Genomic DNA, 56,901 nt, shown 5'->3' with positions numbered 1-56,901 from the left:
TCTGGACATGTCCAGCCCGGCCCTGAGCCGTGGCCGCGACAATCACCGGCTCAACGGCCACGACCTGAGCAAGGTGACGTTTCTCGGTCATGACCTGTTCAAATCCTGGGGCAAAGTGATCGGCAAGGGCCCTTACGACCTGGTAATCATCGACCCACCGTCCTTTCAGAAAGGCAGTTTTCTGCTGACCAAGGACTACCAGCGCGTGCTGCGCCGACTGCCGGAATTGCTCAGCCCTCAGGGCACGGTGCTGGCGTGCATGAACGATCCGGCGTTTGGTGCGGACTTCCTCATCGACGGCGTCACCCGCGAAGCACCGAGCCTGCGGTTCGAGCAACGGCTGGACAATCCGCCGGAATTTCCCGATGCCGATGTTGAATGCGGGTTGAAGGCTTTGGTGTTCAGGCTGGAGGATTGAGTTCTGTTTTCTGTGGGAGCGAGCCTGCTCGCGAAGGCGTCGTATCAACCGACATCAGTATTGAATGTGCCGGCCTCTTCGTCAGATCGCCGCCCGGAGCCGGCTCCCACAGGAGACTTGCAGTACTCCCCCCAGTCAACGCGGCTGCAACACCAACGCAAACAACTCACCATGCCCATTCACATTGAGCTTGTGATAGAGATTGCGCCGGTGCACCTTCACCGTCTCCGGGGAAATGCCCATCTGCTGGGCGATGGCCTTGCTTGAGAAGCCCTGAAGAATCAGGCGCGCCGTTTCGATTTCCCGTACTGACAGGCGCGCGTCGAAACGATCCAGCAGGGTCGCCAGATCTCCGGCCACCGCCTCGGTGGCCGGTCCTTCCGGGGGCATCAATTGCAGGTGACGGCGCATCGCCGCCAGCACCCAATCGCGCACGCAAAGCAGGCGGCCCTGTTCCTCCAGCGTGAATCGCGTCGAGCGTCCCAACGACAAACCGAGCACGGCGCCCTCGACGTTGACCATGAACTGCAACTCGTCACCGCCCACCACCGTGCGGAAATAGCTCAGGTAATACTCGCTCTGCTGGAACTGGTCGGGGGCCACCGATTCGAGGCTGTGCAAGCCGTCGGCAATGCCGGCACAAGCGGCCTGATAAAACGGATCGAGCAGGTACATGCCGGCGCTGTAGTCCGCCAGTTCTTCATGCTCGGCAGCACCGTCCTTTGAGTCGAAGTCGATCAGCAGACGCGGCACCCGCCCGGCCCGCATGACCGCAACCAACGCGTTGTCCATCGGCACCAGCAGCCGCAGCGTGTCGACCAGCGCACGCCAGAACCCGTCCTGCCCCAAGGCACCAAATACCCGCGCCAGCCCCTGGTGCACCGGTAACTCTTTCAACAACGCGTCCACGCCATACCCCTTTCGAGTAACCCATGATGGGAATGGGTGAGTCCACTCCCGGCCGATACGCTGCAAGCACCTGATCATCACCGGCCTGCAGCAGGCCAGGAGTGCCGCATCATGAGTCGTCACCGCTCGTATATCAATCTTGGACTGGGCGCCTGTCTGTCGGTCTCGCTATCGGCGGTTGCCGCCGACGGCCCGACGGTTCACGTCTACAACTGGTATGACTACATAGGTCCCACGACCCTGCAGGATTTCAAGCGTGACACCGGGATCGCGCCGGTCTACGACACCTTCGACAGCGCCGAAGTGCTGGAGGGCAAATTGCTCACCAGCCGCAGCGGATACGACGTGGTGGTGGCCAGCAACTTCAGCTTGCCGACCCTGATCAAGGCCGGCGCCCTTGCACCTCTGCCCCACGCTCAGATGCCCGACTTCAAAAACATGGACGCTGACCTGCTGGCGAAACTGGCCCACAACGATCCAGGCAACCAGTACGCCGTGCCGTATCTGTGGGGCACCAACGGCATCGGCTACAACATCGACAAGGTCCGCGCCGCGCTGGGCGACAAGGCGCCGGTGGATTCCTGGGACCTGGTGTTCAACGAAGCGAACCTGGCCAAGCTCGGTCAGTGTGGCGTGGCCATGCTCGACTCGCCGGCCGAGATGCTGCCGGTCGCCCTGCACTACCTCGGTCTGCCACCCAACAGCACCAACCCCGAAGACTACAAAAAGGCCGAGGCTCTGCTGCTCAAGCTGCGCCCGCACATTGCCTACTTCAACTCGTCCAAGTTCATCAGCGACCTGGCCAACGGCAACATCTGCGTGGCGGTGGGTTGGTCCGGCGCGATGCTGGAAGCCAAGAACACTGCCGAGCAGGCGAACAACGGCGTGAAGATCGCCTACAGCTTGCCGAAGGAAGGCGCGCCGGTGTGGTTCGACACGTTGGTATTGCTCAAGGACGCGCCGCACCCGGAACAGGGTTTGGCCTTCATCGACTACCTGATGCGCCCTGAAGTCATCGCGCCGGTCAGTGATCACCTCTCCTACCCCAACGGCAACCGCAGCGCGACGCCGCTGGTGGCCGAAGCGACCCGCAACAATCCGGCCGTGTATCCGTCCGCCGAAGCCATGGCCACGTTATTCACCCTTCAGCCTCTGCCGCCCGCCACCGAGCGCGTGCGGACGCGGATCTGGAGCAAAGTCAAAAACGGTCAGTAACTCCAGATACCCGTCAGCCAAACGCAATCCAATGTGGGAGCGAGCCTGCTCGCGATGAGGCCATCACCTTTAACACTGATGGCGACTGACCCAACGCTATCGCGAGCAGGCTCGCTCCCACAGGTTTCGCGCCCAACCTGACCCACTTTTTCTGCCATGAGACGAGAGAAACGATGAAACCACGTGCCCGCGACCTGAACATCCAGTTCGGCCAACTGCAACCCGGTCCGCTCAACGCCATCACCGATGTGCCTGGCGTACGGGTCGGCCACAGCAATGTGCGAGGACGCACGGCGAACGGCCGCGACATCCTGACCGGCGTCACAGTGATCGAACCGCGTGCCGGTTCCACCAGCCTGCAACCGTGCTTTGCCGGCGTCCATGTGCTCAATGGCAACGGTGATGCGACCGGCCTTGAGTGGATTCGCGAAGCAGGCCTTTTGACCAGCCCGATCGCCTTCACCAACACCCACAGCCTGGGTGTGGTGCGCGATGCGCTGGTGACGCTGGATCGCCAGAACCAGCCCGATGACGGGCGACTCTACTGGAACATGCCAGTGGTGCTGGAAACCTTTGACGGTCTGCTCAACGACATCAACGGTTTCCATGTGAAGCCAGAGCATGTGGACGAAGCCCTGCGCACGGCGGTGGGTGGTCCGGTGATCGAAGGCGCCGTCGGCGGCGGCAGCGGCATGATCTGCCACGAATTCAAGGGCGGAATCGGCACCGCTTCGCGGCGTCTGAACAGTGCTCAGGGCGGCTGGACCGTCGGCGCCATCGTCCAGGCCAACCATGGCATCCGCAACGAACTGCGCGTCGACGGCTACCCGGTCGGGCGTTACATGGAAAAGGCCGACTCGCCGTTCCTCAAGGCGTCCTTGCCGCATCCGGGCATGGGCTCGATTGTCGTCTGCCTGGCCACCGATGCGCCGTTGCTGCCGCACCAGTGCACGCGCCTCGCGCAGCGCGCCAGCCTCGGCCTGGCCCGCACCGGCGGCGGCAATGAAGACCACAGCGGAGACATCTTCATCGCCTTCGCCACCGGCAACCAGCACGTGCCGCCGGCCGCTTACGAGAGCAAGCGTGCGCCGACCACCGACAACCTGAGCATGGTCAACAACGACCACATCAGCGAGTTGTTCCTGGCCGCCACCGAGGCGGTGGAGGAAGCGATCATCAATGCCTTGCTGGCCTCCGACACCGCCGAGGGCAATGGCCATGCGGTGCCGGGACTGGACGCCGGGACGCTGCTCAACGCCTTGCGTCGAGCCGGGTGGCCAGGGGATTCGACTAGCGGTACTTGAGCGCCAACCCCCAACTTTCTACGATGATTCTACGCAGCCGCTTGTTGACTCAAGCCGTTGCGTAAGTGGTGAGTGAAATGAACCCCTACCAAGCTCACCACTTGTTTCATGCGCATCTTGAGCCTCGAGGGCTCTTCTTCCTCCCCATCAAAGAGCTTTGAGGCTCTTTTTTATCTGCACGATTTCCAGACAAGAAAAAGCCCGGCATTTGGCCGTAATACTGTTCACTTAAGCGCGGCGTCCACATTTGTGGCGAGGGGATTTATCCCCGTTGGGCTGCGAAGCGGCCCCAGCGTCTTTTCAGACAGACTAAGTTGTCTGGATTACGACTGCTTCGCAGCCGAACGGGGCGGTGCGACGTTTCGCTAAATCCCCTCGCCACAGGTTCTAGCTCGACTGAAGAATGTCTTAAGTGAACAGCATTACGGCATTTGGCCGGGCTTTGCGCTATCTAAAAGACAATAAAAATCCCTTGTGGGAGCGGGCTTGCTCGCGAAGAGGGAGTGTCAGTCGACATAATTGTTGCCTGACCCACCGCCTTCGTCGGAACGCCGCCCGGAGCAAGCCCGCTCCCACAGTTAACCGAGTTCACCCAGGCGCTCGCGGACAAATTCATTGGCTTTGCGCGTCATCTGGTCCAGATGCCGGTCACGCTGTTTTTCCGCATCGAGCATCGCGCGTTTGCCGTGTTTTTGCAGCAGATAGGTATGAATCTGCCGTACCTCCAGCGAGCTGTAGATCGGCGCCACGTCCAGCAGAGCCATCAAGCCGTCGCTGCCGTGATCGCGGGTGTTCATCAGCACTTGAGTCGCGCGCACGCCCACCACCTGAAACCCCATGGCCTCAAAATACGGCACCTTGGCCACCGCGCACGTCAGTTCGGCATGCGGGTAGCGGCCGACCATTTCCTGCAGCATCCGCCGGGCAATACCTTGGCGCCGATGGCTGGCACTCACCGCCATATACGCGACACCGCATGCATCGGGATCGTCCTTGACCGGCAGGTACAGCAGGAAGCCGATGACCTTCTCCGGATCGTCTTCGTCGGTCGCGACGAGCAACTCCACCGCAATCCCTTTCGCCCCGTTCAACGCCTCCAGATAGAGGTGAACCTCGTAGCCGATCGCGTACTGGTACACGTTGTACAACAGGTTGCTCGGCGCGATAGCGACCATGCTGATGTCGGTCAGGTAATCGACCACCATCTGCAGGATCTGGCTATTGATGTGCTCGGGGCACGGGGTTTTGAAATGGGTGATCTGGGGCATTCGTGGCTCTGACTCTGGGGCGGACGTGAAGAGTGTGTTCGCGGGCGTGCCTATCATAACGTGCCGGGACAGCGTGCGCCGCAGCATGATCGTTCCCACGCTCTGCGTGGGAATGCAGCCCGGGACGCTCCGCGTCCCTTCCGGAGCCGAACGCAGAGCGTCCGTTGAGGCATTCCCACGCGGGAGCGTGGGAACGATCGTCGACCGTCACTTATGAGCCAGCCTCATGACTCGCGATACCCCTTAATGATCGTTCCCACGCTCTGCGTGGGAATGCAGCCCGGGACGCTCCGCGTCCCTTCTGGAGCCGAACGCAGAGCGTCCGTTGAGGCATTCCCACGCGGGAGCGTGGGAACGATCGTCGACCGTCACTGATGAGCCAGCCTCATGACTCGCGATACCCCTTAATGATCGTTCCCACGCTCTGCGTGGGAATGCAGCCCGGGACGCTCCGCGTCCCTTCCGGAGCCGAACGCAGAGCGTCCGTTGAGGCATTCCCACGCGGGAGCGTGGGAACGATCGTCGACCGTCACTGATGAACCAGCCTCCTGACTCGCGATGGCCGAGTTACCGCTGCGGCGCAACCATCCGAAACCGGATATTGATCTTGTCCGAGACAACACCGTCGGCCCATTCGCCTTCACCGATTTTGAAGTCGCTGCGCTTGAGGGTTAACTGGCCATCGAAAATCCCGATGGCGTTCTCGGCCTTCAAGAGTACCGGCACCTCCACTTCATGGGTGATACCCCTGAGCGTGAGTTTGCCGGTGATCGAGTAACGGTTGTTGCCCAGCACTTTCACGCCGGTCGATTCAAACGTCGCCACTGGATACGTTGCCGTGTCGAACCAGGCTGGTTTTTGCAGTTCGCTGTTGGCGTCGCTGCTTCCGGCGTCGATGCTGTCGAGCTGGATGGTGAGCGCGGCCCGGCCTGCCGACGGGTGCGCCGTGTCGAAATCAAGCGTGGCCTCGAACTTGTGGAACGTACCGTACACCCGCGAAGAGAACTGTTTATACGTGAAGGAAATCGTACTGGCGGTTTCATTGACCTGCGTGTATTCGACCGCCTGGACACAAGGCAACGCGCCGAATGCAAGGGCGGCCACCAGCACGGCGCAGGTCGGGAATCGGTGTTTCATGGGGCTCTCCGGTTGGGCTCCCGTCATGAGCTGAGGTGCCGCACACGTGAGCCAGCAATAGGTGGACTAAAGCAAACAAACGCCGTTAATTCCACCGGCGGCTCAGACTTCCGACCACCTGTCGGCCCACGCCAATGGCCGCCCCGATAGGACCGCTGCCAGGGTGTTTAATGACAGTCCCAACACACCGCATCGGGAGACCGGCCATGAAATTCGTCATCATCGGAGGAAGCGGGCTGATCGGCAGCAAAGTCTGCAAGAACCTACAGGATCTGGGGCATGAAGTCATATCAGCGTCACCGAGTACCGGCATCAACGTCATCACCGGCGAAGGCCTGGCGGACGCGCTCAAGGGCGCCGACGTGGTGGTCGACGTGGCCAACTCCCCTTCATTCGAGGATCACGCGGCGTTGCATTTCTTTGAGACCGCCGGGCATAACCTGTTCGCTGCCGAGAAGGTAGCCGGCACCAAACACCATGTTGCCCTGTCCGTCGTGGGCACCGAACGGATGCTCGACAGTGGTTACTTCCGGGCCAAAATGGCCCAGGAAAAACTCATCAAGGCCTCGGGTGTTCCCTACACCATCCTGCGAGCCACGCAGTTCTTCGAATTCATTGGTGCCATTGCTTACTCAGGTCGCGAGGACGGCAACACCATCCATTTATCCTCCGCCGCCCTGCAACCGGTGGCCTCGGTGGATGTCGCCGCAGCACTGACGGCTATCGCTCAACAAGCGCCGATCAATCAGACCGTGGAAGTGGCAGGTCCCGATCGCCGCCCCATCGTCGAGTTCGTGAGTGAGTACCTGAAACACACCAACGACCCGCGCGAAGCCGTCCCGGATGACACGGTTCCTTACTTCGGCGCCCCGATCAATGACAAGTCCCTCACCCCCGGCGATAACCCCATTGTTGGAGCGACCCGGTTTGAAGACTGGCTAGAGATCGCGCATCCCTCTTGAGTCACCAGTGCTGAGCGGCGCTGGACTCTCGCTGCCACGCCCGCTGCAACAGCTTGATGACCTCGGCATCCGAGGTCTGGGTAAAGTCCATGTACCAACGGCTGATCGACATCAGCCAGTCGGGAATGATCGGGCATATCAGCTCATCCACCTCACTGCGCAGCGCTTCCGCCGTCTCAATCGGCGCCACCGGCACGGCGACGACGATGCGAGACGGCGCTTGCGCACGCACCGCGTGGATCGCCGCCAACATCGAGGCGCCCGTCGCCAGGCCGTCGTCGATCAGGATCACCACCTGATCCTTGAGTTGCACAGGCGCGCGTGTTCCCCGGTAAACCTTCTCGCGACGCAATAACTCCCGGGTTTCCCGTGCGACCACCTCATCGAACGTGGCCGGGTCAATCGGGTGAACCCGAAGTGCGTGCTCATTGAGGATTTGGATGCCGCCGCTGGCGATGGCGCCCATGGCGAACTCTTGATGAGACGGAACGCCCAGCTTGCGCACCAGCATCAGGTCCAGACGAACGTCCAGTGCAGCGGCCACTTCATAAGCGACCGGCACACCGCCACGGGGCAAGGCGAGGATGATGACATCGGGGCGATGCGCGTACTTGAGCAGCGGTTCCACCAGACGTCGCCCGGCAGCGGCTCGGTCCTGCAGGAGGGTGGGCGATGAGGGACTCATTTGAAAACCTCCTCAGGCGATCACGCCTGTCGGTTCGCATCACACGGTCACTCATGGATTGTCGATCTGACGGTGGCGGACATCAAGCTTGGCCATAGCGCTCCTGCCCTTTATCAAGTGCCCTCAGCCTTCGACATTCGCCGCGAGCGCAAACCAGATGCAAACTTCGAATCCATCCGTTCGACCTGTCGCTGGCGATACCAGCCTTATTTTCGCGTTGACACCCTGCACAATGGTTTTGGCAATCGCCAACCCCAACCCTGACCCGCTGGTTTCACTGTTACCCCGCACAAAGCGCTCGGTAAGGCGCCGCAACACCGGCTCGGGCACCGCCGGGCCACCATTGACCACCCGCAGCATCGCTTGGTCGGTGAGGCTGACTTCGACCGGTTGATCCGCCGCGCCGTACTTGAGCGCGTTCTCGATCAAGTTGCGCAACAGGATGGCGAAGGCGTCCGGATCAATCGCCGAATACACACTGGCCTGGGTTGGCAGGTGCAACTCGATCCGGTGCCCACTGTTGTGGTTCCACTCATCGACCACATGGGCCAGCAACGGAATGAGGTCCTGAGGCGTTTCGGACAACAGCCCCCCCCCCTCGGCCTTGGCCAGTTGCATGAGTTTTTCCGAGAGCCGCGTCAGTTCGCGCAACGAGTTTTCGATTTTAGCCGCGCGTAACCGCAACGGGCCTTCGGGCGCTTCGTGATGCAAACGCTGGACCTGTGCCAGGGTCGCAGCCAGTGGCGTGCGCAGTTCATGGGCGCTGTTGGCCGTAAAGCTGCGCTCGGCCTCCAAAGCCTTGCGCAAGCGCTCCAGCAGATGATTGACCGCCTCGGCCAGCGGGCCGATTTCAGCTGGCAATCGCGCCACGTTGATCGGCGACAGATCACCCACGCCGCGCGCCTCCACGGCACGCCGATAGGCCAATACACTGCGCAGGCTGAGGCGTACAAACATCCAGGTGCCAAACAGGCTGATGGGAATCAGCGCCAGCAATGGCAACAACAAGGCAAGCAACGCTTCCCGCGCGGCTTCACGGCGATGTTTCAGAGGTTCGGCGATTTCGATGAACACCGTCTCACGCAGCGCACTGGCGCCGTACAGACGGTATTTTTTAGTAGTTGAAAAGCCTTCGACCGGTTGTTTGTTGAAGATCTTCGGGTTGGCGTCGTGGGACTGCATCAGGATCTCGCCCTTGGCATCGCGCACCAGATACGTCAGGTATTCATTGTGCATTTTCAGGGTGGCGACATGCTGCGCTTCACGGGGTTTTTCCCGGTTGCTGATTTCCAGCACGGCCAAGGGCAAGATGCGCTGCGCAGTCTCTTCCAGCGCACTGTCGAACGCCTCGTTCAATTCATGTTGCACCACCAACCAGGCGCCGACGGTCGCCGCCAGCCAAAGCAGGGTCGTGCCTAACGTCAACCCCAGGCCGAGACGTTTTTGCAGGCTTGACGGCGGCTTCATGCGGACATCAACCGATAGCCCATGCCGCGCACGGTTTCAATCAGGTCGCGCCCGAGTTTTTTACGCAGACGGCTGATATAGACCTCGATGGTATTGCTCTCGATTTCGGCACCGAAGGCATACAACCGTTCTTCCAGCTGCGACTTGGACAGCAACGCGCTGGGGCGCTGCACAAACGCCTCGAACAGCGCCCACTCCCGCGCGGTGAGATCCACCGTCGCACCGGCCCGCTGCACCGTACGGGCACTCATGTCGATCTGCAAATCACCGAGCTTGATCTGCGGATTGGGATTGCCGCTATAACGCCGAGCCACCGCCGCCACACGGGCCGAGAGCTCAAACAGGTCGAACGGTTTGACCAGGTAGTCGTCGGCGCCGGCATTGAGGCCAGCGATACGATCGGAAATCTGATCCTGGGCAGTCAGGATAATCACCGGGGTCACGTCCCCTGCCAAGCGTTGCTGACGCAAAAAATCCAGCCCACGACCGTCCGGGAGCATCAGGTCCAGCAGGATCAGGTCATAAGGCGTGGTGCGTACGCTGTTGCGCGCATGGTCCAGGCGCTGCACCCAATCGACTGCGTGGCCGTCATCGGCGATCTGTTCGCGCACCGCCTCCCCCAACCCTTGTGCGTCCTCGACCAATAAAACCCGCATCTGGCACCTCCTGTGATGGTTGTCGTGCAGCACCTTAAACGCCTTACCTGACGTGAATCTGAAGATTCAGCTGGTTGTCAGGAATGCACCTTAGGGTATGCCACAGACGCCGATCTCGGCAGGAGACAGATCATGAAATCAGGTTTTATTGCCCATGCCGCGCTGTTGAGTCTGCTACTCAGCGGCTATGCCCTGGCCGATGACGACTGCAGCGACCCGGTGAGCGACTGGCAACCGCGCGAAACCTTGCGTCAGCAGGTAGAGCGGCAGTACGGCTGGAGCGTGCAGCGGATCAAGGTCGACGACGGTTGTTACGAGCTCAAGGGGTTGGACCGCAAAGGCAATGCCATCGAAGCCAGCTATTCACCGGCATCGCTGCGCCTGCACACACTCGAGATCCATTTCCGGGACGACGGCGATGCCAGGGACTACCTCGGCACTCCGCTCACCGAATGACGCCTCACCTGTCGATGAGTTTTTCCTGCGCTTCAGGTTGCTGTCAGCAAGCAGGTCCAGGCTCTCGACCTAACGATCAAAAGGACACCGCCATGAAAAAGATCATCGCAGCAACTTGCCTCGTCGGCGCCATTGCCCTGCCGGGGCTGGCCCAGGCCCGTGAAGTAACCTTGACCACACAGCTCAAGGACTACAGCGGCAATGATGCCTACCTGGCGATCTACGTCACCGACGCCAATGGCCAATACCAGAAAACCCTCTGGGTGGCCGGCAAGAAGGCCAAATATTACAAGCACCTGGGCGACTGGGCCCGTGGCAGCGGGATGAGCCCAAGCGAGTTTGACGGGGTCAGCGGCGCCAGTGTCGGCAGTGGACGCACGCTGAAAGTCAGCGTCGAACTGGCAGACACCCTGATTGATGCCGGGTATCAGATCCGCATCGACAGCGCCGTCGAGGACAAACGTGACGCCCGCGCCGATGTCAGCGTGCCCCTGACGTCCAAGGGCGCAGGCAAGCCGGCGACCGGCAGTACCTACGTCGACGCCTTTACTTACGATCTGTAGCACCCGCCATTACTGGAGGCTGAACATGCTTCGTCAGTTCCATTCCCTACCTGGCCTGATCGCTGCCCTGTTGGTCATGTTGTTGGCCATCAGCGGCGCGATCCTGTCTGTCGACCCGGCCCTGGAACGCCTGCACAGCACGTCCACTCCCGCCGGACAACTCAACGTCGGCCAACTGGCCGGGCGCGTTGCCAACCACTTCCCGGGCGTGGAGCAGATTCAGCGCTCAGCGTCCGGCACGGTGATCGTCTACTACAACCAGAACGGCCAGGCCGGGGCACAAAAGGTCGACCCACTGACCGGCCAAGGCCTCGCACCTTACGAGCCCTCCGCGTTCTCACGTTGGGTGAAAGAGCTGCACCGCTCGATGTTCCTTGGCACGCCAGGTCATGGAGTGTCAGGTGTCGGCGCGCTGTTCATGCTGATGCTGTCGGTGTCCGGTGCGCTATTGCTGGCCCGGCGCCTGGGCGGCTGGCGCAACCTGCTGCGGCCACTGCGGGGCACCTTCAGCCAGCGCTGGCATGCTGAAGTCGGGCGACTGGCCTTGCTCGGGCTGCTGCTGTCGGCATTGACCGGGCTCTACATGTCCGCCACCACCTTTGGTTTGATCGCCGACGGCAGTCAAAGTGAACCCGCCTTCCCCGCCCACGTCAGCGCCGGCCCGGCCTTGCCGGTGGCGAAGCTGCAAGCCTTGCAGGCCACCGACCTGAACGACCTGCGCGAGCTGGTCTACCCCAGCCCCAATAATGCGCAAGACGTGTTTTCCCTGCGCACGGCCCAGGGCGACGGCTACGTGGATCAGGCCAGCGGCGCTTTGCTGTCCTATCAAGCCCACGACTCGATGCACAACCTCTACGAATTGATCTATCAGCTGCACACCGGCGAAGGCCTCTGGTGGCTGGGCCTGCCGCTGGGGCTCTGCGCCCTCTGCGTGCCGTTGATGAGCGTGACCGGCATCCTGTTGTGGTGGCGCCGCCGCAAGGCTGGCCCGAACATCCGCCACAACAGCCCTGCCCACTCAGCCGACAGCGTGATTCTGGTGGGTAGCGAAAACAACAGCACCTGGGGTTTCGCCAAAACCTTGCACGACGCCTTGCACCAGAATGGCCATCAGGTGCATAGCGCGGCGATGAATGAATGGGTCGGCGATTACCGCAATGCCCAACGGGTGTTCATCCTCACCGCGACCCACGGTGACGGCGATGCGCCGGCCTCGGCTTCGCAGTTCCTGGCCCGGCTGGGCAAAACCGGCCTCAAGCCCGGCCTGCCCTTTGCGGTGCTGGGCCTGGGCGACCGCCAGTTTGCGCAGTTCTGTCAGTACGCCCATCAGGTACAGGACGCACTGTTGCAGGCAGGTGGCTCGCCGTTACTGGGCCTCGAAACCATCAACCGCCAGTCCTCTCAGGAATTTGCGCGCTGGGGCCACGCGTTGGGCGAAGTGTTGGGGCAGGACCTGACGCTGGTTCACACCCCGCAGCAGCCGCGTACCCATCAATTGCAGCTGACAGAGCGGATTGCCTATGGCGAACAGGTGAATGCGCCGACCCACATACTGCGCTTCAAAGCCGCCGGCGAGTTGCCGGGCTTTCTGGCCGGTGACCTGGTCGGGATTCTGCCCCCAGGCAGCCCGATCCCGCGTTTCTACTCACTGGCCAGCGGCTCGCAGGATGGCGTGCTGGAGATCTGCGTGCGTAAACACAACGGCGGCATGTGCTCGGAATTCCTTCATGGCCTGAACATCGGCGCGCAGATCGAAGCCTTTATCCAGCCCAACCCGCAATTTCGCCCGGCATCGGGCACGCACCCGGTGATCCTGATCGGCGCCGGTACCGGCATCGGTCCTCTGGCCGGTTTTATCCGCAACAACAAGGCCCGACACCCGATGCACTTGTATTGGGGCGGGCGCAACCCGGCCTCGGATTTCCTCTATGAACCGGAGCTCAACCAATACTTGTCGGACCGACGCCTCACGGCACTGCGCGCCGCCTTCTCTCAGGTTCAGGACCGCAGCTACGTGCAAGACCGACTGATCAGCGATGCCCTTGCCTTGCGCCGACTGATTGAAAAAGGTGCCCAGGTGCTGGTGTGCGGCAGCCGCGAAATGGCCAAAGGCGTGATGCAGGCCCTCGATGAAGTGTTGGCACCTCTCAACCTGAGTGTGCTGACGCTCAAGGCACAAGGACGCTACCGTGAAGACGTCTACTGAGTTGCAGCGCTATAGCCTGAACGGCGAAACCATGGGCACCCGCTACACCGCCCTGTTTTATGCCGGGGCCGGGATCGATACCGACGACGTTGGCCATCGCCTGGCGCGCGCCGTGGCCCGGGTGGACCAGCAAATGTCCACCTGGAAACCCGACTCGGACCTCAACCGCCTCAACGCTGCCCCCGAGCAGGAATGGGTGGCCGTGCCCAGGGAACTGGCCACGGTGCTGTCTGCTGCACTGCGTGTCAGTCAGCAATCCGGCGGCGCCTTCGACATCGCTGTCGGTGATCTGGTTAACGCCTGGGGATTCGGCCCTGGGGAACAGACAGTCACCGAGCAAGCGATCGGCACGATTGCGCCCGGCGCCCGGCTGTCAGCCAGCGCCGCGTTGGTGGTTGACCCGCAACGCAATCAGGTGCGCAAGCGCGTGCCGCTGAACCTTGATTTGAGTGGCATCGCCAAAGGTTTTGGCGTGGATGAACTGGCGCGTTGCCTGGAGGGCATGGGCATCACCCGCTACCTGGTCGGCATCGATGGCGAGATGCGCGCCCGGGGCGTCAAGCCTGACGGCCAATGCTGGGTCGTGGCCCTGGAAAAGCCCAACCGGGGCGTGCGTGAAGTCATGGGCGTGATGGAACTTGGCGATGCCGCTATCGCGACCTCCGGGGACTATCGACATTGGGTGGACGTGGCCGGTCAGTCCTATGCTCATACGATGAACCCGGCCACCGGCGCACCGCTGTGCAACCCGCTCGCCGCCGTCACCGTGGTGGCGGCCTCGTGCATGCTCGCCGATGCCTGGGCCACGGCGCTGATGGTCCTGGGCGAAACCGAGGGCCCGCGCCTGGCTCAGGAGCGCGGGATGGACGCGTTGTTCGTGCTGCGCGAGGGTGAACAGTTCAAAGAAATATCCATTGTCGGCGGCCAGTTGCAGGCGCAGATTGAAACCCGCTGACGCCATTTGCCGGACCGCTCGAGACCCGTCCGATTTAAACCGCCCAATGACAGGGAGTCCCGTTAAACAATGAAATTCATGCACAGGCACACCGAGGCCCACCGAAGCGATCGTATCGGCTGGCTGCGCGCCGCCGTCCTGGGCGCCAACGACGGGATTGTCTCTACCGCCAGCCTGCTGATCGGCGTCGCGGCCGCCAACGCCAGTCACGCCACGTTGCTGGTCACCGGTATGGCAGGGTTGATGGCCGGTGCCATGTCCATGGCCGCTGGCGAGTACATTTCCGTACACTCCCAGGCCGATACCGAGCGCGCCGATCTGTCCCGGGAACGGGCAGAACTGGCGAGCGACCCGAAAGCCGAACACATCGAACTCGCCAACATCTACATGCATCGCGGCGTATCACCCGAACTGGCGCATCAAGTGGCCGATCAATTGATGGCCCATGACGCATTGGGCTCTCACGCCCGGGACGAGCTGGGCATCAGCGCCACCCTCACCGCCAAACCCTTGCAGGCCGCCCTGGCCTCCGCCGCCAGTTTCGTGGTGGGTGCCGCGTTGCCTCTGGCGGTGACGTTTGTCGCGCCGGAGCACAGCGTGGTGCCCTGGATATCGGGCATGTCATTAGTGTTTCTCGGGACGTTGGGCGCCATTGCCGCCAAGGCAGGCGGGGCCAAGATCCTGACCGGCGCCTGGCGGGTGACATTCTGGGGGGCTCTGGCCATGGGAATTACGGCACTGGTGGGGCACGTGTTTGGCGCAGTGGTCTAGCGGGGGCGCTGTATGGCGAGCCGTCGATCATCGTGCTGGATGAGCCGAACGCCAACCTCGACGATGCCGGGGAAAAAGGTTTGCAGCACCTCTACAGCGCCCGCTCGGACAACTCGGGTTTCTCAATCAGGAGCGGGTCGGGCCGGCCAAACTTCGGCTGGCTGCCGATGCCGGTGCGGTGAGGGATGACGATATCGCCTGTGCCAATGCTTACCTGGGGTCGAAGTTGTCGTTTTGAGATGCACTGAACGTTTTTCTTAGATAACTCGCAGACGCCGGGCATAAATGTTCGAACTGGGCTGTCTGCTTGATAGCGCCAGGCGCCTCCTGCCTGTCGAACCGTTCGTAGCCATTGGCGGCGAAAAAACCGGCAGCCCCTTGCGTCAACAAGTGCAGTCGGAGTACGCCTTGCGAGGCCGCACACTGCTCCAGTGCAAGCAGCACTTGTTTGCCCAAACCTTTTCCACGACGCTCATCACACACCACCATGGAGCGAAGCAACATGTCGGGAGCCGAACCCTCCAGCCCTCCAAAAGCCACCCATTTCCCCGCCACTTCGAAACGGTAAAACTGCCGGTCTGGTTCACTGACATCGTCGCAGGGCAAATTCGCTCGGGTCAGCGCATCACGGAGCTGATCCAAACTGTTATCGTCTACTTTAATCATCTGCATGTTCAGCACCGCTACCTCCCGCCCGCCTACACCAACCGCTCGATCTTCTGATGCTGCCAAACCATCTTGTAATACGCCGTCTGCAACACCAGCATCCCCAGGTACGCCACCGGAAACGCCATCCACACACCCTGCAACCCGAAGTGCCCGTCCAGCACATACGCCACCGGCAACTGCACCCCGACCACACAAAAAATCGAAATCGCCATCGGCACCAGCACCGAGCCGCTGGCGCGCATGATGCCGCCGACAATCGCCTGGAAGCCGAACACCAACAGACTCCACAGCATGATGTGCAACAGATGCTCCGCCTTCGCCCGAGTGGAATCATCCGTGAGGAACAACCCCAGCAACCAGTGCGACAACAGATAACCCAACACCACCAACCCACCGGTCAGGCACACATTGATCAACAGCCCCGTGCGCAGAATCGGCCCCATGCGCTCAAGCCGCCCTGCCCCAATCGCCTGAGCGCCGAGGATCGACGCCGTGATCGCAATCGACAGCGCCGGAAACTGCACGTAATTGACGATCTGCGTCACCGCCCCATACGCCGCCGTCGCCTGCGAACCGTGCTGATTCACCAGCGCCAGAATCACCAGCTCCGACACCGACAACACCACCATCTGCAACCCGGTCGGCAACCCGATGCGCAACACCTTGCCGAGAATCACCAGGTCTAGCCGCATCGCCGCAAACATCTCCCGATCCGGCGCCAACGGATGTCCCTTGCGAATCAACCGCCACGCCAGCCACCCCATCGCCGACAAATTACCCGCCAACCCCGCATACGCCGCACTCTGAATCCCCATCATCGGCAACCCGAACCAACCCCGAATCAACGCCGGCGTCAGCGCCAACCCGATACACGTCGACACCACCAACGCAATCAGCGGCGACACCGTATCGCTCACCCCGCGCAGCAGTTGGGTAAAGAGCACGTAAACCAGCAGCGACGGCATGATCCACATCATCACGTGAGCGTAGGACACGGCATCGTCGATAACGTCGGCCGGTGTGCCCAAACCTTCCAGGGCTGGCCTTGCGAATACGCTGCCGAGTACTGCCGCTGACAGACCGATCATTGCGCCTAACAGCAAGGTTGTGCCGGCGATGGTTTTCACCAGATGCGGCTCACGCGCGCCCCAGGCTTGGCCGATGAGCACACCGGCACCCGCGCCGAGGCCGATGACCAGGGCGATGAAGAAGAAGACGATGGGGAACATGCCGGACACGGCAGCCAGGGCTTGGGTGCCGAGCATTTGGCCGATGTAGATGCTGTTGATGGTGCCCGACATGGATTGGAGGAAATTGGAGAGGACCATGGGGGCGAGGAAAAGGAGGTAGGTTTTCCAGAGGGGGTGTTGGGTGGCGGGGGTTTGCATTGAGGGTCCGTCTCGGGGGTGGGCTCGTGTTTTGGAAATTCTACGCTAGGGGACTGGGCACCACCCGATTCGATTTCGAAGATTTTGGTAGCGTGAGTAATGTCTGGTTTCGGCCAAAAGCAGACATCGGGGTAGCGCAATTCGACGCACGCCCACAGACTACTCATCAATCCATAACGCAGTTAAGGCAGTTTATTGATGCCCTCACCACTCGACACAACCATTTCCATTCCCCTTTCGCCGGACGAAGCGGTCGTGCTGTTTGAGTTTATCCGTCGTTTCAGTGATACCGATAATTTGGCAATTGAAGACAAAGCTGAGCAAAGGGCCCTATGGAACCTATGCTGCGTATTTGAAAAACACCTGAACCTTCCAATGGAAGGCAACTACGCAGAGATATTGCGTATGGCACGAGACAGGCTCAGGGATGAATGAATGGCAGCAGCGGGTCGTTTTCAGCCCTTCGCGACCTGCAGGAGAAGACCCAAAGCGATCACTTGAAAGTAAATACCCGGCAAGAGTATTTATTTTATGTATTTCGTATAGTCTTAATTTTTGGTTAGATTTTTCTTTTGACTGGTTTTGCTATGTCACATGAACCTTGTTCCATTGAGGTTTTAGCTGGGATCTGAGAAGCATATTCTGGGTTGGCAGGCTCTACTCTAAATAATCGCGATAATGATAGATTGCTTCTGTTTATTGTATACGTATATGTGAATTTCACTCCTCCCCCGATGTCGGACTGTTGATACGTAATGTCATTTGTTGAGTAAAACCCTTCGGCGTTGAATGCTCCGCCAGCTTCATTTGTTTGTGTGATTTTTCCGGTGTCCTCATCGGCTTTTACCGTGAATTTTATAACGCCTTCAGAGTGCTTTATAACGCAATCCAAATAAACGGGCGACGCCATTACATATGACGTTAGTGTTAGCGAGGCGAGCAATAATAAAATATTGATTTTATTCATGAGCTTAACCTCCGGATTGATTGCCTGTGGTCGTGGCGATTAGTTAGTTGTTGAGTTATAAGGGTTTTGGTCCTCATTGAAGGTAAAGTTAATTACCGTACCGTTACGGATCAGCACCTCCAGAGTTTTCTGGGTACCAGTGGTGGTGACTTTCATCGTGACGATATAGCTCTGTGCATGAGCAGAACCATTGGCGTAGGTGTACACCCACTTTTCATCAGTATCGTTGACAGGGCTTTTGGTGAAGGGATCGCCAAAAAGGGCTTTAAGCTCAGTTGTTGTCGTCTTTCCCTTAACGATGCTGGTTACTTTTTCAGATGGAAAGTCCTTACCGCTTGTGTAGTGCGAGGTTGCGCACCCATTGAGCGCCAAGCTCATCACCAATACTGCCATTGCCTTTCTCATATCTTTCCCTGATGAGGTGATTTTTCACAGCATACGCTCAGCCGAATCCAAAAGGCCACTACAATAGCGCACGTCTAATGGACGAGCTGCCCATGTTTCTGTAGACAGCTTTGAACGGCTACTTTTGGCCGATAGCAGTCGCTTACGGATGCGTTGTAACGGTCCTAGGACCACCATAAAAATTCCTACATAAACCTCGGAATCCGTAACCTTCCCCGCCGTTCCGACGAAGCTTATAGTTCGTCGCGTCGCCTAAATGGCGAATCGGGTTTGGCGACCTGATCGATCGGTATGCAAAAGCGGTGTGCTTTAATGCAGACGCTTTTGCATGCCCGCAAAGCTGTTTTTATGGCAGCTGTGCGCGGGAGACCTTCGGGTCTGCCGGTTTCCCGATCCCGGTTCGCCAACCTGCGTACAGCTGCCACCCATTCGTTTGGCGACGATTGAGGGGCAGTCACCTTTGATTTGATCGGAGTTTCATCTATGGAAAGATACATGCCCCTCACCGGAATCGACCTGATCCCGGCCTCCCTGCTCATCGACACCCAAGCCCCACTCGACGTCTTGCAAGCCATGGCCGATTACCGCATCCGCACAGTCACGCAGGTGCTGGAAAACATCGCCTACCGCGGCGAACTCGGTTGCGACACGGTGGTGCTGTCGGACTTCTCCAAACTGCTGGCCATTCCGTTACGCGACGGCTGTGACTTGATGGACGTGATCGGCCGGCGCTTACGGGCGGAGGTGAAGGAGTAAGTAGAAACGGGCGCCTCAATGGGCGCCCGTTTTTTTTGCAGTTGGGGTCTGTGCGTGAACGCGGCTGGCGTATCCATTCGGGCCCCCATTTGATCGAAGGCACTTCACAAAAATATGTGAAATAAAATGTGAAGATAATTCTTGATTACAAAGGCTCATAAACCCTTGGAGCCCAGTAAATTAGCGCTTGTTCATCAAGTCAGTATGTGAAATAAAATGTGAAGCCTTTCATACGGTACAAACCGCTATGTCCCTGATTACCTCAAAATCCTGGCTCGACCCGATTCTCCCGGACGCATTGCCTCCTTCAATCATTGCTCTCGCGGACGCGCTGCCCAGAAAGACACAATTCCTGGCCGGACGCCTGCCGTCTGAAACCGCTGCACGCCTCGGTCGTCTGCTGCAAATCACCAATACGTACTACTCGAACCTGATCGAAGGGCAATACACCGAGCCCGCCGAGATGCAAAAAGCGCAAGCGGCACCGGTCAAAGATCGCAAACAGCTTAAAAATCTGGCGGTTGAACAGATGGCGGTGCAAGCGTTGCTCGAACGGGTGTTGCGCCAGCGCGCGCCGTTTGCCTGGGGTGACATGTTCGCACCTGAGCTTGTAAGCACAGCACACAAACGGCTTTTTAGCGGTGCAAGTGACGCGGAACGGGCACTGTCAGATGGCTCGATCATGCAGCCCGGTATCCTGCGGTCGGTAACAGGTCAGAACGTTGTCGTTGGCAATCATGATGCGCCGGACGCTTGTGCTGTAGACGGAATGCTGCGACACCTTCAGGCCGGCTTCGGCCGACAGACAGACTCCCGCCGTCAGCTTATTTCTGCGCTTGCCTACCATCACCGCCTCGCTTGGGTTCACCCCTTTGCAGACGGGAATGGTCGGGTTGCTCGGTTGGTCACTCATCTTCAGTTGGTGAGTTTGGGGTTGAAGCCAACGTTATGGTCACTGTCTCGCGGCCTTGCAAGGCAACACCGGAATTACTACACCGCCCTGACCATGGCCGACCGCCGAAGAGAAGGCGATCTGGACGGACGCGGCCAGCTGTCTCAGCGACGCTATTTCGAATTCATCGAGTTCATGTTGCAGGTTTGTCACGACCAGGTCGATTACATGACCGCCGCAGTGGACCCGTCTCAGCTTCGAGAGCGCGTGATACACGCGTTTCACTACAACGAAAAACTTATAAAACAAGGCATTCGCCCGGAAAGTGCGCCAGCAATCATTGCGCTAATCACCCAAGGAAGCCTGCCGCGCAACGAAATAAAGACCTTCACCGGCCTCACACCACGCCCGGCAATCGATGAGCTTTCGCGGCTAATCAAAGTCGGCCTGGTGGAAAGCCGAACGCCTAAATCCCGGTTCGTCACGCCCGGCCTGCCCGCTTGGTTTGCTCAAGATATTTTTCCGGATTTGCATCGACGGTTTCAGTAATTGGAATGAATGAACTCCAAAATAAGCTGAGTGACCGCCGGACACCCATTAGCCGGTCTCCCGCCTGATAACGTAAGCTGGGGTGTACGGATGCTCACGTTGAAACCCCACATGGAAGACTAAGATTGACTCGAATTATTGAAATTCTGATGTACACCTTAAAGCCAGGATCGGGATTGGACTTTCATCAAATAATGCAGAATGTAAGTGTGCCGCTTCACCTGGAAGCAGGCATAGATGTCGTTTCTTATGGCAGCTCATTACATGACTGTGACAGCTATCACCTGATTCGCTCCTATGAAAGCGAGAGCCATCGCCAAGTATCTCAAGATGCTTTTTACGCAAGCACTGCCTGGAAACAGGGCCCGAGAGAAGACATTATCAGTCGGATTGAAATCAGCACATCGACCGTTATGGCGCTCGATCAAGACGTGATTGATGCCATCAGAGCTTCTGTAGATCTATCTAGAGCCGAAGCTCGATCCGCGTAGCTGACATCGACAAAGGCAGACCCCCTAGCCTTAAACGCGGGGATCAGGAAGATGTGTTGGCCGGACGGTTACGGAGGTAAAAATGATGCGAAGGATTATCGCAACGGGCGCGCTCTTGCTGGCCTTGGGCGGGTGCGCGACATCACCTATGCGGGTTTCTGAAGCGCGGCCAGTGCCGGCCAGCGGGATGTACGCGATCAAAAGCCAGGGTACGCAAGATCCGGGACGCCTGACCATTTTCCGTGATGACGGGTTTGACGGTGCGGGATGTGATGTCGTGTTCTACATCGATGGTCAGCGCGCAGCCAAGATAGGTCCCGGTCAAAAGGCCTCTTTCGTTTTGCCTGCCGGGAAAGTGAATCTCGGTGCCGGGCTCGCCGAGTCTGGATTATGTGCGGGTGTCGCGATCAAAACTGTTGCGGCCAACATCAGGCCAAGGAAAGAAGTGATTTATCGAATCAACTGGGATACGCAGGGTTTCAATTTAGACCCCTACGTTGAGTATGGACGTTGAGCCCTGACAGGCTAATGCCCGCAGATGGCTCAGGCTAAACAAGAGTCACTTGGTCTGATTCGATGGATAAAGACCTGCAAGCCGCGCGATCACAACACCCACGTAAAAGACGCCTGAAAATTCTTCGACCATCACCAGGGAGCGGGCGTGGTTGGTCAACGGGATAACATCACCGTAACCGGTGGTCGTGAGCGTCGTGAGGCTAAAATAGATCAGTTTGAAGAAAGTGCCGGGCTGTCCGAAGTCGAGGTGGTTAGGGCCGAATGAGCCAGCGCTGGATATCTCGAGCAAGGCAAAGACGAAGGACCAAACAAAGGCCAGCATGATGTAACCCGCAAGCGCGCCATGCAGCTTGTCCGCTGTAATTGGCCCGCGCATGAGAATATAGCGAAGCACTCCGCTAAACGAGACAGCAAGAGACGCCACATAGGACATCCCGGCAAGTTCAAGAATCGCGATACTCTCAGCCCACAATGCCGTCCATTGAAGGCCAACCCCAAGCAACGCCAGACCCAGTTTCAGGATGAACCCCCGCCGAGTCTGCCTGGTGGCGAAAGCGCCCACGAGCAGCACGATTGAAAACAGAATGCCGAGCAACGTACGAGAAAACAGACCTTCCTCAAGAAAGGGAAACAGGAGGATCAATCCTAGTAAGAGCAGCAATAGATAGGTGCAGGGCCCTCGCCCTATTACCATCTGCGCTAAATCCTCTTCAGATTCGGCTTTATCTTGCGGATTGGCCATACCGGTTTCCCTGAGATTGAAATAGCGCTCGAGACCTAACCCGCACGGTTGAAATCTGACCTGGCGTTAGAGGCGTCGGCAGTGAAATTCTAGTCGCGAATGCAGGTAAGAGGAGACGTTCAACCAGACCCTTGAAACGACAATCAAGCCCTGCGCTTAGAGCAGTACTCCACAATCAGCTGAGTGACCGCCGCCACAATCGCCTGATCCGCATCAGGCGAGCTGAACAGCCGACATTGCGCATCCGGCAATTCCGGCAACCCTTGTTCTGCCCCAATAACCGCCAATCCTTGCCCCAACTGACTGAGTGGCATGGGCGCTACCGCGAAGCCTGCCAGGGCCGCCGCCCGCAACCCGGCGGTGCTGCTGCACAACATGGCCATGCGTTGGGCGATTCCCGCCTGCGCCAGCCTTGTCAGCGCGGCTTCGCGATAAGGGCACGGCTCGGGGAACAGAGCCAGCGGCAACGGCGTAGGTAACCGGGCGACGGGTTGCGCCGACCAGGCCCACACCAGCGGTTCTTGCCATAGCAACAGCCCCGTTTCGCTGGTTTCGCACAGCGAACCGATGACCACTTCCAGATGCCCTTGCTTCATCAGCGCCAGCAACGTACCCGGAATGTTCACCTGCACTTCGATCTTCATCCCGGGGTACTGCGCTGCGAAATCCTGAACCGTGCGCAGCAATCGAGACTCGACAAAATCTTCGGACACGCCGATCCGCAACCGCCCGTGAAACGGCGTGCGTGTCAGGTCTGTCCAGGCATCACGGTTCAGCGCGAGGATCGTGCGCGCATAAGAGACCAGGCGCTCGCCATCGGCCGTCAATTGCTGGGAACGGGTGGTGCGCGTCAACAGGGGTTTACCAATCTGTTCTTCCAATCGCCGCACGTGGCCACTGACCGCAGACTGAGTCAGGTGCAGCTTTTGGGCGGCACGGCTGAAGCCGTCTTCATCGACGACGGCGACAAATGTCTTGAGCAGCAGCGCATCGAACATAGTTTTATACGTGATCAATTGAATTAGAATTTACGATTTATATTTCAAATTCAACTATGTTGCAATGCTCACACCTGCCCTGCCCCCTCATCATTCAAGGTGTGCCATGACGACTCTTCTTCATATTCAGTGTTCTCCACGCAAGCAGCGTTCGGCTTCCCTTGAAGTCGCCCGCAGTTTCATTGCGCGTTATCAAGCCAACACCCCGGACACCGAAATCATCACCCTCGACCTCTGGAACATGGCGCTGCCGGAATTCGATGAGCTGGCCATGGAAGCCAAATACGCCGGGCTCAATGGCACGCCGTTGACCGCCGCACAACAAGACCCCTGGAACACGTTAAAAGAGTTGGCCAGTCACCTGCACCGCGCGGATGTACTGGTGATGTCCGTACCGCTGTGGAATTTCAGCATCCCGTACAAACTCAAGCACTTCATCGACCTGGTATCGCAGAAAGACATCCTGTTCAGCGTTGACCCGGAACGCGGTCTGGAAGGCATGCTGCACAACACACTCGCCGTGGTGATGTACGCCCGCGGCCTGGATTTTTCGGCGCAGTCGAGCACACCGGCGGAGCGCTTCGACTTCCAGAAGCCCTATGTGGAAGCCTGGCTGAAATTTATCGGCGTCACGGATGTGCATTCGGTGATTGTGGAGAAAACCATCCTGGGGGAAGACGTTGATCGGCGCGCGCGTGAGGACGCGACTCAGCAGGCCACGCGCTTGGCAGACAGTGTGTCGCTGACGCTTCAGGCCCCCCGGTTGCACATCGATTCCGCACGATAGGCTGCGGACCACGGACCACGAGGTCTGCGTCAATGGAGTGCAATAGCCTGATGCAGCAGGGGCGCCTGGTTCGGCCGGTGACGGAGGAGCTTACGCTTGCCGGACAATATCAACCGAGATCTCCACCGCCGCAATCGTGCCTCTGTTCTCAAGCCAGTGCGTGGTGTTCCTGTCCTCGGGCCAGCCCACTCCCGGCCCATAATCCGTGGCGACTCCATTTCGATGGTCAGTGATCGTTCCTTGCAGAATGTAGACGGTGCCGGGTCTGTCGATATGGTTGTGAATCGGCCCGAAGACGCCGCCGGGCTCGATGGTCACCCTGCGCATCCTGAGTTGGCGCCCTGCCATACCCTCGATCTCGGGACCCAGGTCAATCGCTGCAAGTAACGTCACCGTAACGCCTTTGGTCTCAGGTGCCGCCTGTTCGTTGCTCATTGCACGCTCCCCTCTGTATGTACAAGGCTTAACTAGAAGTAGAGACCCTAAAAGGGGTGATCAGGCGGGAGGCGACAAAGGGTCAAATTTGAGAGCAACTTCCACATTCGATTCCGAAATGGGTTTACAAGGTGTCACAGCCGACCAGATTCGATCGGACATTCATCGCTAAAGGATGAACATACCCTGGCTCTGCCAGTTTTCTTTGCCTCGTAAAGTTGCTTGTCCGCAGCCACTATCAACGCTTGGAATTCAAGGACAGCAGTGGGCACCAATGTTGCGACACCTAGAGAAATAGTCACCACACGATCTACATCAGAACCAGAATGCTCGATACCCAGCGACCGGATATTGCGCTGCATTTTTTCTGCAAGTTCGACTGCTCCGCGAAGATCTGTATTGGGCAGAATGCAGGCAAACTCTTCGCCACCATACCGAGCGACCAGGTCATAGGGGCGTCTAACCGTTTCAGATAACGCCTGGGCAACGGATTTCAGACATCCATCGCCAGCCAGATGCCCATATCGGTCGTTGTAGCGTTTGAAATAGTCGACATCCACCAAAATGAGCGACAGCGGCTTTTGCTCTCGAAAGCACTGGCGCCAATCCGCTAATAGGTCCTCATCGAATTTGCGTCGATTGGCCACTCCCGTAAGGCCATCCATCAACGCCATGGAGCGCAGCAGATCGTTCTGTAGCTTCAGGGTCAGATGTGTTCGCACACGTGCTCTGACAATCGTGGGATTGATTGGTTTGCTGATGAAGTCCACCGCGCCTAGCTCCAGACCTCGCACCTCATCTGATTCCTGCCGCTGTGCGGTAATGAAGATGATAGGGATGCCTTGAGTCGCGGGATCAGCCTTGAGCCGACGGCATACTTCATGCCCGTCCATGCCCTCCATGACCACGTCCAGCAGAATCAGATCAGGTAGCAGGGTCCGACATAGGCTGATCGCCTGCTCACCGAGTGTGGCCATGAACACATCACAGTCCTCGCGGAACAGCTCATGGAGTACACGGATATTAGTCGGTTGGTCGTCGACGATGAGGAGTCTTGGACGGTTATGGAGATGCGGCAACCAGGTTTCCATCGATTGTTCCATCAGGCAGATCTCAAAAGGTCACGACCCATCGGCATCGCAGCGGAAAAGTCGAGCGACTGCACCAGGACAACCAGTTCGTCGAACTGTGGGCGCAGGGATGGCGGCGTTTTTGATGCTAATGCGTCTGCCAGCTCTATGGCTTGAAGGTTACCCGCCTCCAGCAACAGCAAAATCTCTTTAAGGGATTCTTTCCATTGCGTCGGCTCCATTGCTTCCTCGCCTGCACTGATCTTTGCTCGTGGGCTCTGACCAAAGTCGACATTCATCTGCTCAAGGCTTTGTTGCAGTAACCTGCTCAATTCGTCAAACCAAGTTGCGTCAGCAAAGATGCTCGCTACAGACTCTGCATCTGCGGATTTCAGCTTTTGCTCCAGGTCGCCGGCCAGCAGCGACATCGCCTTGGCACCCATGGTCCCGCTGCTGCCTTTAATTGTATGAAGCACGAAAGCTGCCCCCGATGCGTCTTGCCGCTGGATCTGATCGTGTAACCGGACAAGCTGTTTTTCTAGCTCGGGACCAAAGTTACGCAGCACGTTGCGGATCAAATCGAGGTCACAACCAAAGCGGCTAATGATCGATTCACGAGGCTCGATGACGCCTTCTTCTGTATTGGCTTGCCCCACAGCTAGAGATGCTTGGCTATCCTCGCGGCCCACTTGAAAGAGTAGCGTTACGACTAGTTGCTCCAGGTCTATGGGTTTGCCGACATGCTCATTCATCCCCGCAGCAAGACAGGCCTCACGGTCGGTATTGGAGGCATTTGCGGTCATCGCCACTATCGGCAGCGTTGCAAAACGTGGATTCGATCGAATGCGACGGGTCGCCTCCAAGCCATCAATATCCGGCATCTGGATATCCATCAACACGGCGTCGAAGGACACATTCTCGGTCATCACCCTGCTCACACCTTCCAGCCCACCTTCAGCCAGCGTCACCTGAGCACCTTCCTCTGTCAGTAACTCATCTGCGACCTGCCGATTAAGCATGTTGTCTTCCACCACCAATAGCCGCAGCCCGGCCAGACGCCGCGGCCTTTCAACAGTTGACCTGGACGGGAGTGACTGCGCAATGCCTTTGCCGTTGAGTGCTCGCTGAACAGCATCGGCTAACTGCTTGGGAGTGACAGGCTTGGTGAGAAACCCCACGAAGGGCGCGTCTCCCATCTCGTTTGCGTCGGCCAGCACTTCACGGCCGTAAGCGGTAATCATAATGACCATTGGAGGCGGTACGCCGTTGCCCTGCTGACGGATCAATTGCGCAGCGCTCAGCCCATCCATATCGGACATCCGCCAGTCCATCAGTACCACGTCGTAGGCTTCGCCTCTCGCCTGGGCGTTCTTCACCCATTCCACTGCTTGCGTGCCGCCACTCACGTGGTCGGCCTTCCACCCCAATGCATGAACCGTTCGCAACAGCAATTCACCGGCCATGGCGTTGTCGTCGGCTACCAGTATCCGTATGGACACATCGACTCCAGGACTGTCAGGTCTCAGCCGCGCATTCGGCGCTACATCCAGGGTGATATCGAACCAGAAGCGACTTCCCACACCCTGCTGGCTCTCCACTTGAAGTTCACCGCCCATCAAGCTGACCAACCGCTTGCAGATCACCAAACCCAGACCGGTACCGCCAAAGCGGCGGGTGGTTGAAGCCTCGGCCTGAGTGAATCCTTCAAAAATGCATTGAAGCTGCTCCGGGCTGATACCGATACCCGTATCAGAAACGGCGATGCGCAGGCTCACAGAGTTTTCCGTGCGCATCAGTTGCTCGACGCTGACCACGATCTGACCTTCCATGGTGAACTTGAGGGCGTTACCCGCCAGGTTGATCAGCACCTGTTGCAGCCGCAGGCTATCGCCTATCAGGTCGTTGGGTAGATTGGAGTCCAGATCGAACATGACCTCGACCTCTTTCTGGCCCTGATTACCTGCCAGCACAACGGCGAGATCACGCATGAGTGGTTCGAGTTCGAACGGGTGCACATCCAGTTGTAGCTTGCCGGCCTCAATTTTGGAGTAATCAAGGATGTCATTGAGCAAACCCAGCAGTGATTTCGCAGCGGTCTGCGCTTTGGTCACATAGTCGAGTTGACGACCATTCAGATCGGTGTTCTGCACCAACTGCAACATGCCCAGCACAGCGTTCATCGGCGTGCGTATTTCGTGGCTCATGTTGGCCAGGAACGACGATTTGGCCGCGCTCGCAGTATCGGCCTGTTCCTTGGCGTACAGTAGATGTGATTCCAGCTCGCGCTGGGAGGTGATGTCCCGATTGATACCCGTCACGCGCAGGGGCGTACCGTTGGGACTGCGTTCGACCTGCGCGCCTGCCTGTATAAAGCGGATTTGGCCGTCCGGGCGAACGACACGGAAAACTGTGTCGTACACACCATTCCCCTCTACGGCGGCATTCAGCTTTGCAGCCGTAGCCACAGCATCCTCGGGGTGAATACGCGCGTACCAGTGTTGATAACTCAGACCAGTATTGCGCAACGTCAGTGGCTGACCGTAGATCTCGAACATGCGGTCATTCCACTGCAAGTTATTGTCCGCCAACGTCCAGGACCAAATGCCCAGTTCGGCGACCTCAGCAGCCATCACTAACTGGTCGTGCACCGCCATCAGTTCACTACGTTGTTTCTGCGTCGTCTCCAGGCTTGCAGCCAGCTCCTTTTCTGCCGCTTTCCGTTCGGTGATGTCTACCGCGATGCCCAGGTAACCGCTCAAATTCCCATCGTCATCGCGCATGGAGGTGACCACCAGCGTGACAGGAAACCGCGAGCCGTCCTTACGTATGTAAGTCCACTCACGTGTTTCTGCGCCTTCAAGCTCAGGTTTATGGGTAAACACGCGGAAACCATCGATTATCTGTGCGTACTCCTCACTCAGTTCAATGCCACGAGCAGCGACTTCCTTTGGTTCATGGATAAGCGCTGGGGTGTTTTTACCCAGTAACTCCTCGGCGTCATAACCCAACAAATGCTCCGCGCCTTTGTTGAACACACGAATAACGCCATCGAGATCCGTCGCAATGATCGAAACCTCAGTGGCCGAGCGCAGCACAGTGCCCAACAACAGATTGAGGTGTCGCAACTCGGAAGTTCGTTGCGCAACCTGCTCCTCCAGGCTGGAGTTGAGTTCGAGAATTCGGGCCTCTGCGGCTTTTTTCGCCGAGATATCCCTTAATGTCTTGGAAGCTCCAACGACGCGACCACCTTCGCCATAAATGGGTGAGATGTTGGCGGAGACATCGATCAGCCGCCCATCTTTGTGATGGCGTTGGGTATCAAAGCTGGCGATACGCTCACCCGCCCTGATGCGCGCAAGGATATGAGCTTCCTCAGCGACAAGCTCCTCAGGAACAACCAGGTGGGCCAATGTCTGGCCGACTGCCTCCTCGGCGGTATAGCCAAACAGATGTTCGGCCCCCTTATTCCAGTTGGTAACTACGCCATTGAGCGTTTTTCCAATGATGCCATCGGCCGAGCTTTCGACGATGGCGGCAAGCCTCGCCTGCTCGGCGAATATCTGCCGTCGGCGTTGACGACTGACACTCACGACACCCGCCAGAGTCGCCAGAAGAAGAGTGAGCAGACCACCCATCAACAGGACGACCTTTGGTGAAACCTGATGCAGGCGCTGGATGAACAACGGATGCGCGCCGAGCTCGATTTGCCATCGCCTCCCGTATACCTCGCGCTCCGACTGGTGGGTCATCAGCGTTTCACCGCTGGCCGAGTTGTCGGTGCTTTCATAAAACAGGTTCTCTTGCCCTGGGACAGTGATATCCCTCAACCGCAGATGCACCGTCTCATTTTCTATGCGCAGGCCTCTGAGTACCTCCTCTGTCTGCAACACAATATAGGTCCAGCCAAAAGCTGCTGTTTCTCGATGAGCAGCGGTCGCCGGAGTCACACCGCCGCGAAAGATGGGCATCAAAATCAGGAAAGACTGCTGCGGTTTTGCCATGCCCTGTACCAGAGTGATGGGCGCTGTGATCCGTGCCACACCGTTGTGTATCGCGGATTGGGCAGCCTCTCGCCGTGATGTTTCCGAAGCTATGTCCAAGCCAATTGCAGGCTGGTTACCTTCAAACGGTACAACATACTGGACAACGTAACGCTCGCCTGAATGCGGTGAGAATTGACGAATGGAGAAATCAGCTTTGCCGTCAGCCCGAGCGCGTTTGAGAAACTCGCTTTCATCCTGCTCCGGTACACGCCTGATAAAGCCCAAGGCACGTGCGCCGGGGAACTCGGAAGCGAGATCGTTCGGATGGTGATATTGGTCAAAAACTTCGCGGCTGATGCCATGCTCACCCGCTGTCAGTACGGCGCCCCGAACGCCTCGCAATCCGTATTGGTAAAGATTGAGGCGAGTTAAAACCAACTCTGCGGCTTCCTCGGTAGCCGCCGCGACCGCCTCTTGAGCCTGCTGTTCGTTGACGCGCTCAAGGATCCAGGCGCCCAGAATACTTGCCCCTAACCCTGCTGCCAGAGTGATGGCTACTCCCCAGCTCAATGCAAAAAACCTATGTTTTCTCACTCGCATTGTCCCATTACAGAAGGTCTTCAAGCCTTCAATATTAAAGTTCGAACCCCTGTTGGGGGCGTCTGCAACTTAGTTCGCATGCATCACATTAACCTTGAGCCCCAAGGATAAAAATGAGCAGATTTGAGCAAAGGGAACAGGACGGCAATAAAGATAACCTTGCATGATCTGGCAGCCTTGCCCCAGAAGCGCATCCGCCTGCTCCTGGGTTTCTACGCCTTCGGCCACCAACTCAAGGCCGAGTGCCTGACCTAACTTTATGATCGCCTCTATGATCGCCGAATCGCTTTTGTCGGTGAGCATATCTCGTACAAAGCTCTGATCTATTTTCAGAACGTCAATTGGGAAACGTTTGAGATAAGCCAGGCTCGAATAACCTGTGCCAAAATCGTCGATCGAAATGCGGACCCCTAACGTCTTGAGATGAAAGAGGGTTTCTCGGGCGTTATCGATGTCTCTTGCCAGCACCCCTTCGGTAATCTCCAACTCCAGGAATTGTGCTTCTAGTCCAGATTCGACCAGGATGCCTTTCACCATGTCCAGGAAGGACTCCTCGCGAAATTGCACGACGGAGATATTAACGCTAATGGAAATGTCATGGCCCAGTTCACGAAGCGCTCTCGCGTCCTGGCAGGCCTGGAGCAGAACGTACTTGCCAATGGGGATGATCAGCCCTGTTTCTTCTGCCAGAGGAATGAAATCGACAGGCGAGACCAAAACACCGTCATGATTGCGCCATCGGATCAGCGCCTCCATCCCAATGATCCGGTTATGTCGGGCATCGACCTTCGCCTGGTAAAAGACCTCAAAAACGCCATCTTCCAAAGCAGTGCGCATATGGCGCTCAAGCAAGTGCCTGGCACGCATGCTGCTCTCGATATGCGGAGAAAAAAAACAATAGCGATTGCGACCTGAAAGCTTCGCCTGGTACATAGCCGAGTCGGCATGCCGATAAAGTGATTCCAGATCATCGCTGTCCTCAGGGAACACGCTGATGCCGATGCTTGCGGAAAGGTCGTATCGGTTTGCCTGGATTGAAAAAGGACTGGCGATTGTTGCGAGCAACCTTTCAGCGAAGTCGCCCACGGCGTCGAAACCTATCACCTCTGGCAGAAGGAGGATGAACTCGTCTCCTCCTTGCCTGCTGAGGGTATCCACTGCGCGCAAGGATCGCGATAGTCGCGATGCAACCTCTTGCAACACCAAGTCGCCGACCGAGTGCCCCATCGAATCGTTGACCACTTTGAAGTTGTCCAAATCAAGTAACAGCATCGCCACACAACCATGGCTGCGACGGGCCTTTTGTAAAGCCTGCTCGGTACGATCCTGCAACAGTATTCGGTTGGGTAGACCAGTCAATGCATCGTGATTGGCGAGCCTCTTGGCCTCATTGCGCAAGGCGATATGAGCCTTGATATGGGCTCTGGCTACTGGAATATTCAGCGGCTTTTGAATGAAGTCCACTCCGCCGCACTCAAGAGCGCGAAGCTCATTTTCTGTATGCGTATGAGAGCTTACAAAAATGACCGCTGCATCCAAAAGCTCCGGATCGGATTTCAGCGCCCGGCAGACCTCGAAGCCGCTCATTCCTGGCATTTCTATGTCGAGCAAAACCACATCGGGCCTGCATAGACGCGCAATCTCTAGCGCCTCCTGACCACTTTGGGCGACATAGACTTCGGCTAAATCTCGCACTGCGGTGCTCAGAATTCTTAGGTCAGTGACTTGGTCGTCAACTATCAGCAGGACTGGTTTGAGACTAAACGTTTTGTCGCTCATTCCATTGTTCCTCGCAAATCCCTTGCATTTAATAACAAGCAATCCTAGACCAGCTTTTCTGCGGTGGGGTGCCCAGTCTGCGTTCCCGAATGCGCTCAGGCCAGGCCCGCCAATCGTTGAAGTCTTTCGAGGTCCGCTTGAGGCTCGCCATTTTTCATAGCAGCCCCAAGGCGCATGACCACTTGCTCGCCGCGTACCTGCATGGGAGGCAACGCATAGATCGCACCTATCAACTCACGCAGTGCCTGAGGGAGTCCCGCTTTACCAAATCCAGAAGTGGGAGGGCCAGGGGCATAGGGTGGATGAAGAAGTACTCACCCATGCCCTGCGGGATTGCGCCGGCCCTTTTGCCATCAAGTTGAAAGCCTCCCAGGGATCATCATCCAGAATCATCACGCGCATTCGGTCACCGCACTGGATTGATGCACGATTTCGCAAGGCTTTGCGGCCCGGGTTTGTTCGACGACGAAGTAGAGGTCGCTGGCGTCAGGAAATGCGGTTGTGAGTGAGCAATCGGGATTGAGTCACGGCGATATCCATTTCAATTTGGGGGGTAAAAAGGTTCGCAACCGAATCTATTCCTCACCGGCGAACTATACAAGCAAGCAAACAGCTCGCAGGTAAATAGGCTGGTGGGGGGTAATGCGTAAATGCTGCGATAGCGAAATTGCTCGGGCGGTTCCGACCTGCGCTCGCTGATCCTGCTCCCCAAATTTCGCTAGATTCAAAAGGTGATTCCGTCAACGCCAGCTGAAGCCCCTCAACCGCAGAAAGCACCGAAATAGCCGGGGTAATCATGATGTCGGCGACGGACCCTCTATATTGGGTCGACTCCAGCACTTCGCGACAGGCAGCAATCGGCTGTGGATTCAACCGGTCGCCATCGTCTCCTATGGGTCGGATAGCGACGGTCTATTTTAGATCATCGATGTCCCGCCATAAGCGGTCGCCCCAATCACACCACTCATACGGACTGGAGAGAAATGTCATTCTCTCGGACGAGTCGCTCAACGAAGAATTCCATATGCCCTCTCGGGACAGTCAGCAAAGGCCAAGTGTCGACCTTTAAAGCGATATCCTGAAATGCTTGGGCGCACTTGGAACGCGGAAAGTGTTCGTAGACTGCTCGCTGCTTCTGCACTGCCCTACGCGCACATTCATCGTACGGAACCGCTCCCACATACTGCAGGGATACGTCGAGGAAGTGATCGGTGATCTTGGTCAATTTAGCGAACAGGGCGCGACCTTCCTGCGGGCTCTGCGCCATATTGACCAGCACCCGGAAACGGTCCATTCCGTAATCACGATTAAGCAGTTTGATCAGTACATATGCATCGGTGATCGAGGTTGGTTCATCGCAGACCACCAGCAGGACTTCGTGGGCCGCCCGGACAAGACTGACCACCGACGCGCCGATGCCCGCAGCTGTGTCAATCACCAGCACATCGAGACTGTCACCGATTTCACTGAAGGCCTGGATCAGGCCGGCGTGCTGAGCCGGAGACAAATGCACCATGCTCTGGATGCCTGAAGCCGCGGGGACGATTCGCACCCCGCCCGGACCGCGCACAAGTACATCGGATAGCTCACAGCGACCTTCGATTAAATCGGCAAGCGTGTACTGCCGGGATAGCCCCAACAGAACATCGATATTCGCCAAGCCAAGATCGCCATCAAGCAATACGACTCGCCTTCCAAGTTTCGCCAGCGCCAATGAAAGATTCACTGCCACAGTCGTCTTGCCGACGCCGCCCTTTCCGCCGGTCACAGCGATAACTTGTACAGAACGCACACCATCCATGTTATTGATTCCCTTCCATGTGCAACAGGTGCGAGTAGTCGCTAGCTATTCCTAGATACACAATGGTAGCTGAAAAGTTAGACTAATGGTCCCTGGCTGTATAACCGGATCACCAGAAACGCTGCAACCCACTACATTGCAATCACACGAACCAGAACTGCCACTGCCACTGCCACTGCCACTGCAACGATGCCTTTATCCGCCAAGGTACCGCCTATGCCGGATTCAGACCTACTCCCTTCCTGCTATTCAAGATCAACGAACATCAACTCGCCCTGGAGGCTGCCATCATAGAGCCCCGCTTTGGGTCGAGCAGCGCGACGCGACCGAGGTTGTTGGAAGTGTGCGCAGCACGCTGCAAACGATCGACAAAAATGAAGAATTCATCAAGATTACGCTCACGATGCTCATGACCCCAGAGTGATCGCTCACGGGCAGTAATCGGCCGAGGCTGGTAAAACCGTTTTAGAGCGGGCTTGACGGTCTGAATCAAAACAAAAATCCCATTCCTACGTTTCCTGCCTCTCATGACAGGTAGAAATCGGCCGATTCTGTTGAAAAAGTCGGCCTTAGTTTCCATGGCAAAAAAATAAGCGCCTGCGACTGAAATCCAGAATTTTCGCAGAGGCATTCGGACTGAGATTTCACGTAGCAGCGTGCTAAAAGTCGCTTTCACCGATCAATTTTTCGGCAGTTTGAGAAAGCCGACTTTTTCAACAGAATCGGGCGATATGGGCCATTCATGAGTGGCCGCTTTTGCCGGGGAACGGATGACCAGTCAGTTGCTTTCATTCGCGGTTTCACAGGACGAAGTGCCTGGAGGACTAATCAAAATCCTGTTTCGCTCGACATTTGGGGTAGGCGCTGCAGCCCCAGAATCGCTCTCCTGCTCTATCGCCTGTCTTACGGATACGAATTTCGAAAGCGCTTCCACAACGCGGGCAACGGCGTTTCGCGAAAGGGTTGTTTCTCTGTTTCAGGCGTTGTACATGCTCGTAGTGGGTAGCGAGCGTACTGTCCCTCTTCCCGCTCTCCAGTGCCTTCACCATTACACTCACCTGCGCTTCGTTAAACACAGGCTGCTGAAAGGACTTGATATAGCGGATGCAGCTGACGCCTTGAGTGACATTGTCCGGCATGACGGTCTTGAAGCTGCCGCCGCCGACGAAGGCGATTACAGAATGAATGTGCTCGGGCGGAACGCTGAGCAGCGCTTCTAGCGCCTTCAAGTGCTTGTAATTCTGCCGCAGCGGGTTCTGGAACCTGAAGCGATGCCGGAAGATCTGCTGTGTCCACTGGGCCTGGCACTCACCTCCAAAGATCCAGCCTCGCATGTTTTTGGTCTCCAGCACGAAAATGCCAAAAGGCGACAGGAACACATGATCAATCTGGGTAGTGCCATCGGGCGTATCCAGTGTGACGTTGTGCAACCGGCGGTAGACCTGGCCATCCAACCGATAGTGGGCGAATGCCCGCACCAGCAGCTCACCGAACCAGCCTTTGAACCAGGGGGTCTTGATGATGATGACTACGACCAACAATGGCAGCAGCCACTTCAGTAAGTCGAACAGTGGCTGGAGCATCACAAAAATATTCATCGCTCTCCTTTGCGTGGCGAAGGTATGTCAGGACGCCAGGCTACGCCTTCACCCTTTTTGTACCTTTCTAGCTTAGGCGAGGTAACTGACGTCTGTTTTCGGCCTTAAGCATTGGGGCTTTGCACAAGCAAAGCCATTTTAGCTCGTGCCTCATCCATGGCTTTGGCCCAGCATTGCAGGGTTAGGCAATGCTTATTGATGGTTTCGTAGCTTTCCTCAAGGAAACCATCCGCCGCCTGGCAGCCTGATTCAGACCAGAGATCGAAATGCTCAATGAAGTGGTGGACTAGCTTATTGCGCAGGTCGACCAGTTCCTTGATGGCGACCTTCGTTGCCTCATAGTGCTCGGCTGGCATTTCCAACTGGTGTCGATAGCTGAGCCAGATCTGGTCACCGGCATCGGCTTGCGTCTGTGATTCTTCATTTTGGGGCGATTGGGTCAGAAAGCTTTCGGTCAGCATCCCGACCAACGTGCCCATGGTCTTTTTCTGGGCTCGTGCGATCTTCTGCTCACGGATGATCGGCAGCCGATCCGCGGGACCGCTCAACTCGCCATGCGCGACTATCGCTTTCAGCTGTCGTTCGTATTGTTGCAAGCGCAAAAGGCAGCGTCCGAGCTTGCGCTGCACTATAGGTTGAAGGTCAGGTACACCATCCGAGGGGATGGTAGTGATTTCACTCATGAATAACGACTCAGGCATAAGTGGTAGAGCTGGAGCGATTCACTGCAATACGACTGCCCTGCGAGGAGAGCTTGCAACGCGTAAATCGGACGCTTTTCAAGCTCAGTGTAGTTGAGCCAATCCGCCAAGACTTTTTCAACAGAATCGGCCAGAAGGAGTCACTGGACACCTCTGCCATCAGTCGCTAGCCTCAGCCGTCACTGACATTTAGGTGTCTCACAATCTCTTCACATACAGCCAAAAGTCAGGAGCCGGCACACCTATGGCCTACGAACTTCATATTGTCAGACCAATGGAAATAGCTCTTGAAGAATGGCAATCACTTTGCGCAAGTGATCCATCGATGAAGCTAGAAAACGAGTTTGCTCGCAGAAATCCCGTCACCGGTGAAACCATTGTTTCCAGCGGGAAAAACTCAGCAATTTGGACGTCTCCACTAACACAGCAACAGTATCTCTTTGATTATCGCAGGGGGATGATTTCTTTCGTCTACAGCGATGCGGCAATCATTAAGGCCAAGGAAATTGCGAAAGTACTCGCAGCCAGTGTTGAAGGAGATGAAGGTGAGGCATATTGAAAATAGCTTGATGACGGATGCTCTCTAGCTTCCTCTCAGCGGATTTCACCTGCTAGCTGCCGACAGGCCGCTATGGGTCGGTTTCAACCGGTCATGGAAGGCACAAACCGGCCAGAAGCAGTCACCCAACGGGCTGACACAGTTACCTACGATCTTATCGAGTAACGTGGCTTAATTAGTTCCTCGATCTGCCTTAGTCAAAGACTGCTCCTGATGCTGCGGACAACGGATGTTCTGGTATTCGGGCTGTATCACGCACGGAAGATTCCGCGGCGATGCCTCTTCCGAAGGTTAACCATTTTTTTAACAAACGGAGTCACCTACATGGAAGTCATCAATCAGTTGCAACCCGCAGAGTGTGCGGGCATGGAGGACATCCGACGCGAAATCGATGCCCTTGATCAGGTCGTTATCAAGCTGTTGGGCAAGCGTTTTCACTACGTGCTGGCTGCCTCGAAGTTCAAGACCTCGGCGACTTCGGTGCGTGCTCCGGAGCGTTTCAAGGCCATGCTGGCGACACGTCGCGAGTGGGCCGAGGTCGAGGGCCTGAGCCCGGATGCAATCGAGAAGATGTACATCGACCTGGTAAACCACTTCATTGCTGAAGAGATGAAACACTGGGTGGCTCATCAATCCGAAACCTGATTCTGGTGTCCGGACTTTCCGCTTTGGGTTGTGGGTTCCGCTCAGTCGCGACATGCAGAAAACGGCCAAATGAAGACATTCGCCGAGCTACATGCAAGCACCCAGCAAGACCGGTCCCCTCTTCTTGTTGCCCGCCAAAACAACAAAGCCCAGCACCAGACCGGGTTTCAAGATGAGCGTGGAACGCTTATCAAGTATTCATTGAAAGGATGAGCACGATGAGCCGCACCAGCCATATCTGCCTGATGGCGACCTATAACGAGTGGATGAACGCAAAGATTTATGAGGCAGCCAGAAGCCTGCCAGATGAAGAGCTCTCAGTGGACAGGAAAGCATTTTTTGGTTCAATTCTCGGGACGTTGAACCACTTGGTGGCCGGTGACACTCTCTGGTTAAAGCGATTCGCCAAGCATCCAGCGAACCACTTGGCTCTGGGACCAGTTATGCAGCTTCCTGCCCTCAAAAGCCTCGACCAGTTGCTGTTCTCAAATATTCGAGAACTTTCGGCACATCGAGCGTGGCTCGATCAGAAAATTGTCGAGTGGTCTCGCTCCATTGCAGAGTCGGATCTAGATCACACCCTCAATTACACAAGCATGAAGGGAGTACCGGCTGACAGGAGCTTTTATGGTTTGGTCATGCATTTCTTCAACCATCAAACGCACCACCGCGGACAAGTTACTACCTTGCTTTCACAAGCGGGTGTCGACATAGGTGATACGGATCTGGTCGTCCTCATTCCATCCGAGTCCCGCACAAGTAGAAAAGCACCCTGAACGATTTAGCCAATCTGTTGCGTCGACCGGTTGAATCCACAGCCAGGAGCGGACATTCCAGGTCCTCTAGCTTTACCCCTCAAAATTGAAGCCTCTCTTTCCTGCCTGAGGTTGTAAATGATCTCTGCGCCTTCCAACCTTGCATAGGTATAGGGGGTATGCCTATCATGCTCAGCACATAGGTAGGGGGGGTATCCCATGGGTCATATCGCAGCAAATAAAGACGATCTTCTCAAACGCGTAAAACGTATTGCCGGACAAATCCAGGCCGTTGAACGGGCATTGGAATCGGATCTCGATTGCGCCAAAACACTGCACCTTGTTGCCGCCACTCGTGGGGCTATCAACGGCTTGATGGAGGAAATCATCGAAGAGCATGCCCGGGAGCATGTTGCGAACCCTGCGCTCAGCGAAGAAGAGCGTAACAAAGGCGTCGAAGAGCTTCTTGAAGCCATTCGCCGTTACTCCAAGTGAGCGCGTCCAGGGACACACTCAGGATGAGCAGCACCCACATCAACCACTCACATGACCATGTGTTCCTTGGCTCAGCGCACGACGAAAATGCCAAGCGTACGCTTTGGGTTGTGGCACTGACCGTTGTGATGATGATTGGCGAGATCACCGCCGGCTATATAACTGGCTCGATGGCGTTACTGGCCGATGGCTTTCATATGGCGACCCATGCCGGCGCATTGGGCATCGCGGCGGCCGCCTACGGATACGCAAAACGTCATGCTTTCAGCCAGCGCTACAGTTTCGGTACCGGAAAGGTTGGAGACTTGGGCGGGTTCGCCTCGGCGCTGATTCTCGGCATGGTCTCCCTGGGCATTGGCGTTGAGTCTGTCATGCGCCTCTTGCAGCCGACGGAAGTTCAGTTCGGCACCGCTACGCTCATCGCGATTGCCGGTTTGGTCGTCAACATTGTCAGCGCCCTTCTGCTGGGTCACGGGCACAGTCATGGGCACGATCATGATGATCATGGCCATGCCCATCACGGGAACGACAACAACCTGAAATCGGCCTACGTCCACGTCATCGCGGACGCGCTGACTTCGGTTCTGGCCATTGCTGCGCTGCTCGCCGGCCAGTATCTGGGTTGGGTTTGGCTGGACCCGGTCATGGGCATCGTCGGCGCCATCGTTATCGCGCGTTGGGCATGGACCTTGATGGGGGTTACAGCAGGTGTATTGCTGGATCAGACCGATGCGCACGTTGCCGAGGAAATCCGCGAACTGGTCGAGAAACCGGGGGATGCCACCATCACGGACTTGCACGTCTGGCGTGTTGGACCGCAAGCGCATGCAGCCATCGTCAGCGTCCTGGGTGAGGCCACTGCTAGCGCCGACAGCATTCGTGAACGTCTCAAACCGGTTCACGAAGTCAGTCATCTGACGGTCGAGTTTCGACTGGCATGATTGCGCGCCTCAATCGCCTGACTCAATCACGTGTGGCCAAAGGTAACTGACAATGGCTAAAGAAATCGAAAACCCCTGCATCTCCGTTTGCCAGCTGAGTGGTGATCTGTGTGTGAGTTGCGGGCGAAGCAAGGAAGACATCAGAAAGTGGAAACGCATGAAGCGGCCTGAAAAAATGGCCGCTGTGCAAAGGGCGAATGTGCGCTTGAAAGGACTGAAGAAAACACACGGATAGTCACTTGCCCTGGATGACCGCTTCGGGTCAAGAACGGCGCTCCGAGAGCGCCCCTCTTGGCCCCGCCAACCCACATAACCCTCAAAGCAACGTTTAAATGGCAGACTCTCCTTCACTTGATCGTTTCGGAGACCACCATGCTTCGCGCATTTGAACAAAGACTCGACCCCTTCCCGCCCGACGAAGTCCCTCCGCCACCCGAAGGCCTGGCTCGGTTCCTTTGGGCGTGCACACGGGGCGCCCGCGGCTATATTCTCGCGTTTGCGCTGCTCAGTGCCGGTGTGTCGATCTACGAAGCCTGGCTGTTTTCTTTCCTTGGTCAGGTCGTGGATCTGCTCTCGACCTGGCAAGCCGGTGGTGATGCGGCGGCGCAGGAAAGTCGCGTGTTGTGGGGCATGGGCATCGTCATGGTGGCGAGCATCGGGCTGGTGGCGTTGCGTACCATGGTGCAGCACCAGATATTGGCGATTAATCTGCCGTTGCGGCTGCGTTGGGACTTCCACCGCCTGATGCTGCGGCAAAGCCTTTCGTTCTTTTCCGATGAGTTCTCCGGCCGGGTCACCACCAAGGTGATGCAGACTGCGCTGGCCGTGCGCGACGTGCTGTTCACCCTTATCGAGATCGCACCCGGCATCGGGGTGTATTTCATCGCGATCATCGCGCTGGCCGGCGGCTTCGCACTGAAACTGATGCTGCCTTTCATTGCCTGGATCGTGTTGTTCGGGCTGGCCATGCTGTACTTCGTGCCCCGCTTGGGGAAGGTCGGACAGGAACAGGCCCATGCGCGCTCCTCGATGACCGGACGTATCTCAGACGCCTACACCAACATCACGACAGTGAAACTGTTCTCCCATTCCAATCGTGAAGCGCACTTCGCACGCGCGGCCATGGAGGATTTCAAGCGGACCGGTTATCGCCAGATGCGCCTGGTCAGCCAATTCGAGATCGTTAACCAGGCGTTGGTGGTGGCGTTGATCATGGCAGCCGGCGGTTATGCACTTTGGCTGTGGCACCTGGGCGAAGTCGGCACCGGTGCCGTGGCGGCGATTACCGCCATGGCGTTGCGTATCAATGGCATGTCGCACTGGATCATGTGGCAAATGACTTCGCTGTTCGAGAGCATCGGCACCGTGCAGGATGGCATGACAACCCTGACCCGTGGCCCCAAGGTGCAGGATGTGCCGAACGCAGGCGTGCTGGTGACCTCCGGCGGCGCGGTAACCTTCGACAATGTGAGCTTCAACTACAGTGGCGAACGCCAGGTGCTCGATGGCTTGAGCCTGAACATTCGCCCGGGCGAAAAAATCGGCCTGGTCGGCCGCTCCGGCGCGGGCAAATCCACGCTCATCAACTTGCTGCTGCGCTTCTATGATGTCGACAGCGGGCAGATTCGCATTGACGGGCAAGACATTGCGCACGTGACACAAGACAGTCTGCGTAGCGCCATCGGCATGGTCACCCAGGATACTTCCCTGCTGCACCGCTCCATTCGCGACAACATCGCCTACGGCCGACCCGATGCAAGCGACGCACAAATCCGCAGTGCCGCGGCCAATGCCCAGGCCGATGAGTTCATCAGCCAACTGAGCGACCGGCAAGGTCACACCGGCTACGACACCTTGGTGGGCGAGCGCGGCATCAAGCTGTCGGGCGGCCAGCGCCAGCGCGTCGCGATTGCCCGGGTGATGCTCAAGAACGCCCCGATCCTGCTACTTGACGAGGCTACCAGCGCGCTGGATTCGGAAGTCGAAGTGGCCATTCAGGAAAGCCTCGATGAAATGATGAAGGGCAAAACCGTCATCGCCATCGCCCATCGGCTGTCCACGATTGCGGCGATGGATCGACTGATTGTCATGGATGACGGACGCATCATCGAACAGGGCACCCACACCGAATTGCTCGCCAGGAACGGCCTCTATGCGCGGCTGTGGCACCATCAGAGTGGCGGGTTCCTGGGTGAGGACCTGGGGGTGACCGAGGTTATGGATCAGGAATGAGCGTGACCGGCCCAGGATGATCTGCAAGCGGCGGCTTTGAGTCCGGTTGCAGCCAGGCCGATCTGCCCCTCGATCAGGCGGACTTCAGGGAAAAACGCGAAGCCGGGCGATTCAAGCCGTAATGCTCGCGCAGCGTACTGCCCGAGTATTCACTGCGGAACAGGCCACGCTTTCGCAGTATCGGCAGCACTTCATCGAGGAACACTTCAAAGCCTTCGGGGAACGCTGGCGGCATCACGTTGAAACCATCGGCGGCACCACGGCGGAACCACTGCTCGATCAAGTCGGCAATCTGCACCGGCGTACCGACCGGCACCCAATGCCCACGAGCCCCCGCCAGGCGATTGATCAGTTGGCGCAGCGTCGGTTTCTCGCGGTCGACAATGTCGATGATCAATTTGAAACGGCTTGACTGGCTTTCGCTGCTGTCGAAGTTGATCAGGTGGCGCGGGAACGGTGCATCCAGATCGTGCCCGGTCAGGTCGACGCCCAACAGGCGGCGTAGCTGACCTAACGAGATGTGCGGCAGCACCAGTTCGTTGAGCTCCTCGAACTTGCGCTGGGCTTCGGCTTCGGTGCTACCGATGTAGGGGCTGATGCCCGGGAGAATTTTCAGCTGGCGAGGATCGCGCCCCGCCGCCTTCGCCCGAGCACGGATATCGTTGGCGAATTCAGTCGCGCTTTGCAGGGTCTGGTGCGCGGTGAAAATCGCTTCGGCATGCCTGGACGCGAAATCACGGCCATCTTCAGAAGACCCAGCCTGCACCTGCACCGGCCGCCCCTGTGGTGAGCGCGGAGAGTTGAACGGGCCCTTTACTTTGTAGTGGGTACCCACATGGTTGATCGCATGCACCTTGTCACCATCGGCAAACACCCCGGCTGTCTTGTCCAGCACCAGCGCATCGTCCTCCCAGCTGTCCCACAGGTCACCGACCACCTGCACGAATTCTTCGGCCTGAGCGTAGCGGTCAGAGGCCGAGGGATGTTTGTCCAGACCAAAATTGGCGGCTGCGGCGGCCATGGAAGTGGTCACGATGTTCCAGCCGGCGCGGCCCTTGCTGAGGTGGTCCAGCGCACTGAATGAGCGGGCCAGATTGTAGGGTTCGCTGTAGGTCGTGCTGGCCGTGGCGATCAGGCCTATGCGTTGGGTCACTGCGGCAATCGCTGCCAGCCAGGTGATGGGCTCGAAACGAATGCGCAAACCCTCATGCCCGCTTTCAGCCAGTGACGGCGAATCGGCGAAGAAAATCGCATCGAGTTTCTCGCGTTCAGCGCGCAGTGCCAGTTGCTGGTAATAGCCGATATCCATGGACAATTCCGGCACCGACTGCGGGTGACGCCAGGCCGCTTCGTGATGGCCGTTCGGATAGATGAATAAGTTGAGGCTGAGCTGGCGTTCGGACATTTCCCGTTCCCTGAAAAAATTGAGTGTGATCAAGCCTGCGCGCGACGTCAGGCGCGGAGTCTCAGTGCAGCTCGGCAAAATCGCTCAGCACATCGTCGCGCAGGGCAATGAAGCGGCTGTCACTGCGGTTGCGTGAACGCGGCAGATCGATGTCGAGGATGCGCCGGATGCGGCCGGGGTTGGGCTGCATTACCACCACGCGGTCACCCAGGAATACCGCCTCATCAACATCGTGGGTGACCAGGATCATGGTGATTTTTTCCTTGAGCCAGATGTTTTGCAGCTCGCCCTGCAGCCGCGCACGGGTCAAGGCATCAAGGGCCCCGAGCGGTTCATCCAGTAGCAGCACACTCGGACGATTGACCAACCCGCGCGCTATGGCCACGCGTTGTGCCATGCCGCCGGATAGCTGATGAGGGTAGGCATCGATAAAGTCTTGCAAGCCGACCAGTTCAATGTGCTCGCGCACGGTGTCGCGTTTCTGCCCCGCGCTCTGGGGTGAGTTCTTGAGGCCGACAGCGACGTTCTGCTCCACATTGAGCCAGGGGAACAAGCGGTGATCCTGAAATACGATGCCACGTTCCAGGCCAGTGCCTTCGATGGGTTTGCCATCCAGCAGGATGCGCCCGTCGTATTCTTCGTCCAGTCCAAGAATCAGTCGCAACAGCGTGGATTTGCCGCAGCCGCTGGCACCGACGATGCTGATGAACTCCCCCGGAGCGATGTCGAGGTGGATGTTGTCGAGTACTTGTAATTGAGTCGAACTGCCCGGTCGGGAAGCGAAACGCTTGCTGATGTTTTCCAGGGTCAGGCTGTTGTTGAGCATGTTGCAATCCTTTTGAAAGTGCCAATCAACGAGGAGCGATGCCGTACAGGCGCTGCATTCGCCGCTCAAGTGTCCGGGCCAATGCGTTGAGGCCCCAGCCCACCAGGCCGATAACCACCATTCCAAATAACACCAGGTCCATCATGAAATGTTCGCTGCCATCAATCAGCGTGTTGCCGATCCCCTCCCCCGATACCAGCAGGTATTCGGCACCGATGGTCGCCAGCCAGGAGTAGACCAGCGCCAGGTAAATCCCCGTGAAAATCGACGGTAAGGCGGCGGGAAGCATGACTCCGACGATGGTTTGCCAACGGCTGAAGCGGTATACCCGCGCCACTTCCAACAGGTTGGGTGGGACATTGCGTAAACCGTCGCAGGTATTCACCACCACCGGCACCAGCGCTGCCAGTGACAGGAACACCACCTTGGCCACATCGCCCAGGCCGAACCACACCGAGATCAACGGGATCCAGGCGAACAGAGAAATTTGTTTGAAGGTATTGAAACTCGGACCGACAAGACGCTGGAAATACCGCGACAGGCCCAGCAGGCAACCCAATACCAGGCCGAGCGTGGTGCCGATAAAAAAGCCACTGAGGTTACGCGCCAGGCTGGCAGAAATGGCCCGCCAGAATTTGCCCGAGGCAATTTGATCCCAGGCCGTGGTGGCGACTTTTTCCGGCGAAACGAGCAAGCCCGATTGGCTCCAGCCCTGGCTCGAAGCCAGCCACCACACGGCAATGGCGGCAATGGGCAAGACCCATCCGCGATATCGGCGGTGACGGCTACCGACTGACATGATCGCACTCATGACAGTCGCCCCCCGGCCGTTGGCCGACCGCGACTCAAGCGTTGTTCCAGGTAGTCGAAACCACGGTCTATCAACAGGCCGAGAGCACCGACCACCACAACGGCCGCCATCACCAGGTCCAGTTGAAACAGCTGGCGCCCATAGACAATCAGGTAACCCAGCCCCTCACTCGATGCCACCAACTCAACCACGACCAGCGATAACCAGGCTTTGGTGAAACCCAGACGCAAACCCGTAAACAGCGTCGGGATGGCCGCTGGCAAGACGATGGCGGTGACGCTTTGCCGACGACTGAAGCCGTAGGCCCGGCCGACTTCCAACAGCCCCTTGGGCGCCTGGTGGAAAGCCTGCAACGTACACAGCGTGATCGGCACCATGGCCGCCTTGGCAATCAGCACATACTTGAGCGTCTCGCCGATGCCGAACAACAGCAAGGCAAACGGCAACCAGCCCAGTACCGGTATTTGCACCAACGCGTTGAAGGTGGGTAAAAGATAATCCTCTACCGTTCTGGAAAGGCCAATGGCCAAGCCCAGCGCTATGCCGACGAATGCACCCAACGCAAATCCGACGACCACCCGTTGCAAGCTGGCGGAAGCGTTCAGCCACAGGTCACCGGAGGTGACCAGGTCCGACAGGGTTTGATAAACGTAGGCTGGCGGTGGCAGCACCTGCTCTGAAAGCCAACCGCGTTCCACCCCCAGGTACCATAAGCCGAACAACACCAGCGGCAGCAGCCAGGGCAAGGCTTTATCACCCAGATTGAAGGACCAGGCTGACGTGCGCTGCACCTCTACCTTGCGTGCTGAACGGGCCGGTGACGGTGGCAAGCGTTTGACGTTGTCGCTCGGTAATGCCGGCGTCGCGTACGGCTCTAATCTGACGGTCTGTGCCCTGGCCATTTGCCTAGCTCCCTTCCTTGGTCGCGGCCGCTACTGCATTGCCAGCCGGCTGTTTGCCATCCGGACCGTAGGGCGTCCAGTAGTGTTCAAGCCCCTTGGTTTTCAGGGATTTTTGCAAGTAGCTCGTCTCGAACCAGCCATCGATGCTGACGGGGCGACGGATGAGTTTTTCTTCCTTGGCCTGGTCCGCCACAGCCTGATAGCGACCAAGCAAAAAGTTGTCGACCAGAGGCGAGGCTTTGTCCCTGAGGCTTACGCCGGTGAAGTCGGCGCGGAGTGATTCTGCGGGTTCATTACTCTTGGCCCATTCAGTGAAGACAGCCTCACGATGGCTGTCATCCGAAGTCCATTTCGCCGCATCCACCAGCGTATCGACAACCTTTTGCACGTTGTCCGGATGTTCTTTCTCATAGGCCCCCCGAACCACCAGTGCAGTCTGCCGGGTGTAGCGCACATCCTGAGTGGGGTTGTCATAAACGATGTCGATCAGTCCTTGATCGCGAAGCTTGAACAATTCGCGACCGCCAAAGGCGGCATCGACGCCATTGGATACCAATGCGGCCTGAGTGCTTCCGGTATCGAGGTTGATGACCTTGATATCGCGCTCGGTCAGACCATGCGCCGCCAAAAGATTGATCGTCACCAGATGGCCGTTGGTTCCACGAAAGACCGCCACCTTTTTACCTTTCAGATCTTCGATGCTTTTGATCTCAGAGCCCTTGGGAACGGCCAGGTAAAGGTTGGCACGTACACCCAGTGCGGCCAGCAGTTTGGTGTCCAGCCCATTGGAACGCCCGACGACCGCGGGCAGATCGCCCTGGTAGGCGAAATCAAGTTGCTGGTTCGACAAGGCTTCGTTTACCGCGGGGCCAGCCCCCTTGAAAAAGAACCATTGCACCTCGGTACCGGTTCCAGCGAAGGCCTTTTCCAGCAGTTGCTGATTGCGCACGATGCCCAAGGTCGAGCCACTGAACGTTACCGGGTCACCGCCGCCGGCCGTCGCGACACCAATGCGCAATACGTCGGCCTGCGCCAGGGGTATTGCAAGCAGCGCAGCCAATACTGCAGCGATGCGACCTTTGTGAAACAGGGGGATACCTTTGAGTTCCATATAGAAACCTTCCTTGTGTCGATGAGACTCGTTTGTTACGCAGCGAGGTGTTTTTTATCGGCTTCGGTTTTCGGCGAGCGGGTATCCGGGCTTGGCTTGAGCGCTTGGCTCAAGCGACCGTCAACGCCAACCGGCACATCACCGTCGATGGTGGTTCGGCGCACGATTCGTTGGGCATCGCCATAGTCGTTAATCGCGATGTGCTGCGTGGCGCGGTTGTCCCAGATCACCACGTCACCCTCCTGCCAGCGCCAGCGCACGGTGTTGTCGACATGGGTAATACGATCGTGGAACAAGCGAATAAGTTGTTTCGAATCGCTATGGCTGACGCCCTGAATCTGTTTGACAAAGTGCCCCAACAACAAACTTCTTTCGCCCGACTCTGGATGCACTCGCACCAAAGGGTGTTCGGTCTCATAGACTTCGGCGGTGAACTGTTCGCGATAACGTTTGATGCCCGACTCGTCCGTATTACGGGGCGCCGCGTAGTCATATACGTTGGTGTGCAACGCACGCAAACTGTCTGCCAGTTGTTTTAATGGCTCGGGCAAGTCGGTGTAAGCCGCTGCGGTATTGGCCCACACCGTGTCACCGCCATACGGTGGAATAACCACACCGCGCAAAATGGAAATCTTCGGATAATTAGCAACAAAGGTCACATCGGTGTGCCAGGAATTGGCTCGGGTTTCCTTGGCGTCCAGGTGCAGGATGGCGGCACTTTGCTCGGCGGAACGTACGGTCGGATGCGGTACCTGATCACCGAAACGCCGGGAAAAAGCTTCGTGCTCGGCGTCATCCAGATGTTGGTCGCGAAAGAACAGCACTTTATATTTCAGAAGCGCCTGGTTAATAACTTCGAATTGCTCAGCGCTGATGTTTCCACCCAATTTCACCCCTTCCAGTTGCGCACCGATTCGACCAGCAACGGGTTTGATTTGAATTGTCATCGAGCCACTTCCTGTCTCACGAGTTGTTGTGGGACCAATCATAAAGACATAAAAGCAGCTGTGACTAATCACCATTTATTCTAAAGATAGAAGATCGAACCTATAACTAAGCCCCTATAAAAATGAGTTAGCAGATATAAGCGACCGGTTATTAGCTCATAACTTTTTATGTTGTGTTGCATCGACCATCTATCGCATAGATGGTATAATCGCAGACGGTTTATTACAGGGGCGTATAAATGACCGTCGAAAGCTACGACCAACTCGCGATCTTCTCGGCCGTGGCCCAAGAGCGTAGTTTCACCCGCGCGGCGGCCAGGCTCGGCATGTCTCAACCGGCCTTGAGCCGGGCCATGCGCCAGCTGGAGGAGCGATTGGGGGTCAGGTTGCTTGCTCGCACCACTCGAAGTGTCTCCCCCACCGAAGCTGGCGAACATCTGCTGCGGGTTATCGCCCCCCGGTTTGAAGAAATCGACAGTGAACTGGCGTTGCTCAGCGAGTTCCGCGACAAACCGGCCGGCAAATTACGCATCACGGCAGGTGAGCACTCGGCGATCACGTTGTTGCATCCGGTGCTGGCGAAGCTGCTGCCCGATAATCCCGATCTGAATATCGAAATCATCGTCGACTATGGCCTTACCGACATCGTGGCGGAGGGTTTCGACGCCGGCGTACGGCTGGGCCAGCAAGTGGCCAAGGACATGATCGCCATGCGCATCGGCCCTGACATGCGCATGGCGGTGGTGGGCTCCCCGGCCTATTTCACCCGATATCCCAGGCCGGTCATCCCGAGTGATCTCATGGTGCACAACTGCATCACCCTGCGTATGCCGACTTACGGCGGCCTGTTCCTCTGGGAGTTCGAAAAAGACGGGCAAGAACTGAAAGTGCGGGTCGAAGGCCAGCTGGTATTCAACAACATCGCCATGCGCCTGGAGGCGGCCCTTCAGGGACTGGGACTGGCCTATATGCCGGAGGACCTGGTGCTGGAGCATGTAGCGCAAGGTCGGTTGGTTCACGTGCTCAAAGACTGGTGCGAACCGTTCGCTGGCTACCACCTCTATTATCCGAGCCGGCGCCAGAGTTCACCGGCCTTCACCTTGCTGCGCGAAGCCCTGCGCTATTTGGGTTGATCAGCCTGGACGCGATCCAGCGCTTCACCGGCACGCTTGGCCGCAGCGGCATCACCTTGCTCAGCCAGCAGCTGAACCAGCTGACGTAACTGCGCTGCCGTCAGGCCGACCCGCAGGCTGGCAGCCATGTGCGAGCGCAGTTGCGACTCGACACCGGGAGTGACGGCCAAAGCAGCGACGGTGGCCAGCTCACGACTTTGCCAGTCCAGGTTATCGCGCTCGAAGATGTCGCCGAACAGATGCGCCTGCAAGTACTGGTTGATGACCGGAACGAAGTCGAACAACGGGCCCTGGACCGGCGCACCGGCGATTCGCGTCTGATTGGCTTTGCCCGCCGCCAGGAGTTCATCGCCGACAGGAATGACCCGACCGGGCTCACGCCCCGGATCGTCCTGAATGCCACGTTGCTTGCGTGCCTCGACCACGTTCATCAGCTCGCCAAGCGCATTGAGACTGCGTGGAAAACCGCTGTAGGCGTAGAGTTGCACCAGAATTTCCTTCGCCTCGCTGACCGTCAGGCCCGCATCCAGCCCCTGATTCAACGCGGCATTGAGCCCGGACATGTTGCTCGTGGCCATGGCGGCGGCCATCAACGGGATGGCCTGTTGCTTGGCGGACAGCGTCTCGGACACCGGTTGGCTCGCAGGCTCGGCTTTCGGTGCCACCGAACCTTGGGCGTTGTATTGCTCGTCGGTCACTTTCTCCAGCCATTGCACACTCTTGCCATCCACCGACCCCGTCACGGCGAGGTGCGTCATGGCGCTCGCCGGAGCGGCGCCATGCCAGTGCTTGACGCCCGGAGGACAGACGATGACGTCGCCGGGGTGGATTTCCTGCATCGGCTTGCCCCATTCCTGGACCCGCCCCACACCAGAAGTCACTACCAATCGCTGTCCTGCGGGGTGGGTATGCCAGGCCGAGCGAGCGCCCGGTTCGAAACTGACATAAGCGCCGGAAGCATTAATCTCGTCCGTGACGGGAAACAAAGGATCGACGCGGACTCGCCCGGTGAAATAGTCCGCAGGTCCCGCAACCGCAGCCTGAGTGCCCGCCCGGCTGATCTGCTGCTCGGTCCGGCGGGATTCACTGGCATTGTCTGCACCGGCGGCGTCGGCGAAGGGGGCCGCGGCACACACCGCGATGCCTATCAAAGTGTTCTTCATGAGGACGTATCCCTTCAAGTCAGAGCGTTCTGGCGTAAAACGCGGTCAACTGGTCCATGGCGACGTCCACATACGCAGGCACCCAGTAGGTTTCGATATGGGTCGCGCCATCGATGGTGAACAGTGTTTTGTCCTGGGTGCCGGTGGCTTTGGCATAGGCTTGTTGCGACATGTACAGGCTGTCGGCCTTGCTGCCAGCGATCATCAGCAATGGCTGGTCGATCAGCTCGATCTGATCCGTGGCATCGAAGCTCATCAGGTCCATCAAGCTGCTCTGGGTATAACGGAAAGTCGAGTTAGGGTGAGCGTGGGTCTTGCCGTAGTACTCGAAGCCCTGTCGATACAGATCAAACGGCAGCTTGACGATCTGTTCATCAGTCAGCCTGGCATCACCGACGTAGAGGACTTCTCCCCCCGCCGCTTCCTGGGCCCGGGCCGCCGACGCTTGCTGCAAGCGTTCCTGAATCGTCGACAGCTGCGAATCCTGGTAGCCATTACGGCGAACCAACCCAGAGTTGAACATGCTCAAGGTCGCAATTGACTGGAAGCGCTTGTCGGTTTGCGCCGCCGCCAATGAATAACCGCCACCGCCGCAAATACCGAGCAAGCCCAGGCGCTTGCTGTCGACGCCGGGATAGCGGGCAATGAAATCAGCCATGCCATGGATGTCTTCAATGCGATGCGTCGGTTTGTCCACATTGCGCGGCTCACCCCCACTGGCCCCTTGATACGCCGCATCCGCCGTGATCGTGATGTAGCCCTGATCCGCCAGACGCTGGGCATACAGGCCCGCGACCTGTTCCTTCACCCCACCATTGGGGTGCGCCACGACGACGACCGGGTATTTTTTCGCCGCATCATAGTTCGCCGGGGTGTATAAGTTGGCGGCAATGTCCAGACCGTTGAGTTTGTAGGTGACCGGGTGGATGTTGACCTTGCCCGGTTCGTTCTTGGTCAGCGCGCCACCGTAGGTCAACGTGAATGGGTTCTGCTTGTAGTCCGCCGCCTCGGCTTCGACGCCCGACATTCCGATCATGGCAGCCATCAACGTGGCCTTCAGCGTAGTTCGCATCATTAGGCATACTCCTGACATTTCAAGTGTGTGAGAGGGCTGGCCGATATCGCCGCGCTCCTGGTCAATCCAGATTTTTTTCAGCGAGAAACTGCGAAACCAGATCAGCGATCTCGACGTTGTTCATGTCCGAAAAAGGAAAGTGACTATTGCCCTTGATACCGATCTCCGGCAGGTGTACGAGCCTGACGTCACCGCCATGGCGATTCACCGTATCGCGCCACAGGCGCGCCATCTCGAGCCGCGCGCGCCAGCTGTCCTGGGCCGGCAACCGAACCGGTTGGTCGGGGATGTTGTCGCCGTAGAAAATAACGATGGGGATGTTGGTCAGTGCTTTGAACTGTTCCGCCGATACGGCCTGACCCGAGAGCGTGTCGAACGCGCTGGCAATCGGTGCGGGCACCTCACCCTCTGGAAACACGAAGCTGCTGCCCGGCTCGAATGCCACGATGGCTCGCACGTTACGGCTCTTGATCGCCGTCAGCCAACCGGGGCCGCCGCCCTGAGAATGTGTGAACAAGATGGCCGGCCCGGTCTTTTCCAATAGCGCGGAAACGCCATTGGAGACGACCTCAATGTCGTAAGGCCCGGTGTTGGGCGTCATCGACCGAAAGAACTGCTCAAGGGCTGCCGGCCCACGAGGAAACTGGCTGTCCTTGAAACTTTCGGGCCACAGGCCGATGCGGAATTGGTTGAACCACAGCTGCTCGTCCGGCACCGGTTTGATCGTCGTTTCAACCAGGCTGCGTCCCGCATCGCCACGGCGCGGCTGGTCGATCAGGTACGTGGAGAATCCTCGCCGCAGGAAAATGTTCTGGAACCCTTCACGGCCATCGGCCGTTGTCTCCCAGGACTTCGCGGACTGCCCCGCGCCATGCAGCATGAGAATCGGCAGCGGACGAGCGTCGACGGGAACCTGATAGAACGCATACACATGGTCGCCATGATAGGTCTGGCCATCAGGCATCAACGGTTTGTAGGGGTCGAAGGTTCCCGGTTGGGTGATCAATCCACCGCCGGCGATGAGGCTGCCCTGATCCTTGATGATCAGCGGGGCGTGATCGTCAGCGCTGACCAACGCACTGGCACCCAGTGCGAAACAAAGGCTGCCGGCCTTTGCAGCAGCGGGCATGTTTTGGCGGATGAATTTCTGAATCATGGCTTGCTCTCGATTTGATTTCGCCGAGAAGCAAATTACCTTTCAACGATTAATCGATAAACCGCGCTAATCACATAGCACTAATACCAAATTCACATAAGTACGATGCCTGTCCTTGGTAACAGACAACAATCGGTCAAAAACCGCCGATCAGGGTATGTACCAAAAAGACGGCGATTCAATTAGCGCTATCAAGCAACGTCAAACAAGCAACGTCAAAAATCCAGTCAATTAGCGAACTCCTCACGCCTGGAATTTTTTCATGGCACGAAGTGTAAAGTGCAAAAGGTGTCCTAGACTACACACTTAAATGGTCTGATTTCATAAATGCTGCACCGCTGTAACTACTGGGTTTTTATATGAATTCAGACATTTCAGACGCAGTACTGCCTTTATAGAATGCCCCCTATCGACCCAAGAGCGGGATGCCAATATGAATAGTAGTTCCGTAGCGGGCTCTCGATACAGCGTACTTGATGGATGGCGCGGCATAAGCATCTTGCTTGTCCTGGCGTGCCATCTGCTACCACTTAGCCCAAAGGCCTGGCAATTTAATGCCGCCGCAGGCGTTATGGGAATGGCTATATTTTTTACGCTATCAGGTTTCCTGATAACAAATTTTCTGCTCAACAACAGCAGTGTCGTTGATTTTTTAATCCGCAGAATCTTTCGGATTGTGCCGCTCGCCTGGTTGTACATGCTCATTGCGTTACCTGTCATGAACAGCACTTCGGATGTCTACATCGCAAACTTCCTGTTCGTTGCCAACTGGCCGCCCATGTGGCTTGGCAGTGTAAACGGCCACCTATGGAGTTTGTGCCTGGAGGTCCAGTTTTATTTCGCCATCGCTTTGCTGGTCGTTCTGATGAGAAACAAGTGGGTATTGATGATTCCTGCTCTCTGCATCGCCGTCACGATGTACCGGGTCATGAATGAAGTGCATGTCGCAATCAACACTTATTACCGCATTGATGAAATACTTTCCGGATGCATACTGGCACTGATATACAACAACAGACTGGGCAACATCCGTGACAAACTTCCGACACAAACATGGATCACGCAACTATTTTTATTACTCCTGTTTGTCTTGTCCTGTCATCCCGACGCGGGCTTCATGAATTATTTCCGCCCCTATCTTGCCGCAGCAATGGTGGGGAGTACGTTACTCAATAGTCAGACACGCGCTGCCCAGCTTCTGAATAATCGCGCTCTATTTTATATCGCCACTATTTCGTACGCTCTCTACGTTGTTCATCCGCTGCTAATAGATACTTGGCTGGGTAGCGGAGACACCGTTATAAAATATTTGAAGCGCCCTTTGTTGTTCGCCGCCATTTTTATCACCGCGCATATCTCGACCTTCTATTATGAAAAATGGTGGATTGCTTTTGGTAAGAAACTTTCCAAGAAAGTCGCTAGCCAACCTGTTACATCGGCCGGTTGAATCCACCGTCGTTTGCGGGCCTTCACGATAGGCTGCCGTTACTTGTTAAGGCGCAGAGCGTCGAAAGCATCTCGCGCCTGGCAGGCGGTATAGGTCATTTGCGCGGCGACCAGACCGGCCAGACCAAAAGTACGGGTCAACCCGAACTTGGCGAAACCTTCGGGAATCGGAATGGACTTGGCGATTGCGTCAGCCAGAACCTCGCCCGCCACCGTCGTGGGCGCCATGCCATGACCACCAAAACCTACGGCGTGCCAGACGCCAGCATCATCTTGGCCAATCTGGGCCATTTGATGCCGGCCATAACTCATCAACCCGCCCCAGGAATACTGGATTTTTACACCTTCCAGCTGGGGATAGACGGTTAAAAGATCTGTTTTGAGCAGACTGGCGATCGCTTCCGGGCTCCGATTGAGCACCGAAATCCGCCCTCCCCACAGTAGCCTGCTGTCGCGAAGCGGTCGGTAGTAATCGAAAGCGAACCGCGTGTCGTAAACGGCTGATTCACAGTCAATAACATCTTTCAAACGGGCCCCGAGCGGTTCGGTTGCAACGACATAGGTGGCAATGGGTAGCACAGCACGTTCGACCGGGCGATAGACGCCGCGCGCGTATCCGCCACAGGAAAAAATGACATGCTCGGCATGCACTTCCCCGCCTTCGGTGTTCACAACATATTTCTTTCCACGCCTCTCGATGTTCAGGGCGGATGATTGCTCATGGATACGCACACCGAATTCAGCCACCGTGCGAGCAATGCCGTACACGTACTTGAGAGGGTGAAAGTGGAAAGCGTTGCGCTCCAACAGGCCGCCGAAATAGCGCTCCGTCTTGAGTATCTCTTTCAACTGGCCTGGCGGCAGGTATTCCCAGTCAACCCCATAGACATCGCTCATCAGTTTTCGCGGTGTTTCAAGTCTTGACGGGTCGTTGAACCAATTAGCCAGAATCACCCCCTGGTCAACCAGGTCACAATCGATAGCGTATTGTTTGATTCGATTACGGATCAACTCAACGGCATCAAGCGTCAGCCGGTAAAGGCGCTGTGCCTCTTCAACGCCAAGGGTGGCGAGAAGGTCAGCGTTTCCCAGGCTGTAGCCTCCGAAGACGAAGCCGCCATTACGCCCCGAAGCACCATGACCGAGGCGATGAGATTCCAGAACAACGACGTCGTTGATACCACGCTCCGCCAACCCGAGTGCGGTCGACAGGCCTGCCAGGCCACCACCGAGGATGCACACTTTAGTATCGATACGACCCGATTGGGCGGGGTAGTGGGTGATGTCGGCCGTGGTTTCATAATAGGTTTGCTGGTAATCAGTGCTCATAAATTCATGTGGCCTCGACGGCGTTTTTATTCAATCGCCTGATTGCAAAAGAAAGTCCTGGACGTAGGGCACAAGTCACCGCCCCCCTTGCACCGATAGAAACGGAGCGTAGACGCAGAAAGGATGGCTTTCCAACCGCCAAAAACACCGCTAATGTAATAATTACTACAAAATAAATAGCACTCTCTACATGAAAAACTGGCTGACACTGATTCTCGCTTTACCCACCGCGAATGCCACCGAACGCATGCGAGCCTGGCGTGCTCTGAAAGCCTCAGGTGCGGCGGTTTTGCGCGATGGTGCCTATCTGTTGCCTGATACCGGTGTCTGTCGTGAAGCGCTGGCGTCTGTCGAGCGCGACATCCTTTCTATCAATGGCACTGTTTACATCCTGCCTGTGGTCGATCCGCAGGGTGAGCGCTTTGTCGAGTTGTTCGACCGTAGCGATGACTACAGCAAGCTACGCGCAGAGATTGAAGCGTGCCGTGGGCAGCTCAATCCTGAAAACGCGTTGGCCATCACCAAACACATTCGCAAGTTGCGCAAAAACTACGATCAACTCTCCAACATCGATTATTTTCCAGGCAAGCCCAAGGAGCAGATTGATTCAGCGTTGCAGGAGCTTGAGACGGCTGCCAGCAGAGCGTTGTCTGCGGATGAACCCCATAGCCGCGACGAGCCGATAACGGCACTCAACCGTGGCGACTATCAACGTCGTGTCTGGGCAACGCGCAAGCGTCCGTGGGTTGACCGTCTGGCTTGTGCCTGGTTGATTAGGCGCTTCATTGATCCTCAAGCCCGGATCCTCTGGCTGAATACTCCACATGACTGTCCGGCAGACGCGCTAGGCTTTGACTTTGATGATGCGACCTTCAGTCATGTCGGCAATCGCGTGACCTTCGAAACCCTGCAAGCCCGTTTTGAGCTTCAAGAGCCCGGCCTGAACCGCATCGCGGCCTTGGTGCACTATCTCGATATCGGCGGCATTCAGCCTTTGGAGGCGGCCGGCATCGAGCGCGTGCTGGCAGGACTACGCGAAACCATTCCCCATGACGACCACTTGCTGGCTGCTGCGAGCGCCATCTTCGACGGCCTGCTCGCCGAGTTTGTGAAAGAGGAACAACCCAATGAGTAAGGTTTTGCCATCAACGGTTGAAGGGGATCTATCGAGGCCGGAGGCCGTCAGCTTGCGTGAAGCACTCTGGTTCTGGTTGAAGCTCGGCTTCATCAGTTTCGGCGGGCCCGCAGGACAGATTTCGATCATGCATCAGGAACTGGTAGAACGTCGGCGCTGGATCTCCGAACGACGCTTTCTCCATGCGCTCAACTATTGCATGTTGCTGCCTGGGCCAGAGGCTCAGCAATTGGCGACTTACATCGGCTGGCTGATGCATCGGACCTGGGGCGCAGTGATCGCCGGCGTGCTGTTTGTGCTGCCCTCACTGTTCATCCTGATCGCTTTATCGTGGATGTACATCGCGTTCGGCGAAGTGCCCGTGGTGGCTGGCCTCTTCTATGGGATCAAGCCCGCCGTGACGGCCATCGTGGTGCAGGCGGCACATAGAATCGGCTCTCGGGCGCTGAAGAATAATTGGCTGTGGGCGATAGCAGCCGCTTCATTTGCCGCGATCTTCGCGTTCAATGTTCCTTTCCCGCTGATCGTATTGGGGGCAGCGTTAATCGGCTATGTCGGAGGGCGTCTGGCACCTGAAAAGTTCAGAACCGGGGGCCATGGCGCTGCCAAAAAGTCCTACGGCCCAGCCTTGATCGATGACGACACTCCATCCCCGGAACATGCCAGGTTCAGCGGGTTCAAGTTGGCATCGCTCGCCCTGATTGGCGCCGTGCTCTGGGCTTTGCCGATGGGTATT

55 protein-coding genes and 1 pseudogene (2 of these 56 only partly in view) are annotated in these 56,901 nt (G+C 57.4%); 27 read left to right on the top strand and 29 right to left on the bottom strand.

The annotated features are described in order from the left end of the window. Positions 1-418, top strand: the 3' end of a protein-coding gene (locus IB252_RS25600) for a class I SAM-dependent methyltransferase (protein ID WP_192410684.1). It extends 524 nt beyond the left edge of the window; only the last 418 of its 942 coding nucleotides appear in the window; the start codon falls outside the window, past its left edge; its stop codon occupies positions 416-418. 135 nt (positions 419-553) lie between these two features. Here the strand turns inward: IB252_RS25600 and IB252_RS25595 are convergent, their stop codons facing one another. Further along, positions 554-1,327 carry a helix-turn-helix transcriptional regulator gene (locus IB252_RS25595; RefSeq protein ID WP_192410683.1) on the bottom strand — a complete coding sequence of 258 codons (774 nt, stop codon included), beginning with the start codon at positions 1,325-1,327 and terminating at the stop codon, positions 554-556. A 111-nt stretch (positions 1,328-1,438) separates the two neighbouring features. Between IB252_RS25595 and IB252_RS25590 the strand changes: the two genes are divergently transcribed. Both IB252_RS25590 and IB252_RS25585 read left to right on the top strand, forming a co-directional pair. After that, a complete protein-coding gene (locus tag IB252_RS25590) occupies positions 1,439-2,542 on the top strand; it encodes an extracellular solute-binding protein (protein ID WP_134098844.1) in 1,104 nt (367 codons plus the stop codon). A 173-nt stretch (positions 2,543-2,715) separates the two neighbouring features. Further along, complete coding sequence (locus IB252_RS25585; RefSeq protein ID WP_192410682.1) at positions 2,716-3,846, top strand: P1 family peptidase; 1,131 nt, start codon at positions 2,716-2,718, stop codon at positions 3,844-3,846. Positions 3,847-4,424: 578 nt separating this feature from the next. On the opposite strand, the gene IB252_RS25580 is transcribed toward IB252_RS25585, so the two are convergent. Together IB252_RS25580 and IB252_RS25575 are read right to left on the bottom strand one after the other, a co-directional pair. After that, the gene (locus IB252_RS25580; RefSeq protein WP_192410681.1) at positions 4,425-5,114 is read right to left on the bottom strand and encodes a GNAT family N-acetyltransferase; all 690 of its coding nucleotides are present in this window, start codon (positions 5,112-5,114) and stop codon (positions 4,425-4,427) included. 567 nt (positions 5,115-5,681) lie between these two features. Beyond that, positions 5,682-6,251 carry a YceI family protein gene (locus IB252_RS25575; RefSeq protein ID WP_192410680.1) on the bottom strand — a complete coding sequence of 190 codons (570 nt, stop codon included), beginning with the start codon at positions 6,249-6,251 and terminating at the stop codon, positions 5,682-5,684. 206 nt (positions 6,252-6,457) lie between these two features. Here IB252_RS25575 and IB252_RS25570 point away from each other — a divergent pair, with 206 nt between their 5' ends. Continuing rightward, positions 6,458-7,213: an SDR family oxidoreductase gene (locus tag IB252_RS25570; protein WP_192410679.1), complete on the top strand. Its 756-nt coding sequence runs from the start codon at positions 6,458-6,460 to the stop codon at positions 7,211-7,213. A 1-nt stretch (position 7,214) separates the two neighbouring features. Here the strand turns inward: IB252_RS25570 and IB252_RS25565 are convergent, their stop codons facing one another. The 3 genes from IB252_RS25565 to IB252_RS25555 form a co-directional block, all read right to left on the bottom strand. Next, entirely contained in the window at positions 7,215-7,898 is a 684-nt protein-coding gene (locus tag IB252_RS25565; RefSeq protein ID WP_192410678.1) for a phosphoribosyltransferase, read from the bottom strand. A gap of 123 nt (positions 7,899-8,021) precedes the next feature. Continuing rightward, a complete protein-coding gene (locus IB252_RS25560) occupies positions 8,022-9,365 on the bottom strand; it encodes a sensor histidine kinase (RefSeq protein WP_192410677.1) in 1,344 nt (447 codons plus the stop codon). Further along, positions 9,362-10,021 carry a response regulator transcription factor gene (locus IB252_RS25555; protein ID WP_192410676.1) on the bottom strand — a complete coding sequence of 220 codons (660 nt, stop codon included), beginning with the start codon at positions 10,019-10,021 and terminating at the stop codon, positions 9,362-9,364. The genes IB252_RS25560 and IB252_RS25555 overlap by 4 nt, the downstream gene beginning before the upstream one ends. 132 nt (positions 10,022-10,153) lie before the next feature. Here IB252_RS25555 and IB252_RS25550 point away from each other — a divergent pair, with 132 nt between their 5' ends. From IB252_RS25550 to IB252_RS25530, 5 genes are all read left to right on the top strand, one after another. Then, complete coding sequence (locus tag IB252_RS25550; RefSeq protein ID WP_192410675.1) at positions 10,154-10,477, top strand: PepSY domain-containing protein; 324 nt, start codon at positions 10,154-10,156, stop codon at positions 10,475-10,477. A 92-nt stretch (positions 10,478-10,569) separates the two neighbouring features. Continuing rightward, positions 10,570-11,040 (top strand): DUF2271 domain-containing protein, encoded by a 471-nt coding sequence (locus IB252_RS25545; RefSeq protein WP_192410674.1) that lies wholly within the window; start codon positions 10,570-10,572, stop codon positions 11,038-11,040. Between the two features lie 25 nt (positions 11,041-11,065). Next, a complete protein-coding gene (locus tag IB252_RS25540; RefSeq protein WP_192410673.1) occupies positions 11,066-13,246 on the top strand; it encodes a PepSY domain-containing protein in 2,181 nt (726 codons plus the stop codon). Then, positions 13,230-14,201 carry an FAD:protein FMN transferase gene (locus tag IB252_RS25535; RefSeq protein ID WP_318652740.1) on the top strand — a complete coding sequence of 324 codons (972 nt, stop codon included), beginning with the start codon at positions 13,230-13,232 and terminating at the stop codon, positions 14,199-14,201. The genes IB252_RS25540 and IB252_RS25535 overlap by 17 nt, the downstream gene beginning before the upstream one ends. A 69-nt stretch (positions 14,202-14,270) precedes the next feature. Further along, the gene (locus tag IB252_RS25530; protein ID WP_192410672.1) at positions 14,271-14,972 is read left to right on the top strand and encodes a VIT family protein; all 702 of its coding nucleotides are present in this window, start codon (positions 14,271-14,273) and stop codon (positions 14,970-14,972) included. Positions 14,973-15,182: 210 nt separating this feature from the next. Here the strand turns inward: IB252_RS25530 and arsN2 are convergent, their stop codons facing one another. After that, positions 15,183-15,644 carry an arsenic resistance N-acetyltransferase ArsN2 gene (gene arsN2, locus IB252_RS25525; protein ID WP_192410671.1) on the bottom strand — a complete coding sequence of 154 codons (462 nt, stop codon included), beginning with the start codon at positions 15,642-15,644 and terminating at the stop codon, positions 15,183-15,185. A 26-nt stretch (positions 15,645-15,670) separates the two neighbouring features. Then, positions 15,671-17,029, bottom strand: a complete 1,359-nt coding sequence (locus IB252_RS25520) for an MATE family efflux transporter (protein WP_192410670.1) — start codon at positions 17,027-17,029, stop codon at positions 15,671-15,673. A 198-nt stretch (positions 17,030-17,227) separates the two neighbouring features. Here IB252_RS25520 and IB252_RS25515 point away from each other — a divergent pair, with 198 nt between their 5' ends. Beyond that, positions 17,228-17,464 carry a hypothetical protein gene (locus IB252_RS25515; protein ID WP_192410669.1) on the top strand — a complete coding sequence of 79 codons (237 nt, stop codon included), beginning with the start codon at positions 17,228-17,230 and terminating at the stop codon, positions 17,462-17,464. Between the two features lie 124 nt (positions 17,465-17,588). Here IB252_RS25515 and IB252_RS25510 read toward each other — a convergent pair whose 3' ends face one another. Beyond that, entirely contained in the window at positions 17,589-17,996 is a 408-nt protein-coding gene (locus IB252_RS25510) for a hypothetical protein (protein ID WP_192410668.1), read from the bottom strand. Between the two features lie 39 nt (positions 17,997-18,035). Continuing rightward, positions 18,036-18,401 (bottom strand): hypothetical protein, encoded by a 366-nt coding sequence (locus tag IB252_RS25505; protein WP_192410667.1) that lies wholly within the window; start codon positions 18,399-18,401, stop codon positions 18,036-18,038. A 483-nt stretch (positions 18,402-18,884) separates the two neighbouring features. On the opposite strand from IB252_RS25505, the gene IB252_RS25500 reads away from it, so the two are divergent. From IB252_RS25500 to IB252_RS25485, 4 genes are all read left to right on the top strand, one after another. After that, positions 18,885-19,157, top strand: a complete 273-nt coding sequence (locus tag IB252_RS25500; RefSeq protein ID WP_008154643.1) for a hypothetical protein — start codon at positions 18,885-18,887, stop codon at positions 19,155-19,157. Positions 19,158-19,404: 247 nt separating this feature from the next. After that, the gene (locus IB252_RS25495; RefSeq protein ID WP_192410666.1) at positions 19,405-20,598 is read left to right on the top strand and encodes a Fic family protein; all 1,194 of its coding nucleotides are present in this window, start codon (positions 19,405-19,407) and stop codon (positions 20,596-20,598) included. Positions 20,599-20,723: 125 nt separating this feature from the next. Further along, a complete protein-coding gene (locus IB252_RS25490) occupies positions 20,724-21,089 on the top strand; it encodes an NIPSNAP family protein (RefSeq protein WP_225607577.1) in 366 nt (121 codons plus the stop codon). Positions 21,090-21,171: 82 nt separating this feature from the next. Continuing rightward, positions 21,172-21,603, top strand: a complete 432-nt coding sequence (locus tag IB252_RS25485) for a hypothetical protein (RefSeq protein ID WP_225607576.1) — start codon at positions 21,172-21,174, stop codon at positions 21,601-21,603. 45 nt (positions 21,604-21,648) lie between these two features. Here the strand turns inward: IB252_RS25485 and IB252_RS25480 are convergent, their stop codons facing one another. Next, entirely contained in the window at positions 21,649-22,347 is a 699-nt protein-coding gene (locus IB252_RS25480) for a two pore domain potassium channel family protein (RefSeq protein WP_192410665.1), read from the bottom strand. A 143-nt stretch (positions 22,348-22,490) separates the two neighbouring features. Next, positions 22,491-23,345: a LysR substrate-binding domain-containing protein gene (locus IB252_RS25475; protein ID WP_192410664.1), complete on the bottom strand. Its 855-nt coding sequence runs from the start codon at positions 23,343-23,345 to the stop codon at positions 22,491-22,493. Between the two features lie 106 nt (positions 23,346-23,451). Here IB252_RS25475 and IB252_RS25470 point away from each other — a divergent pair, with 106 nt between their 5' ends. Further along, complete coding sequence (locus IB252_RS25470; protein WP_192410663.1) at positions 23,452-24,132, top strand: FMN-dependent NADH-azoreductase; 681 nt, start codon at positions 23,452-23,454, stop codon at positions 24,130-24,132. A gap of 90 nt (positions 24,133-24,222) precedes the next feature. On the opposite strand, the gene IB252_RS25465 is transcribed toward IB252_RS25470, so the two are convergent. From IB252_RS25465 to IB252_RS25440, 5 genes are all read right to left on the bottom strand, one after another. Next, positions 24,223-24,567, bottom strand: coding sequence for a cupin domain-containing protein (locus IB252_RS25465; protein ID WP_192410662.1), 345 nt, complete (start codon positions 24,565-24,567; stop codon positions 24,223-24,225). Between the two features lie 134 nt (positions 24,568-24,701). Then, a complete protein-coding gene (locus IB252_RS25460; RefSeq protein ID WP_192410661.1) occupies positions 24,702-25,670 on the bottom strand; it encodes a diguanylate cyclase in 969 nt (322 codons plus the stop codon). After that, complete coding sequence (locus IB252_RS25455) at positions 25,670-30,220, bottom strand: PAS domain S-box protein (protein WP_192410660.1); 4,551 nt, start codon at positions 30,218-30,220, stop codon at positions 25,670-25,672. The genes IB252_RS25460 and IB252_RS25455 overlap by 1 nt, the downstream gene beginning before the upstream one ends. Positions 30,221-30,289: 69 nt before the next feature. After that, positions 30,290-31,999 (bottom strand): putative bifunctional diguanylate cyclase/phosphodiesterase, encoded by a 1,710-nt coding sequence (locus tag IB252_RS25450; protein WP_192410659.1) that lies wholly within the window; start codon positions 31,997-31,999, stop codon positions 30,290-30,292. 964 nt (positions 32,000-32,963) lie between these two features. Next, positions 32,964-33,800: a MinD/ParA family protein gene (locus IB252_RS25440; protein WP_192410657.1), complete on the bottom strand. Its 837-nt coding sequence runs from the start codon at positions 33,798-33,800 to the stop codon at positions 32,964-32,966. Positions 33,801-34,016: 216 nt separating this feature from the next. Between IB252_RS25440 and IB252_RS30245 the strand changes: the two are divergent. Continuing rightward, positions 34,017-34,224 (top strand): annotated as a pseudogene (locus IB252_RS30245) (hypothetical protein). A 400-nt stretch (positions 34,225-34,624) separates the two neighbouring features. Here the strand turns inward: IB252_RS30245 and IB252_RS25435 are convergent. Together IB252_RS25435 and IB252_RS25430 are read right to left on the bottom strand one after the other, a co-directional pair. Beyond that, positions 34,625-35,398 carry a nuclease-related domain-containing protein gene (locus IB252_RS25435; protein ID WP_192410656.1) on the bottom strand — a complete coding sequence of 258 codons (774 nt, stop codon included), beginning with the start codon at positions 35,396-35,398 and terminating at the stop codon, positions 34,625-34,627. Between the two features lie 104 nt (positions 35,399-35,502). Next, positions 35,503-36,081 carry a hypothetical protein gene (locus IB252_RS25430; RefSeq protein WP_192410655.1) on the bottom strand — a complete coding sequence of 193 codons (579 nt, stop codon included), beginning with the start codon at positions 36,079-36,081 and terminating at the stop codon, positions 35,503-35,505. A gap of 262 nt (positions 36,082-36,343) precedes the next feature. Between IB252_RS25430 and IB252_RS25425 the strand changes: the two genes are divergently transcribed. The 7 genes from IB252_RS25425 to IB252_RS25395 all read left to right on the top strand — a co-directional run bounded on the left by IB252_RS25425 (position 36,344) and on the right by IB252_RS25395 (position 41,726). Beyond that, positions 36,344-36,658 carry a hypothetical protein gene (locus tag IB252_RS25425; RefSeq protein ID WP_192410654.1) on the top strand — a complete coding sequence of 105 codons (315 nt, stop codon included), beginning with the start codon at positions 36,344-36,346 and terminating at the stop codon, positions 36,656-36,658. Between the two features lie 324 nt (positions 36,659-36,982). Next, on the top strand, positions 36,983-37,303 hold the full coding sequence (locus tag IB252_RS25420) for an isochorismate lyase (RefSeq protein ID WP_192410653.1): 321 nt from the start codon (positions 36,983-36,985) through the stop codon (positions 37,301-37,303). Between the two features lie 218 nt (positions 37,304-37,521). Continuing rightward, positions 37,522-38,079, top strand: coding sequence for a DinB family protein (locus tag IB252_RS25415; protein WP_192410652.1), 558 nt, complete (start codon positions 37,522-37,524; stop codon positions 38,077-38,079). A gap of 198 nt (positions 38,080-38,277) precedes the next feature. Next, positions 38,278-38,553 (top strand): metal/formaldehyde-sensitive transcriptional repressor, encoded by a 276-nt coding sequence (locus IB252_RS25410; RefSeq protein ID WP_069900955.1) that lies wholly within the window; start codon positions 38,278-38,280, stop codon positions 38,551-38,553. Positions 38,554-38,576: 23 nt separating this feature from the next. Further along, on the top strand, positions 38,577-39,494 hold the full coding sequence (gene dmeF, locus IB252_RS25405; RefSeq protein ID WP_192410651.1) for a CDF family Co(II)/Ni(II) efflux transporter DmeF: 918 nt from the start codon (positions 38,577-38,579) through the stop codon (positions 39,492-39,494). Between the two features lie 52 nt (positions 39,495-39,546). Then, complete coding sequence (locus IB252_RS25400) at positions 39,547-39,729, top strand: DUF1289 domain-containing protein (RefSeq protein ID WP_081757405.1); 183 nt, start codon at positions 39,547-39,549, stop codon at positions 39,727-39,729. 137 nt (positions 39,730-39,866) lie between these two features. Continuing rightward, entirely contained in the window at positions 39,867-41,726 is a 1,860-nt protein-coding gene (locus IB252_RS25395) for an ABC transporter ATP-binding protein (RefSeq protein WP_192410650.1), read from the top strand. A 73-nt stretch (positions 41,727-41,799) separates the two neighbouring features. Here the strand turns inward: IB252_RS25395 and IB252_RS25390 are convergent, their stop codons facing one another. The 6 genes from IB252_RS25390 to IB252_RS25365 form a co-directional block, all read right to left on the bottom strand. Continuing rightward, a complete protein-coding gene (locus IB252_RS25390) occupies positions 41,800-43,131 on the bottom strand; it encodes an LLM class flavin-dependent oxidoreductase (protein ID WP_192410649.1) in 1,332 nt (443 codons plus the stop codon). Positions 43,132-43,192: 61 nt separating this feature from the next. Next, complete coding sequence (locus IB252_RS25385; RefSeq protein WP_192410648.1) at positions 43,193-43,957, bottom strand: ABC transporter ATP-binding protein; 765 nt, start codon at positions 43,955-43,957, stop codon at positions 43,193-43,195. Between the two features lie 25 nt (positions 43,958-43,982). Then, positions 43,983-44,756 carry an ABC transporter permease gene (locus IB252_RS25380; RefSeq protein WP_412548182.1) on the bottom strand — a complete coding sequence of 258 codons (774 nt, stop codon included), beginning with the start codon at positions 44,754-44,756 and terminating at the stop codon, positions 43,983-43,985. Positions 44,757-44,764: 8 nt separating this feature from the next. Beyond that, on the bottom strand, positions 44,765-45,670 hold the full coding sequence (locus IB252_RS25375; RefSeq protein WP_192410646.1) for an ABC transporter permease: 906 nt from the start codon (positions 45,668-45,670) through the stop codon (positions 44,765-44,767). A gap of 4 nt (positions 45,671-45,674) precedes the next feature. Next, the gene (locus IB252_RS25370) at positions 45,675-46,781 is read right to left on the bottom strand and encodes an ABC transporter substrate-binding protein (protein ID WP_192410645.1); all 1,107 of its coding nucleotides are present in this window, start codon (positions 46,779-46,781) and stop codon (positions 45,675-45,677) included. Between the two features lie 35 nt (positions 46,782-46,816). Next, the gene (locus IB252_RS25365; protein ID WP_192410644.1) at positions 46,817-47,728 is read right to left on the bottom strand and encodes a TauD/TfdA dioxygenase family protein; all 912 of its coding nucleotides are present in this window, start codon (positions 47,726-47,728) and stop codon (positions 46,817-46,819) included. Between the two features lie 239 nt (positions 47,729-47,967). Between IB252_RS25365 and IB252_RS25360 the strand changes: the two genes are divergently transcribed. Further along, complete coding sequence (locus tag IB252_RS25360; RefSeq protein WP_192410643.1) at positions 47,968-48,861, top strand: LysR family transcriptional regulator; 894 nt, start codon at positions 47,968-47,970, stop codon at positions 48,859-48,861. Here IB252_RS25360 and IB252_RS25355 read toward each other — a convergent pair. The 3 genes from IB252_RS25355 to IB252_RS25345 form a co-directional block, all read right to left on the bottom strand. Next, a complete protein-coding gene (locus IB252_RS25355) occupies positions 48,849-50,024 on the bottom strand; it encodes a cupin domain-containing carboxymuconolactone decarboxylase family protein (protein ID WP_192410642.1) in 1,176 nt (391 codons plus the stop codon). The genes IB252_RS25360 and IB252_RS25355 overlap by 13 nt on opposite strands. Positions 50,025-50,043: 19 nt before the next feature. Beyond that, the gene (locus tag IB252_RS25350; protein WP_192410641.1) at positions 50,044-51,099 is read right to left on the bottom strand and encodes an alpha/beta hydrolase; all 1,056 of its coding nucleotides are present in this window, start codon (positions 51,097-51,099) and stop codon (positions 50,044-50,046) included. Positions 51,100-51,160: 61 nt separating this feature from the next. Then, entirely contained in the window at positions 51,161-52,255 is a 1,095-nt protein-coding gene (locus IB252_RS25345; protein ID WP_192410640.1) for an alpha/beta hydrolase, read from the bottom strand. A 433-nt stretch (positions 52,256-52,688) separates the two neighbouring features. On the opposite strand from IB252_RS25345, the gene IB252_RS25340 reads away from it, so the two are divergent. After that, positions 52,689-53,702, top strand: a complete 1,014-nt coding sequence (locus IB252_RS25340) for an acyltransferase family protein (RefSeq protein ID WP_192410639.1) — start codon at positions 52,689-52,691, stop codon at positions 53,700-53,702. 38 nt (positions 53,703-53,740) lie between these two features. Here the strand turns inward: IB252_RS25340 and IB252_RS25335 are convergent, their stop codons facing one another. Next, positions 53,741-55,030: an NAD(P)/FAD-dependent oxidoreductase gene (locus tag IB252_RS25335; protein WP_192410638.1), complete on the bottom strand. Its 1,290-nt coding sequence runs from the start codon at positions 55,028-55,030 to the stop codon at positions 53,741-53,743. Positions 55,031-55,220: 190 nt separating this feature from the next. On the opposite strand from IB252_RS25335, the gene IB252_RS25330 reads away from it, so the two are divergent. Continuing rightward, positions 55,221-56,165, top strand: coding sequence for a chromate resistance protein ChrB domain-containing protein (locus IB252_RS25330; protein WP_111448849.1), 945 nt, complete (start codon positions 55,221-55,223; stop codon positions 56,163-56,165). Beyond that, positions 56,158-56,901, top strand: partial view of a chromate efflux transporter gene (chrA, locus tag IB252_RS25325; protein WP_192410637.1) — the 5' portion only. 615 nt of this gene lie beyond the right edge of the window; the window shows 744 of its 1,359 coding nt (coding positions 1-744); the start codon lies at positions 56,158-56,160; its stop codon lies off the right edge, out of view. Before IB252_RS25330 ends, chrA begins: the two co-directional genes overlap by 8 nt.

This window comes from Pseudomonas sp. PDM10 (assembly GCF_014852295.1).
GTDB lineage: Bacteria > Pseudomonadota > Gammaproteobacteria > Pseudomonadales > Pseudomonadaceae > Aquipseudomonas.
This window is presented reverse-complemented; position numbering and strand designations above follow the sequence as displayed.

What these genes read in the sequence shown, in the direction of transcription:
- IB252_RS25380 (WP_412548182.1), bottom strand. Translation starts at nt 44,756, where the DNA reads ATGTCAGTCGGTAGCCGTCACCGCCGATATCGCGGATGGGTCTTGCCC.
- IB252_RS25545 (WP_192410674.1), top strand. Translation starts at nt 10,570, where the DNA reads ATGAAAAAGATCATCGCAGCAACTTGCCTCGTCGGCGCCATTGCCCTG.
- IB252_RS25370 (WP_192410645.1), bottom strand. Translation starts at nt 46,781, where the DNA reads ATGGAACTCAAAGGTATCCCCCTGTTTCACAAAGGTCGCATCGCTGCA.
- IB252_RS25430 (WP_192410655.1), bottom strand. Translation starts at nt 36,081, where the DNA reads ATGAGTGAAATCACTACCATCCCCTCGGATGGTGTACCTGACCTTCAA.
- IB252_RS25330 (WP_111448849.1), top strand. Translation starts at nt 55,221, where the DNA reads ATGAAAAACTGGCTGACACTGATTCTCGCTTTACCCACCGCGAATGCC.
- IB252_RS25450 (WP_192410659.1), bottom strand. Translation starts at nt 31,999, where the DNA reads ATGAGCGACAAAACGTTTAGTCTCAAACCAGTCCTGCTGATAGTTGAC.
- IB252_RS25460 (WP_192410661.1), bottom strand. Translation starts at nt 25,670, where the DNA reads ATGGAACAATCGATGGAAACCTGGTTGCCGCATCTCCATAACCGTCCA.
- IB252_RS25360 (WP_192410643.1), top strand. Translation starts at nt 47,968, where the DNA reads ATGACCGTCGAAAGCTACGACCAACTCGCGATCTTCTCGGCCGTGGCC.
- IB252_RS25475 (WP_192410664.1), bottom strand. Translation starts at nt 23,345, where the DNA reads ATGTTCGATGCGCTGCTGCTCAAGACATTTGTCGCCGTCGTCGATGAA.
- IB252_RS25495 (WP_192410666.1), top strand. Translation starts at nt 19,405, where the DNA reads ATGTCCCTGATTACCTCAAAATCCTGGCTCGACCCGATTCTCCCGGAC.
- IB252_RS25395 (WP_192410650.1), top strand. Translation starts at nt 39,867, where the DNA reads ATGCTTCGCGCATTTGAACAAAGACTCGACCCCTTCCCGCCCGACGAA.
- IB252_RS25465 (WP_192410662.1), bottom strand. Translation starts at nt 24,567, where the DNA reads ATGAGCAACGAACAGGCGGCACCTGAGACCAAAGGCGTTACGGTGACG.
- IB252_RS25485 (WP_225607576.1), top strand. Translation starts at nt 21,172, where the DNA reads ATGATGCGAAGGATTATCGCAACGGGCGCGCTCTTGCTGGCCTTGGGC.
- IB252_RS25555 (WP_192410676.1), bottom strand. Translation starts at nt 10,021, where the DNA reads ATGCGGGTTTTATTGGTCGAGGACGCACAAGGGTTGGGGGAGGCGGTG.
- IB252_RS25455 (WP_192410660.1), bottom strand. Translation starts at nt 30,220, where the DNA reads ATGCGAGTGAGAAAACATAGGTTTTTTGCATTGAGCTGGGGAGTAGCC.
- IB252_RS25550 (WP_192410675.1), top strand. Translation starts at nt 10,154, where the DNA reads ATGAAATCAGGTTTTATTGCCCATGCCGCGCTGTTGAGTCTGCTACTC.
- IB252_RS25505 (WP_192410667.1), bottom strand. Translation starts at nt 18,401, where the DNA reads ATGAGAAAGGCAATGGCAGTATTGGTGATGAGCTTGGCGCTCAATGGG.
- IB252_RS25585 (WP_192410682.1), top strand. Translation starts at nt 2,716, where the DNA reads ATGAAACCACGTGCCCGCGACCTGAACATCCAGTTCGGCCAACTGCAA.
- IB252_RS25340 (WP_192410639.1), top strand. Translation starts at nt 52,689, where the DNA reads ATGAATAGTAGTTCCGTAGCGGGCTCTCGATACAGCGTACTTGATGGA.
- IB252_RS25540 (WP_192410673.1), top strand. Translation starts at nt 11,066, where the DNA reads ATGCTTCGTCAGTTCCATTCCCTACCTGGCCTGATCGCTGCCCTGTTG.
- IB252_RS25400 (WP_081757405.1), top strand. Translation starts at nt 39,547, where the DNA reads ATGGCTAAAGAAATCGAAAACCCCTGCATCTCCGTTTGCCAGCTGAGT.
- IB252_RS25565 (WP_192410678.1), bottom strand. Translation starts at nt 7,898, where the DNA reads ATGAGTCCCTCATCGCCCACCCTCCTGCAGGACCGAGCCGCTGCCGGG.
- IB252_RS25345 (WP_192410640.1), bottom strand. Translation starts at nt 52,255, where the DNA reads ATGATTCAGAAATTCATCCGCCAAAACATGCCCGCTGCTGCAAAGGCC.
- IB252_RS25590 (WP_134098844.1), top strand. Translation starts at nt 1,439, where the DNA reads ATGAGTCGTCACCGCTCGTATATCAATCTTGGACTGGGCGCCTGTCTG.
- IB252_RS25530 (WP_192410672.1), top strand. Translation starts at nt 14,271, where the DNA reads ATGAAATTCATGCACAGGCACACCGAGGCCCACCGAAGCGATCGTATC.
- IB252_RS25480 (WP_192410665.1), bottom strand. Translation starts at nt 22,347, where the DNA reads ATGGCCAATCCGCAAGATAAAGCCGAATCTGAAGAGGATTTAGCGCAG.
- IB252_RS25385 (WP_192410648.1), bottom strand. Translation starts at nt 43,957, where the DNA reads ATGCTCAACAACAGCCTGACCCTGGAAAACATCAGCAAGCGTTTCGCT.
- IB252_RS25365 (WP_192410644.1), bottom strand. Translation starts at nt 47,728, where the DNA reads ATGACAATTCAAATCAAACCCGTTGCTGGTCGAATCGGTGCGCAACTG.
- IB252_RS25375 (WP_192410646.1), bottom strand. Translation starts at nt 45,670, where the DNA reads ATGGCCAGGGCACAGACCGTCAGATTAGAGCCGTACGCGACGCCGGCA.
- dmeF (WP_192410651.1), top strand. Translation starts at nt 38,577, where the DNA reads ATGAGCAGCACCCACATCAACCACTCACATGACCATGTGTTCCTTGGC.
- IB252_RS25415 (WP_192410652.1), top strand. Translation starts at nt 37,522, where the DNA reads ATGAGCCGCACCAGCCATATCTGCCTGATGGCGACCTATAACGAGTGG.
- IB252_RS25515 (WP_192410669.1), top strand. Translation starts at nt 17,228, where the DNA reads ATGCCCTCACCACTCGACACAACCATTTCCATTCCCCTTTCGCCGGAC.
- IB252_RS25580 (WP_192410681.1), bottom strand. Translation starts at nt 5,114, where the DNA reads ATGCCCCAGATCACCCATTTCAAAACCCCGTGCCCCGAGCACATCAAT.
- IB252_RS25425 (WP_192410654.1), top strand. Translation starts at nt 36,344, where the DNA reads ATGGCCTACGAACTTCATATTGTCAGACCAATGGAAATAGCTCTTGAA.
- IB252_RS25350 (WP_192410641.1), bottom strand. Translation starts at nt 51,099, where the DNA reads ATGATGCGAACTACGCTGAAGGCCACGTTGATGGCTGCCATGATCGGA.
- IB252_RS25335 (WP_192410638.1), bottom strand. Translation starts at nt 55,030, where the DNA reads ATGAGCACTGATTACCAGCAAACCTATTATGAAACCACGGCCGACATC.
- IB252_RS25420 (WP_192410653.1), top strand. Translation starts at nt 36,983, where the DNA reads ATGGAAGTCATCAATCAGTTGCAACCCGCAGAGTGTGCGGGCATGGAG.
- IB252_RS25500 (WP_008154643.1), top strand. Translation starts at nt 18,885, where the DNA reads ATGGAAAGATACATGCCCCTCACCGGAATCGACCTGATCCCGGCCTCC.
- IB252_RS25355 (WP_192410642.1), bottom strand. Translation starts at nt 50,024, where the DNA reads ATGAAGAACACTTTGATAGGCATCGCGGTGTGTGCCGCGGCCCCCTTC.
- IB252_RS25410 (WP_069900955.1), top strand. Translation starts at nt 38,278, where the DNA reads ATGGGTCATATCGCAGCAAATAAAGACGATCTTCTCAAACGCGTAAAA.
- IB252_RS25435 (WP_192410656.1), bottom strand. Translation starts at nt 35,398, where the DNA reads ATGAATATTTTTGTGATGCTCCAGCCACTGTTCGACTTACTGAAGTGG.
- IB252_RS25560 (WP_192410677.1), bottom strand. Translation starts at nt 9,365, where the DNA reads ATGAAGCCGCCGTCAAGCCTGCAAAAACGTCTCGGCCTGGGGTTGACG.
- arsN2 (WP_192410671.1), bottom strand. Translation starts at nt 15,644, where the DNA reads ATGCAGATGATTAAAGTAGACGATAACAGTTTGGATCAGCTCCGTGAT.
- IB252_RS25440 (WP_192410657.1), bottom strand. Translation starts at nt 33,800, where the DNA reads ATGGATGGTGTGCGTTCTGTACAAGTTATCGCTGTGACCGGCGGAAAG.
- IB252_RS25575 (WP_192410680.1), bottom strand. Translation starts at nt 6,251, where the DNA reads ATGAAACACCGATTCCCGACCTGCGCCGTGCTGGTGGCCGCCCTTGCA.
- IB252_RS25390 (WP_192410649.1), bottom strand. Translation starts at nt 43,131, where the DNA reads ATGTCCGAACGCCAGCTCAGCCTCAACTTATTCATCTATCCGAACGGC.
- IB252_RS25470 (WP_192410663.1), top strand. Translation starts at nt 23,452, where the DNA reads ATGACGACTCTTCTTCATATTCAGTGTTCTCCACGCAAGCAGCGTTCG.
- IB252_RS25520 (WP_192410670.1), bottom strand. Translation starts at nt 17,029, where the DNA reads ATGCAAACCCCCGCCACCCAACACCCCCTCTGGAAAACCTACCTCCTT.
- IB252_RS25510 (WP_192410668.1), bottom strand. Translation starts at nt 17,996, where the DNA reads ATGAATAAAATCAATATTTTATTATTGCTCGCCTCGCTAACACTAACG.
- IB252_RS25570 (WP_192410679.1), top strand. Translation starts at nt 6,458, where the DNA reads ATGAAATTCGTCATCATCGGAGGAAGCGGGCTGATCGGCAGCAAAGTC.